Origin of the sequence: Pseudoflavonifractor intestinihominis, assembly GCF_040096055.1 — a bacterium.
GTDB lineage: Bacteria > Bacillota > Clostridia > Oscillospirales > Oscillospiraceae > Pseudoflavonifractor > Pseudoflavonifractor intestinihominis.
The window spans coordinates 1-56,276 of record NZ_JBBMFK010000026.1; the positions used below are offsets into that span (position 1 = coordinate 1).

General features: G+C 63.7%; 51 protein-coding genes and 1 tRNA gene. 43 read left to right on the top strand and 9 right to left on the bottom strand.

Annotation, left to right across the window (positions count from 1 at the left end; translation table 11 throughout):
* Positions 1 to 223 precede the first annotated feature (223 nt).
* Positions 224 to 1,078, top strand: a complete 855-nt coding sequence (locus WMO64_RS13525; RefSeq protein WP_294522042.1) for a mechanosensitive ion channel family protein — start codon at positions 224 to 226, stop codon at positions 1,076 to 1,078.
* Between the two features lie 23 nt (positions 1,079 to 1,101).
* Positions 1,102 to 1,692 carry a hypothetical protein gene (locus WMO64_RS13530; protein WP_294522045.1) on the top strand — a complete coding sequence of 197 codons (591 nt, stop codon included), beginning with the start codon at positions 1,102 to 1,104 and terminating at the stop codon, positions 1,690 to 1,692.
* A gap of 61 nt (positions 1,693 to 1,753) precedes the next feature.
* On the opposite strand, the gene WMO64_RS13535 is transcribed toward WMO64_RS13530, so the two are convergent.
* Positions 1,754 to 2,233, bottom strand: coding sequence for a DUF4830 domain-containing protein (locus WMO64_RS13535; RefSeq protein WP_294522048.1), 480 nt, complete (start codon positions 2,231 to 2,233; stop codon positions 1,754 to 1,756).
* Between the two features lie 102 nt (positions 2,234 to 2,335).
* On the opposite strand from WMO64_RS13535, the gene WMO64_RS13540 reads away from it, so the two are divergent.
* The 15 genes from WMO64_RS13540 to trmFO all read left to right on the top strand — a co-directional run bounded on the left by WMO64_RS13540 (position 2,336) and on the right by trmFO (position 19,761).
* On the top strand, positions 2,336 to 3,085 hold the full coding sequence (locus WMO64_RS13540) for a pseudouridine synthase (RefSeq protein ID WP_294522052.1): 750 nt from the start codon (positions 2,336 to 2,338) through the stop codon (positions 3,083 to 3,085).
* A 189-nt stretch (positions 3,086 to 3,274) separates the two neighbouring features.
* Positions 3,275 to 4,366: a PucR family transcriptional regulator gene (locus tag WMO64_RS13545; RefSeq protein WP_294522054.1), complete on the top strand. Its 1,092-nt coding sequence runs from the start codon at positions 3,275 to 3,277 to the stop codon at positions 4,364 to 4,366.
* A gap of 102 nt (positions 4,367 to 4,468) precedes the next feature.
* Positions 4,469 to 5,161, top strand: coding sequence for a cell division ATP-binding protein FtsE (gene ftsE, locus WMO64_RS13550; protein WP_148317485.1), 693 nt, complete (start codon positions 4,469 to 4,471; stop codon positions 5,159 to 5,161).
* A complete protein-coding gene (ftsX, locus tag WMO64_RS13555; RefSeq protein ID WP_294522059.1) occupies positions 5,145 to 6,044 on the top strand; it encodes a permease-like cell division protein FtsX in 900 nt (299 codons plus the stop codon). Before ftsE ends, ftsX begins: the two co-directional genes overlap by 17 nt.
* Before the next feature lie 26 nt (positions 6,045 to 6,070).
* Positions 6,071 to 7,351 carry a murein hydrolase activator EnvC family protein gene (locus WMO64_RS13560; RefSeq protein ID WP_349232309.1) on the top strand — a complete coding sequence of 427 codons (1,281 nt, stop codon included), beginning with the start codon at positions 6,071 to 6,073 and terminating at the stop codon, positions 7,349 to 7,351.
* 109 nt (positions 7,352 to 7,460) lie between these two features.
* Positions 7,461 to 8,630: a S41 family peptidase gene (locus tag WMO64_RS13565; protein WP_349232310.1), complete on the top strand. Its 1,170-nt coding sequence runs from the start codon at positions 7,461 to 7,463 to the stop codon at positions 8,628 to 8,630.
* 161 nt (positions 8,631 to 8,791) lie between these two features.
* On the top strand, positions 8,792 to 9,538 hold the full coding sequence (locus tag WMO64_RS13570) for a hypothetical protein (RefSeq protein ID WP_349232311.1): 747 nt from the start codon (positions 8,792 to 8,794) through the stop codon (positions 9,536 to 9,538).
* A 157-nt stretch (positions 9,539 to 9,695) separates the two neighbouring features.
* Complete coding sequence (greA, locus tag WMO64_RS13575; protein ID WP_006573963.1) at positions 9,696 to 10,169, top strand: transcription elongation factor GreA; 474 nt, start codon at positions 9,696 to 9,698, stop codon at positions 10,167 to 10,169.
* A 75-nt stretch (positions 10,170 to 10,244) separates the two neighbouring features.
* Complete coding sequence (gene lysS, locus WMO64_RS13580; RefSeq protein WP_294522074.1) at positions 10,245 to 11,747, top strand: lysine--tRNA ligase; 1,503 nt, start codon at positions 10,245 to 10,247, stop codon at positions 11,745 to 11,747.
* Positions 11,748 to 11,891: 144 nt separating this feature from the next.
* A complete protein-coding gene (locus tag WMO64_RS13585) occupies positions 11,892 to 13,241 on the top strand; it encodes a TrkH family potassium uptake protein (RefSeq protein WP_294522089.1) in 1,350 nt (449 codons plus the stop codon).
* Positions 13,242 to 13,297: 56 nt separating this feature from the next.
* Positions 13,298 to 13,951: a potassium channel family protein gene (locus WMO64_RS13590; protein WP_294522077.1), complete on the top strand. Its 654-nt coding sequence runs from the start codon at positions 13,298 to 13,300 to the stop codon at positions 13,949 to 13,951.
* A gap of 33 nt (positions 13,952 to 13,984) precedes the next feature.
* Positions 13,985 to 14,743 (top strand): TrmH family RNA methyltransferase, encoded by a 759-nt coding sequence (locus tag WMO64_RS13595; RefSeq protein ID WP_294522079.1) that lies wholly within the window; start codon positions 13,985 to 13,987, stop codon positions 14,741 to 14,743.
* A 27-nt stretch (positions 14,744 to 14,770) separates the two neighbouring features.
* Positions 14,771 to 16,003, top strand: a complete 1,233-nt coding sequence (dprA, locus tag WMO64_RS13600; protein ID WP_294522082.1) for a DNA-processing protein DprA — start codon at positions 14,771 to 14,773, stop codon at positions 16,001 to 16,003.
* Positions 16,004 to 16,056: 53 nt separating this feature from the next.
* Complete coding sequence (topA, locus tag WMO64_RS13605; RefSeq protein ID WP_349232312.1) at positions 16,057 to 18,396, top strand: type I DNA topoisomerase; 2,340 nt, start codon at positions 16,057 to 16,059, stop codon at positions 18,394 to 18,396.
* Positions 18,397 to 18,456: 60 nt separating this feature from the next.
* Positions 18,457 to 19,761 (top strand): methylenetetrahydrofolate--tRNA-(uracil(54)-C(5))-methyltransferase (FADH(2)-oxidizing) TrmFO, encoded by a 1,305-nt coding sequence (gene trmFO / locus WMO64_RS13610; RefSeq protein ID WP_349232313.1) that lies wholly within the window; start codon positions 18,457 to 18,459, stop codon positions 19,759 to 19,761.
* Between the two features lie 24 nt (positions 19,762 to 19,785).
* Here trmFO and WMO64_RS13615 read toward each other — a convergent pair whose 3' ends face one another.
* On the bottom strand, positions 19,786 to 20,040 hold the full coding sequence (locus tag WMO64_RS13615) for a DUF6809 family protein (RefSeq protein ID WP_294521129.1): 255 nt from the start codon (positions 20,038 to 20,040) through the stop codon (positions 19,786 to 19,788).
* Between the two features lie 69 nt (positions 20,041 to 20,109).
* Here WMO64_RS13615 and WMO64_RS13620 point away from each other — a divergent pair, with 69 nt between their 5' ends.
* The 7 genes from WMO64_RS13620 (at position 20,110) to rnc (ending at position 23,345) form a co-directional block, all read left to right on the top strand.
* Complete coding sequence (locus WMO64_RS13620; protein ID WP_349232314.1) at positions 20,110 to 20,361, top strand: helix-turn-helix domain-containing protein; 252 nt, start codon at positions 20,110 to 20,112, stop codon at positions 20,359 to 20,361.
* Between the two features lie 31 nt (positions 20,362 to 20,392).
* On the top strand, positions 20,393 to 20,650 hold the full coding sequence (locus WMO64_RS13625; protein WP_349232315.1) for a helix-turn-helix domain-containing protein: 258 nt from the start codon (positions 20,393 to 20,395) through the stop codon (positions 20,648 to 20,650).
* On the top strand, positions 20,643 to 20,888 hold the full coding sequence (locus WMO64_RS13630; RefSeq protein WP_349232331.1) for a helix-turn-helix domain-containing protein: 246 nt from the start codon (positions 20,643 to 20,645) through the stop codon (positions 20,886 to 20,888). Before WMO64_RS13625 ends, WMO64_RS13630 begins: the two co-directional genes overlap by 8 nt.
* Before the next feature lie 4 nt (positions 20,889 to 20,892).
* The gene (locus WMO64_RS13635) at positions 20,893 to 21,135 is read left to right on the top strand and encodes a helix-turn-helix domain-containing protein (protein WP_294521131.1); all 243 of its coding nucleotides are present in this window, start codon (positions 20,893 to 20,895) and stop codon (positions 21,133 to 21,135) included.
* 27 nt (positions 21,136 to 21,162) lie between these two features.
* Positions 21,163 to 22,203, top strand: coding sequence for a phosphate acyltransferase PlsX (gene plsX / locus WMO64_RS13640; RefSeq protein WP_294521126.1), 1,041 nt, complete (start codon positions 21,163 to 21,165; stop codon positions 22,201 to 22,203).
* A gap of 171 nt (positions 22,204 to 22,374) precedes the next feature.
* A complete protein-coding gene (acpP, locus tag WMO64_RS13645) occupies positions 22,375 to 22,611 on the top strand; it encodes an acyl carrier protein (RefSeq protein WP_294521125.1) in 237 nt (78 codons plus the stop codon).
* A gap of 62 nt (positions 22,612 to 22,673) precedes the next feature.
* Positions 22,674 to 23,345, top strand: a complete 672-nt coding sequence (gene rnc, locus WMO64_RS13650) for a ribonuclease III (RefSeq protein WP_294521124.1) — start codon at positions 22,674 to 22,676, stop codon at positions 23,343 to 23,345.
* A 253-nt stretch (positions 23,346 to 23,598) separates the two neighbouring features.
* On the opposite strand, the gene WMO64_RS13655 is transcribed toward rnc, so the two are convergent.
* A complete protein-coding gene (locus WMO64_RS13655; RefSeq protein ID WP_349232316.1) occupies positions 23,599 to 24,792 on the bottom strand; it encodes a YibE/F family protein in 1,194 nt (397 codons plus the stop codon).
* Positions 24,793 to 24,883: 91 nt separating this feature from the next.
* Positions 24,884 to 31,645 (bottom strand): S-layer homology domain-containing protein, encoded by a 6,762-nt coding sequence (locus WMO64_RS13660; protein ID WP_349232317.1) that lies wholly within the window; start codon positions 31,643 to 31,645, stop codon positions 24,884 to 24,886.
* A gap of 385 nt (positions 31,646 to 32,030) precedes the next feature.
* On the opposite strand from WMO64_RS13660, the gene smc reads away from it, so the two are divergent.
* From smc to rsfS, 9 genes are all read left to right on the top strand, one after another.
* Complete coding sequence (smc, locus tag WMO64_RS13665) at positions 32,031 to 35,609, top strand: chromosome segregation protein SMC (RefSeq protein WP_349232318.1); 3,579 nt, start codon at positions 32,031 to 32,033, stop codon at positions 35,607 to 35,609.
* Positions 35,610 to 35,680: 71 nt separating this feature from the next.
* Positions 35,681 to 36,580, top strand: coding sequence for a signal recognition particle-docking protein FtsY (gene ftsY / locus WMO64_RS13670; protein ID WP_349232319.1), 900 nt, complete (start codon positions 35,681 to 35,683; stop codon positions 36,578 to 36,580).
* Positions 36,581 to 36,602: 22 nt separating this feature from the next.
* Entirely contained in the window at positions 36,603 to 36,770 is a 168-nt protein-coding gene (locus WMO64_RS13675) for a hypothetical protein (protein ID WP_294521118.1), read from the top strand.
* Positions 36,771 to 36,821: 51 nt separating this feature from the next.
* Complete coding sequence (gene rph / locus WMO64_RS13680) at positions 36,822 to 37,538, top strand: ribonuclease PH (protein WP_349232320.1); 717 nt, start codon at positions 36,822 to 36,824, stop codon at positions 37,536 to 37,538.
* A 4-nt stretch (positions 37,539 to 37,542) separates the two neighbouring features.
* Positions 37,543 to 38,142 carry an XTP/dITP diphosphatase gene (locus WMO64_RS13685; protein WP_006575091.1) on the top strand — a complete coding sequence of 200 codons (600 nt, stop codon included), beginning with the start codon at positions 37,543 to 37,545 and terminating at the stop codon, positions 38,140 to 38,142.
* Positions 38,143 to 38,212: 70 nt separating this feature from the next.
* Positions 38,213 to 38,542 carry a ribosome assembly RNA-binding protein YhbY gene (gene yhbY, locus WMO64_RS13690; protein WP_294521093.1) on the top strand — a complete coding sequence of 110 codons (330 nt, stop codon included), beginning with the start codon at positions 38,213 to 38,215 and terminating at the stop codon, positions 38,540 to 38,542.
* Between the two features lie 41 nt (positions 38,543 to 38,583).
* Complete coding sequence (gene yqeK, locus WMO64_RS13695) at positions 38,584 to 39,804, top strand: bis(5'-nucleosyl)-tetraphosphatase (symmetrical) YqeK (RefSeq protein ID WP_294521091.1); 1,221 nt, start codon at positions 38,584 to 38,586, stop codon at positions 39,802 to 39,804.
* Positions 39,805 to 39,874: 70 nt separating this feature from the next.
* Positions 39,875 to 41,659 (top strand): LCP family protein, encoded by a 1,785-nt coding sequence (locus WMO64_RS13700; protein WP_349232321.1) that lies wholly within the window; start codon positions 39,875 to 39,877, stop codon positions 41,657 to 41,659.
* 43 nt (positions 41,660 to 41,702) lie between these two features.
* Complete coding sequence (rsfS, locus tag WMO64_RS13705; protein ID WP_294521085.1) at positions 41,703 to 42,065, top strand: ribosome silencing factor; 363 nt, start codon at positions 41,703 to 41,705, stop codon at positions 42,063 to 42,065.
* 68 nt (positions 42,066 to 42,133) lie between these two features.
* Here the strand turns inward: rsfS and WMO64_RS13710 are convergent, their stop codons facing one another.
* Entirely contained in the window at positions 42,134 to 43,870 is a 1,737-nt protein-coding gene (locus WMO64_RS13710) for a CvpA family protein (protein WP_349232322.1), read from the bottom strand.
* Between the two features lie 219 nt (positions 43,871 to 44,089).
* Positions 44,090 to 44,671, bottom strand: coding sequence for a hydrolase (locus tag WMO64_RS13715; protein WP_349232323.1), 582 nt, complete (start codon positions 44,669 to 44,671; stop codon positions 44,090 to 44,092).
* Positions 44,672 to 44,914: 243 nt separating this feature from the next.
* Between WMO64_RS13715 and WMO64_RS13720 the strand changes: the two genes are divergently transcribed.
* A tRNA-Ser gene (locus WMO64_RS13720) sits at positions 44,915 to 45,006 on the top strand.
* A 222-nt stretch (positions 45,007 to 45,228) separates the two neighbouring features.
* Entirely contained in the window at positions 45,229 to 45,669 is a 441-nt protein-coding gene (locus WMO64_RS13725; protein WP_349232324.1) for a GNAT family N-acetyltransferase, read from the top strand.
* An 88-nt stretch (positions 45,670 to 45,757) separates the two neighbouring features.
* Here WMO64_RS13725 and WMO64_RS13730 read toward each other — a convergent pair whose 3' ends face one another.
* From WMO64_RS13730 to WMO64_RS13740, 3 genes are all read right to left on the bottom strand, one after another.
* Positions 45,758 to 46,318: a DUF5317 domain-containing protein gene (locus WMO64_RS13730; protein WP_349232325.1), complete on the bottom strand. Its 561-nt coding sequence runs from the start codon at positions 46,316 to 46,318 to the stop codon at positions 45,758 to 45,760.
* On the bottom strand, positions 46,312 to 47,640 hold the full coding sequence (locus tag WMO64_RS13735) for an HD-GYP domain-containing protein (RefSeq protein ID WP_294521079.1): 1,329 nt from the start codon (positions 47,638 to 47,640) through the stop codon (positions 46,312 to 46,314). The genes WMO64_RS13730 and WMO64_RS13735 overlap by 7 nt, the downstream gene beginning before the upstream one ends.
* A 240-nt stretch (positions 47,641 to 47,880) precedes the next feature.
* On the bottom strand, positions 47,881 to 48,543 hold the full coding sequence (locus tag WMO64_RS13740) for a hypothetical protein (protein ID WP_349232326.1): 663 nt from the start codon (positions 48,541 to 48,543) through the stop codon (positions 47,881 to 47,883).
* 185 nt (positions 48,544 to 48,728) lie between these two features.
* Between WMO64_RS13740 and WMO64_RS13745 the strand changes: the two genes are divergently transcribed.
* The 8 genes from WMO64_RS13745 (at position 48,729) to WMO64_RS13780 (ending at position 56,011) form a co-directional block, all read left to right on the top strand.
* Complete coding sequence (locus WMO64_RS13745) at positions 48,729 to 49,313, top strand: hypothetical protein (RefSeq protein ID WP_349232327.1); 585 nt, start codon at positions 48,729 to 48,731, stop codon at positions 49,311 to 49,313.
* A gap of 156 nt (positions 49,314 to 49,469) precedes the next feature.
* Positions 49,470 to 49,868, top strand: coding sequence for a Mini-ribonuclease 3 (locus tag WMO64_RS13750; protein ID WP_294521069.1), 399 nt, complete (start codon positions 49,470 to 49,472; stop codon positions 49,866 to 49,868).
* A gap of 4 nt (positions 49,869 to 49,872) precedes the next feature.
* Positions 49,873 to 51,639, top strand: coding sequence for an Rqc2 family fibronectin-binding protein (locus WMO64_RS13755; protein WP_349232328.1), 1,767 nt, complete (start codon positions 49,873 to 49,875; stop codon positions 51,637 to 51,639).
* A gap of 28 nt (positions 51,640 to 51,667) precedes the next feature.
* On the top strand, positions 51,668 to 52,372 hold the full coding sequence (locus WMO64_RS13760; RefSeq protein ID WP_294521063.1) for a response regulator transcription factor: 705 nt from the start codon (positions 51,668 to 51,670) through the stop codon (positions 52,370 to 52,372).
* Positions 52,373 to 52,537: 165 nt separating this feature from the next.
* Positions 52,538 to 53,461 (top strand): ABC transporter ATP-binding protein, encoded by a 924-nt coding sequence (locus WMO64_RS13765; protein WP_294521060.1) that lies wholly within the window; start codon positions 52,538 to 52,540, stop codon positions 53,459 to 53,461.
* On the top strand, positions 53,454 to 54,206 hold the full coding sequence (locus WMO64_RS13770; protein WP_294521057.1) for an ABC transporter permease: 753 nt from the start codon (positions 53,454 to 53,456) through the stop codon (positions 54,204 to 54,206). Before WMO64_RS13765 ends, WMO64_RS13770 begins: the two co-directional genes overlap by 8 nt.
* 18 nt (positions 54,207 to 54,224) lie before the next feature.
* The gene (locus WMO64_RS13775) at positions 54,225 to 54,974 is read left to right on the top strand and encodes an ABC-2 family transporter permease (RefSeq protein ID WP_349232329.1); all 750 of its coding nucleotides are present in this window, start codon (positions 54,225 to 54,227) and stop codon (positions 54,972 to 54,974) included.
* A 119-nt stretch (positions 54,975 to 55,093) separates the two neighbouring features.
* Positions 55,094 to 56,011 (top strand): sensor histidine kinase, encoded by a 918-nt coding sequence (locus tag WMO64_RS13780; protein WP_349232330.1) that lies wholly within the window; start codon positions 55,094 to 55,096, stop codon positions 56,009 to 56,011.
* Positions 56,012 to 56,276 lie beyond the last annotated feature (265 nt).

Sequence of the window (56,276 nt, forward strand, 5' to 3'; positions counted from 1 at the left end):
TGTGTCGCGACTTCATTCTACCAGAGATCTGCAAACCATGTCTCTTTTTCTTTTTGCGAAACTTATTCTACCTTATCGAGCCGGGTGGAGCCGGCGGGAAAATGCAGGATATGCTTCACATCGGCAGCCGGATGTTGTATAATAATGTCTGTTACGATAAAACGCCCCGCGGATCTTTTGCGCGGCGTGCGCCGTGTAAATTTTGATGAAAGGGGGCGGTCCTGTGGACAGCAGTCTTACTGTGGACAGCGCGGTGGGCGCTGACTCGGAAGAGGTCGTAAACGCATTCACGAAGTTTTTTCAGGCCCCGAACCTGTGGCTGAGGGTGCTCTATGTGGTGCTCCTGCTGGCGGTGTGCCTGATCGTCATGAAGCTGCTGATGTCGGTGCTCAACCGGGCGCTGGACCGACTGAATATTGAGAAGGGGCTCCATACCTTTATCAAGTCCGTGGTTAAGATCCTGCTCTGGTTCGTGACCATTATCATTGTCCTGGGCTATGTGGGGATAGAGGTCACATCCCTGATCGCGCTGTTGTCTGTCATCGGCCTGGCCATCTCCCTGGCCATCCAGGGCACCCTCTCCAATCTGGCGGGCGGCATCCAGGTGCTGGTGTCCAAGCCCTTCAAGGCGGGGGACTACATCGAGACGGACAGCGTGAGCGGCACGGTGAGCGAGATCGGCCTGGTGTATACCAAGATCAAGACCTATGACAACAAGATGATCATGATCCCCAACGGCCAGATCTCCTCCGCCAAGATCACCAACTATACCGCCGAGGAGCGCCGCCGGGTGGACCTGAAGTTCAACACCTCCTACGACGCGCCGGTGGAGCTGGTGAAGGAGACCATCCAGTCGGTGATCCGCAGCCATCCCAAGGCGCTGCGGGACCCGGCGCCCTTTGCCCGGGTCTCGGCCTATCAGGACAGCTCCATTGAGTACGCCGTGCGCGTGTGGTGCGCCACGGAGGACTACTGGACGCTGTATTCCGACCTGCTGGAGCAGGTCAAGGCCGCCTTTGACCAGAACGGGATCGAGATGACGTACAACCATTTGAATGTCCATATGATACGGGAGTAAGAGCGCACAGGAGGCGGTTGCCTATGGAGAAGCAATTTTCCGCGGCCGGACAGGGGCTGATGAAGGTTTTTTTCGGCGTATGCCTGTCCGCAGCCTATGTGCTGCTGAACACCATGGGGCTGGTCCTGGTGCTGATGCCCCTGCGGGTACTCTCCGCCATTATATGCCTTGCCGTCTTCTTCCTGGTGTTTGTGGGGCTGACCGCCTCTTCCGTTGCGGAGAGCGGCTACCGGCGGGCCATCTGGTGCGCCCGGATCAGCGCTGTGGTGGGACTGCTGGCCGCGTTGAGCGTGGATAACCCCATCCTGATCCTCTCCCTGGCGGTGGTGCGCCAGCTGCTGGAGCTGGCAGGGATCTTTGTGGTCTGCCGTCTGTCCGGCCGCCTGATGGCGGAGCGGGATGGGGCCACAGACCGCAGGGGAGAGCTGACCTGGCGGCTGTGCGTGCTGTGCGGCGCGTGCGGCATTTTCTGCGGCATATCCATCTTTATCCTCCATATGAGCGGCAGGATGATGCTGGCCGTGGTGGCAGTCTATCTGGCATTACAGCTGCTGGTACGGCTGATCTTCATGGTGTTTCTCTACCGGAGCCGGGGGGTACTGACGGCCCGCTGAGAAAAAGAGAAGAGCGCCGGGCGTTCCAACGCGCACGGCGCCGCAGGCGGCCCGGCCCTGCTCAGGACTGGGGACGGGCCAGGCCGTGGATAAAGCCGTCCAGCTGGCTGGAGAGCACCTCGCCGCCGATGACGGTATTTTTGTAGACCAGCAGGCCGGCCTGGACGCCGGTCTCGCCGGTGGGGTAGTTGGTGATGGTATAGGCGTAGCGCTTGACCCGCTTGCCGCAGTATTTGGTCAGGTCAAAGCCCTGGCTGGCCTGGAGGTCCAGGTATTGGGCGTAGGTCTCGTCAAAGGTCTCCGGGATCAGGAGCTCCTCCACCGCGGCGGGCTCCGGGTCCACGGTCCAGCCGTACTGCTCCAGATAGGCCACCCGGTCCTCGTTGGTCCTGACGCCGTCGGGGTCCACCAGGGCGGAGACCGCCGTTCCCCTCCCGCCCAGGAGGACGAACAGGGCCACCAGCGCGCCGCAGAGCACCACTCCGGCCACGGCCGCGGCGGTGAGTTTTCTGCGGTCTACTTTGGCGGTAAAGATAAACACAGCGCAACGCTCCCTCCGTTTTATGTCGTGGTAATCCATATGTGGGCGGGGCAGGGGTTATGCCAGAAAGCGGCGGCAAAACAGACGGACAGGGAGGACAGCATGGAGCGACTGGACAAGATTCTGGCCTCCACGGGGCGGTGGTCCCGGCGGGAGGTAAAGGAGCTGGTGCGGGCCGGACGGGTGACGGCCAACGGCGGAACGGTGCGCAGCCCGGAGGAGAAGTACCAGCGGGAGGGCCTGGATCTGCGGGTGGACGGACAGAGCGTGCTCTGTGCCCGGTACACCTACCTGATGCTGCACAAGCCGGCGGGGCTGGTGTCGGCCACGGAGGACCCCAGGCAGCCCACAGTGCTGGAGCTGCTGCCGGAGCACCTGCGGAAGATCGGGCTCTTTCCTGCCGGGCGGCTGGACCGGGACACCGAGGGGCTGCTGCTCCTGACCAACGACGGCGCCCTGGCCCACGACCTGCTCTCCCCACGCAAGCACGTGGACAAGACCTACTTTGTCCAGGTGGATGGGGCGCTGGACCAGTCGGACGTGGAGGCGTTCCGGAGCGGCATGACCCTGGGGGACGGGCTGGTCTGCCTGCCCGCCGGGCTGGAGCTGCTGGAGGCGCCCGACGAGGCCATCGTGACCCTGCGGGAGGGGAAGTACCACCAGATCAAACGGATGCTGGCGGCGCGGGGCAAACCGGTGCGCTACCTGAAGCGGCTCACCATGGGCCCCCTGGCGCTGGACGAGGGCCTGGAGAAGGGGGCCTGGCGTCCCCTGACGGGGGAAGAATTGGACCAGCTGCGGGCTGTTCCAGGAGCTGGAACAGAAGAATCCACAAAAGAATTTGCAGAATAAGTGCTGAAAACGGCGAAAAAACAGCGAACTTTTCCTCTTGTCGTCACAAATTCAGGAAGTGTCAGACTGAGTTCGGCAATTTCCACAAAAATTTTTGCGTTTCCTATTGAAATGCACAAAAAAATCCGCTATACTGTAAAGGAAAATGTGCGTTCCCATGATAATAGAGTTTGAGGGAGGCTGTCGCCTATGTCCAGCAGGATTTTCCAGAGCGTCGTATTACAGATGAAAGAGAGCTCAGACAGAGCCATTGGCGTCATCGATTCCGAGGGCACGGTAGTGGCCTGTAATGAGTTGACCAATATTGGCGAGCGTTGGCCCGGTGCGGTGGAGGCGGTGAACGCCGCGGGAAACGAGATCGTCACCTTTGAGGGCAAGACCTTCAAGCCCCTGACCGGCTGGGGCGCTCAGTTTGACTACGCCGTGTTCGTCCGCGGGGAGGACGAGCAGTCCAGACTGATCTGCGCCATGGCTGCCGTGGCGCTCAACGGGGCCAAGACCTACTATGAGGAGAAGCATGACAAGGCCACCTTTGTCAAGAACATCATCTCCGACAACATCCTCTTGGGTGATATCTACGTCCGGGCCAAGGAGCTGCACTTTGTCTCCGAGGTGCCCCGCGCCGTGTTCCTGATCCGCCAGGTGGGCTCCACCGACGTGGGCGCCATCGACGTGGTCCAGTCCCTGTTCCCCGAGAAGCAGGTGGACTTCGTCCTCTCCATCAGCGAGACCGACGTGGCCCTCATCAAGCAGCTGTCCGACACCACCGAGAGCAAGGACCTGTACAAGGTGGCCAAGCAGATCGAGGACGCCCTGGCCGAGGAGCTCAACGTGAAGGCGGTCATCGGCATCGGCACCATCGTCAACCACATCCGGGACCTGGCCCGGGCCTACAAGGAGGCCCAGGTGGCCATCGACGTGGGCAAGGTGTTCGACACGGAGAAGAGCATCATCAACTACGAGAACCTGGGCATCGGCCGTCTGATCTACCAGCTGCCCACCACCCTGTGTGAGATGTTCCTCCAGGAGGTCTTCAAGAAGAACCCCATCGACGCCCTGGACCAGGAGACCCTGTTCACCATCAACAAGTTCTTTGAGAACAACCTGAACGTGTCCGAGACGGCCCGCAAGCTCTTTGTCCACCGGAACACCCTGGTGTACCGCCTGGAGAAGATCAAGAAGCTGACCGGCCTGGACCTGCGGGAGTTTGACGACGCCATCACCTTCAAGGTGGCCCTCATGGTCAAGAAGTACCTGATCTCCCGGGGCATTGATTCCTGAACATGACAACCGTATAGGGGACGCCGGTCTCGGCGTCCCCTATACGTAGTTGAATGGATATGCATTGATACGCATGATAACGATCACGCAGACGAGGTAGCTATGATTCGACTCATCGATATCTACAAGACCTATGACAACGGCACAAAGGCCCTGAAGGGGATCAACCTGCGCATTGACGACGGGGAGTTCGCCTTTCTGGTGGGCCCCTCGGGCTCGGGCAAGTCCACCATCATCAAGCTGCTGACGGCCGAGGTGGCCCCCACCGACGGCCGCCTGATGGTCAACGGCTATAACCTGAACACCATCCGGCCCCGTCAGGTGCCCTATCTCCGGCGCACCCTGGGGGTCATCTTCCAGGACTTCCGGCTCATCGAGAAGAAGACGGTGGCGGAGAACCTGACCTTTGCCATGCGGGTGGTGGGGGCCTCCTCCCGGGAGATCCGCAAGCGGATCCCCTATGTGCTGGATCTGGTGGGCCTGTCCAAGAAGAAGGACATGTGCCCCAACCAGCTCTCGGGCGGCGAGCAGCAGCGTGTGGCCATCGCCCGGGCGCTGGTGAACAATCCCAGCATGATCATCGCCGACGAGCCCACCGGCAACCTGGACCCCCAGCGCTCCCTGGAGATCATGATGCTGCTGGAGCGCATCAACGAGCTGGGCACCACCATGCTGGTGGTCACCCACGAGAAGGAGCTGGTCAACCGCTTCTCCAAGCGGGTGGTGGCCATTGAGAGCGGCAGGATTATCAGCGACGAGACAGGCGGGTATTACAACAATGAGACAACGTTTTAATTTCGGCTATTTTCTCTCCGAGGGCGTCCACAGTATCTTTACCCACGGTCTCATGTCCTTTGCCGCCGTGTGTATGATCGTGGCCTGCCTTCTGATCATGGGCTCCTTCTCCCTGGTGGCGGTCAACGTGGGGGAGATGCTGGGCGAACTGGAGCGGGACAACGAGTTCCTGGCCTACGTGGATGAGAACCTGTCCGCGGAGGATGTGGCGGCCCTGAAGGGCACGCTGGAGGCGGTGCCCAACGTGGCCTCGGTGGAGTTCATCAGCAAGGAGACCGCCAAAGAGGACTACGTGGAGGAGTACGCCAGCGGAGAGGACGCCGACCTGTTCCTGGAGCTGCCCGACGAGGTGTTCCGGGACCGGTACAGCATCAAGGTCACGGACATTGAGCAGTTCTCCGCCACCGTGGCGGCGGTGGAGGCGGTGCCCGGCGTGGTGAATATCCAGGCCATCCCGGAGATCGCCCAGGGCTTTGTGGTGGTGAGCAACGTGGCCAGCGGCGTCGCCATTATCCTGGTGGTCATGCTGGTGGTCATGTCCCTGTTCATCATCGCCAACACCATCAAGCTGGGTACCTTCACCCGGCGGGACGAGATCGCCATCATGAAGATGTGCGGCGCCACCAACAGCTTTGTGCGCTGGCCCTTTGTGGTGGAGGGCATGATCCTGGGCCTTGTGGGCGCGGTGGTGGCCTTCCTGCTCCAGTGGGGGGTGTACAGCCTCATCGGCCAGGCCATCGAGACGTCCGACACCATCCAGCTCATCACCATCATCCCCTTTGACGCCATGGCGCTGAAGGTGCTGGGCATCTTCTGCGGCACCGGCCTGGTGGTGGGCGTGGGCGGCAGTATGGTGGCCATCGGCAAGTTCCTGCAGGTATAAGGGGAACAACAAAAAAGGAGATACTCATGGCACAGAAACAACAGAACCAGAAGACGGGAAAGAAGAAGGTATGGGACACCAGAAGGGTCCTGATGGCGGTCCTGGCCTGTGTGATGGTGGTGCTTCTGCTCCTGCCCATCCTGACCATGGCCATGCCCGCGGCACGGGCCGTGACCGAGGATGAGCTCCGGCAGCAGATCGAGGACCTGAAGGGGAGCGCCTCCGACGTGGAGAGCAAGAAGGAGGAGCTCCAGAGCCAGCTGGAACAGGTCCAGGGCCAGAAGGACAAGGCCATGCAGGAGAAGCAGCTCCGGGACCAGGAGCTGGCCTACATCGACCAGCAGATCGCCAACACGGAGAGCCAGATCGCCTACTATGACCAGCTCATCGAGGAGGAGACCGCCAATCTGGCCGAGGCCCAGGCCAAGGAAGAGGCCCAGTACGAGCTCTTCTGCCAGCGGGTGCGGGCCATGGAGGAGGCGGGCAACGTCTCCTACTGGGCCATCCTCTTCAATGCCAGCAGCTTTTCCGACATGCTGGACAAGCTGGTGTTTGTCCAGGACGTGATGGACTACGACAACGCGGTGATCGAGCAGCTCAAGGCGGACCGCCAGGCGGTGGCCGACGCCCTTGCCTCGCTGGAGAGCTCCCGCACCGAGCAGGCCAACCAGAAGACCCTGCTGGACCAGCAGCGTGCGGACCAGGCCGTCAAGGTGGAGCAGGCCGCCCAGGTGCTGAAGAACCTGGAGGACGACGTGGCCGAGTATGAGCGGCTGCTGGAGGCCCAGGCCGCCGAGGAGGCCCGGGTCAACGACGAGATCGCTGAGCGTGAGGCCGAGCTGGAGGAGCTGATCAAGAAGAACCAGATCCAGTTCACCGTCAGCAACGGCTGGCTCTACCCCCTGCCCACCAGCTGCATGACCCTGACCTCGGCCTTCGGCTACCGGATCCACCCAATCACCGGCCGGCCCCACAGCCACACCGGCACGGACATCGCCGCGCCCTACGGCACGCCCATCAAGGCGGTGAAGAGCGGCGTGGTCACCATCTCGGAGTACGGCAGCTCCTACGGCAACTATGTGGTCATCAGCCACGGCGACGGCACTACCAGCCTCTACGCCCACATGAGCAGCCGGGCGGTGAGCGCGGGCGACGTGGTCAGCCAGGGCGACGTCATCGGCTACGTGGGCTCCACGGGCAACTCCACCGGCAACCATCTCCACCTGGAGATCCGGGTCAACGGCACCCGGGTGGACCCGGAGCAGTACTGGCCCGACCTGCCCTTCTACCGCCAGTACAACACCTGACAACAGAAGAATGTGCTTATGACGGGAGCGGGCGGGGGAGACACCCCCACCCGCTTCCGGTTTTTTATAACGCATCCGTACAATCTCTGCCCTGAAAGGAAGCATTCCAATGAGAAAAAAGCGATTTTCCCCCCTGGCCCTGATCCTGGCCGTGGTGATCACCCTGGCCGTTACCCTGGGCGGCGTGGCCCTGGCCGCCTGGGCGTTCATCGGCCCCCAGGCCCTCACCCTGCTGGAGGGGCTGGCCCTTGTCAACACCCGGTTTGTGGGGGAGTATGAGGAGAGCGAGGTGGTGGACGCGGCCATGACCGGCATGGTGTCCGGCCTGAACGACCGCTGGTCCTACTATCTGGACCCGGAGAGCTACGCCGCCACCCAGCAGCGCCGCCAGAACGTGTATACCGGCATCGGCGTCACGGTCAACTATACCGACGAGGCCGGCCTTACGGTCATCGCGGTCACCGAGGACGGCCCCGCCGATCAGGCCGGGCTCCAGGTGGGGGATGTGATCACCGCGGTGGACGGCACCTCCCTGGCCGGAGACGCCCGGTATGACGGCGCCGACCTGATCCAGGGCGAGGCGGGCACCACCGTGGAGCTGGAGGTCCGGGGCGCCGACGGCACGGTGCGCACCGTCACCGCCACCCGGGCCCAGCTGGAGACCGACCCGGTGGAGTACGAGCTGCTGGAGAGCGGCGTGGGCTATATCCAGGTGAAGAACTTCTACCGCCGCAGCGCCGACCGGGTGAAGGAGGCGGTGGACGACCTGGTGGCCCAGGGCGCCACGGCGCTGGTGTTCGACATGCGCAACAACGGCGGCGGCTATCTGGACGAGCTCACCGAGATGCTGGACTATCTGCTGCCCGAGGGGCCCATTTTCCGCCAGCAGGACCGGGAGGGCAACGAGAAGGTGACCAACTCGGACGCCCATTTTATCGACCTGCCCATGGCCACCCTGGTCAACGCGGACACCTACTCTGCCGCCGAGTTTTTCGGCGCTGAGCTCCAGGAGCAGGGGGTGGGGGTGATCGTAGGGGAGCCCACCTCCGGCAAGGGTTACTCCCAGCAGACTTTCCCGCTGTCCGGCGGCGGCGGCCTGGGCATCTCCACCGAGAAGTATTTCACCGGCAACGGCGTCTCCCTCATCGGCACGGGCGTCACCCTGGACCGGGAGGTGTACCTCTCCGAGGAGGAGGGACAGCTGCTGCTGGCGGGCCAGCTGCCCCACGGGGAGGACGCCCAGCTCCAGGCCGCCCTGGAGCTGCTGGGCGCGGCATAAGCCCATTGTCTGCGAGTCAAATCGTCGGCGCAGCCCGGCGGCTGTCCCGGAGGGGACGCCGCCGGGCTTTTCCATGGCATGGAGACGGGCCCGGGAGAATATACTTCCTCTGATCCTGGGCGGCTGTGCCGCCTCACGACAAGGACTGCGGGGGAGCGGATATGCTGGGCTATGTGGCGCTGACAGGGGAGAAGGGCCGGAAGATAATGCTGGAGCAGACAGAGGTAATGGGCCTGCCGCTGGTCCGGGCGCAGGTGCCGGGGATGGGCGGCCGGCATGAGAAGCGGCTGGCGCGGCGGGTGGAGCGGGCCGCCCGGCGGCTGAGGGAGGCGGGGGTCCGCCGGGTGCTGACCGGGCCGGACTTTCCCTACTGGGACCTGCTGGAGGCACAGGGCCTGGGGGGCGTGGACCCGGGGCCTATGTGCCAGGCCATGGCCGCGCCTCTGGCCCTGGCGGCGCTGGAGGGAGGCGTATGTCCTCCTGAGCGGGCGGTGGTGGCGCTGCGGGGCGGCCGGGTGTCCCGGCCTTTCTTCCAGGCCGCAGTGGCGCTGTGCGCCCGGGTGCGGGGCGTGGAGGTGCGGGCGCCCGGCGGCGGGGCGGAGCTGGCGGACTATCTGCGGCGGGAGTACGGCCTGCCGGTGCTGGAGCGGGAGCGTCCCGACCTGATCGTGGAATTTTCTCCCATAACATCCGAGCCGGAGGGAGGTCCCGCCATGGTGCTCCACGGGCCGTCCCTGCGCCTGCTGGGGCTGACGCTCCGCCCGGCCATGCCTGTTCCCGACGGCTTTGCACCGCTGCCCCTGACAGCCGCCCTGTGGGAGACAGGCTGCCTGCCGCAGCCGCCTGAGGTGGTCCCAGAGGGGAAAAAGATGACATGGGGGGTGTTTTTGGGGCGGAAAGGCCCTTGACAGAACCAGACAAACTACATATAATACGTAACGTCACTATTGCGAGATAGTGTGTTTTTTCTTATACGCAAAAATAGGGACCGACCGGGCAGAACCAGCTCCGGTCCCTTGACGGTTGAATGAAATTTTGTTGAAACGGAAAGGTGTGCGCAGCAGCATGGCGAAAGAATTCAAGCTCAGCCCTGAGCGCTGGAAGGAACTGAAGGACGAACTGGTCTATCTGAAGACAGTCCGCGAGAAAGAGGTGGCCGATCAGATCAAGGAGGCCCGCTCCTTCGGCGACCTGAGCGAGAACAGCGAGTACGACGAGGCCAAGAACGAGCAGGGCAAGCTCTACTCCCGGATCGCCGAGGTGGAGAACATCCTGGAGAACTGCGTGGTCATCGAGGAAGAGATCCACGACGGCAAGACCGTCCGCCTGGGCAGCAAGCTCAAGGTGCTGGACGTGGAGTTCAACGAGGAGCTGGACTACGAGGTGGTGGGCTCCCAGGAGGCCGACCCCATGAACGGCCGCATTTCCGAGGACTCCCCCTTCGGCCGGGCCCTGCTGGGCAAGAGCGTGGGCGAGGACGTGGTGGTGGAGGCCCCCGCGGGCGCGCTCCACTACAAGGTGCTGTCCATCAGCAAGTAAGCCGGGGCGCGGCCCCAGCGGGAACAACATAAGAGAGGCCGGGACCACCCGGCCATAAGATAAGGAGCAAGGAGTATGACAGAGAATACCAACGCCCCCCGCCAGGAGGAGCAGTCCCTTTCGGAGCTTCTCCAGATCCGCCGGGACAAGCTGAAGGACCTGCAGGACGCGGGCATGGACCCCTTCCAGCAGACCAAGTACAGCGTGACCGCCCACTCCCAGGAGATCAAGGACAACTTTGAGACCATGGAGGGCCAGACGGTCTCCGTGGCCGGACGGCTCATGTCCAAGCGGGGCATGGGCAAGGCCATGTTCTGCGACCTGCAGGACGTCCAGGGCCGCATCCAGCTGTACGTCCGCATCGACGAGCTGGGTGAGGAGCCTTTCGCCCGGTTCAAAAAGGTGGACATCGGCGACATCGTGGGCGTGGAAGGCGAGGCCTTCCGCACCAAGCGGGGGGAGATCTCCGTCAAGGCCAAGAAGGTGACCCTGCTCTCCAAGTCCCTCCGGCCCCTGCCCGAGAAGTTCCACGGCCTGACCGACAAGGAGACCCGTTACCGCCAGCGGTACGTGGACCTGATCGTCAACCCGGAGGTGCGCCAGGCCTTTGTGATCCGCTCCCGGTTCATCAAGCACGTGCGGGAGTTCCTGGACAACCGGGGCTATATGGAGGTTGAGACCCCCGTGCTCAACACCATCTCCGGCGGCGCCACCGCCCGGCCCTTCATCACCCACCACAACACCCTGGACATCGACATGTACATGCGCATCGCCACCGAGCTGCCCCTGAAGCGGCTGATCGTGGGCGGCATGGACCGGGTGTACGAGCTGGGCCGTATCTTCCGCAACGAGGGCATGGACCCCAAGCACAACCCCGAGTTCACCACGGTGGAGCTCTACGAGGCCTTTGCTGATTTCCACGACATGATGGACCTGTTCGAGGACCTGCTGTCCTCCGCCGCCCAGAAGATCCTGGGCACCTACGAGGTGGAGTGGCAGGGGGAGAAGATCGACCTGACCCCCGGCTGGCCCCGGCTGCCCATGCACGAGGCGGTGAAGCAGTACACCGGCCTGGACTTTATGGCCATCACCTCCGACGAGGAGGCGGTGGCGGCCGCCAAGTCCATCGGCGTGGAGCTGCCCGAGACCGCCGACAAGACCTGGGGCAACGCCCTGTACGAGGTGTTTGACCAGCGGGTGGAGGAGAAGCTGATCCAGCCCACCTTCATCACCATGCACCCCGTGGACGTGTCCCCTCTGGCCAAGCGGTCCCCCAAGGACCCCCGGCTCACCGAGCGGTTCGAGCTGTTCATCTGCCACAGCGAGATGGGCAACGCCTTCTCCGAGCTCAACGACCCCATCGATCAGCGCCAGCGCTTCCAGAAGCAGGTGGAGCTGCGGGACAAGGGCGACGACGAGGCCGGCATGATGGACGAGGACTTCCTCAATGCCCTGGAGTACGGCATGCCCCCCACGGGCGGCCTGGGCATCGGCATCGACCGCTGCGTGATGATGCTTACCAACTCTGATACCATCCGGGACGTGATTCTGTTTCCGACCATGAAGCCCCTGGATTAATAGCACAAACAGCATACCGGAGGAGAGCCATCCCTTCGGTATGCTGTTCTGCGTAAAACGGGAAAAATGGCGGAACGAATCACGCCCCCGCTATACTGTGGAGGCGTTAGTTTGAAAAAATATATCGGTATCTGGTTCAGAGACATGCTGATCCGGAGAAAGAGTATGAATGCCACCCGCATGGTGGCTGGGAGCTTCGCTATCATTATTCTGTTGGGAACGCTGCTGCTGATGCTGCCCATTGCATCCCAGAACGGCCAGAGCGCCGGATTTCTTACCAGCCTGTTCACCGCCACCTCCGCCACCTGCGTGACCGGTCTCATCCCGGTGGACACGGGCATGAGCTGGACCTTCTTTGGCCAGTTGGTCATTATTCTGCTGATACAGGTGGGCGGCCTGGGCTTTATGACCGTGCTGTCGCTGTTCTCACTGCTGCTGCGCCGCCGTATCGGCTTGTCTGAGCGGCTGATCATAGCATCCACGCTGAACCTGAACGACATGGACGGCGTGGTCCGGGTGGTACGTCATGCGCTGATGGTGACATTCACCATGGAGGGTATCGGCGCAGTGGTGCTCTCTACCCGGTTTATTCCTCAGTTTGGCCTTCTGGGCGGCATCTGGCGGGGAATTTTCCACGCCATTTCCGCCTTCTGCAACGCCGGATTCGATTTGGTAGGTGGAAAGTTCGGCGCCTTTACAAGTCTGGAAGGGTACAACAACGATCCGCTGGTGCTGGGCACGATTATGGTGCTGATCGTGTCCGGCGGTCTGGGCTTTTTCGTATGGGAGGATATGCTTCGGGTCAAAAGATGGAAAGGCTTTTCCTTTTACACGAAAATGGTGCTCACCATTACTGCCGGGCTGCTGATTTGCGGCGCTGTGTTCTTCCTGTGCGTGGAGTACAACAACCCCGCCACCTTTGGATCCATGCCGCTGCCCCAGAAGGTGCTCAACGCGATGTTCCAATCTGTGACGCTGCGTACGGCGGGCTTTGCATCCTTTAATCAGGGCGGTCTGCAGGACAGCTCCATTGTGGTCTCCTGCGTCCTGATGCTGATCGGCGGATCCTCGGGCTCCACAGCCGGCGGACTGAAGACGGTGACGGCGGCGCTGCTGCTGCTGAGCCTGCGGGCCAATCTGGCCGGCCGGGAGCAGGTGACCATCCGGGGGCGGGCCATCTCTTACCGAAAGGTCATCGACGCCATGACACTGGCGCTGATCATCGTATTCCTGTTTATGACAGGCTCCATTCTGATCTCTCTGGCGGATGGGGTACCCTATCTTCATGCCGCCTTTGAAACAGCGTCGGCACTGGGCACGGTGGGCGTGACCGTGGGCATTACGCCTTCCCTGAGTCCTGTTTCTCACGTGATTCTTATCTGCCTGATGTATCTGGGCCGTATCGGTGTTCTTACCTTCTCCATGGCATTCCTGACCAGGAGCCGCTATCCGGCAAAAATCAAATATCCGAATCTGGACGTTATGATCGGCTGACGGCAGACAGAGCCGTCGATTCTGCATCCGCCAACAGCGGAGAAAGGTGAATTATCATGAAGACTTTTGTTGTCATTGGACTGGGACGTTTCGGCACTGCCGTGGCCACTGAGCTTTGTGAGCTGGGGCACGAGGTGCTGGCCATTGATGCCAGCGAGGAAGGCATACAGCAGGTGGCCGACCGGGTTACCCATGCCGTGGCCGGCGATGCACGGGATCCCGCCGTGCTCCGTGCCCTGGGTGTGCGCAATTACGACTGCGCCATTGTGGCTGTGGGCGACGACGTGGGCAACAGCGCTCTGATTACGCTGAATCTGAAGGAGATTGGCGTCAAGCGGGTCATCTGCAAGGCCCAGAGCCATGTCCACCGGAAGGTACTGGAGAAAATTGGCGCCGACCGGGTGGTGTTCCCCGAACATGAGATGGGCGTCAAGCTGGCCCAGGGGCTGTCCAGCTCCAATGTACTCAATTTTATTGAGCTTTCCGAGGACTTCGGCATTGTGGAGCTGGAGATCCCCAAGAGCTGGCAGCGCCGGTCCATCCGGGACCTGGACGTCCGGGCCAAGTACCACGTCAACATCATCGCCGTCCGCAAGGGGAGCACCGGCCAGCTGGAGGTGTCCCCCGGCGGCGACTACGTGCTGGAGACCAAGGACGCGGTGGTCACCCTGGGCCGGAACGAGGACATCAACCGCCTGCACGACCTGTAAGCGGCAGGCTGACACAGAGACAAGGAGGCCCCTATGGAGCACATTACCAGCCGGCAGAATCCCCTGATGGTCCGCATTAAAAAGTTGGGGCACAGCCGCGCCCAGCGGAGGAAAGAGGGGGTATTCGTCTGCGAGGGGCCCAAGCTGATCGGGGAGGCCCTGAAGTGGGGGGCCTGCGTGGAGACCGTGCTGGCGGCGGAGGGGAGCCCGTTTCCTCAGGGCCTGTCCCAGGAGACCCGTCAGGTGGAGGTGCCCGACAGCCTGCTCCAGGCGGTCTCCTCGGTGGAGACGCCCCAGGGGCTGCTGGCCGTGTGCCGCACCCCGGCGCTCACGCCGCCGGACAAGCTGACCGGCAGCCGCTACCTGGTGCTGGACGGCGTCCAGGACCCGGGCAATCTGGGCACCATCTGGCGCACCGCCGACGCCTTCGGGGCCGACGGACTGCTGCTGGTCAACGGCTGTGCCGACCCCTGGAGCCCCAAGACCATCCGGGCCACCATGGGGGCCTGCTTCCGCCTGCCCGCCTGGGAGGCGGACCTGGAGACCGTCCGGGCCCTGCTGGACGGGGCGGACATCCCCCTCTACGCCACCGCCCTCCGGGCGGATACGGTGGACGTGCGGGACGTGGACCTGAAGCGGGCCGCCGTGGTCATCGGCAGCGAAGGACAGGGCATCTCGGACGAGGCCCTGTCCCTGTGCCGGCGGACCATCAAGATCCCCATGCGGGAGCGGTGCGAGTCCCTGAACGCCGCCATGGCGGCCGGGGTGGTGCTGTGGGAGATGTGCCGGTAAAAAATGAAATAATAGGAGGGGACGGCTGTGGCAGCGCTGAAATACTGGATCTGGCTCACCACGCGGCGGGGTATCACGCCCCTTCAGACCTTTCAACTGCTGGACCGCTTCGGCACGCCCGAGGCGGCCTACTTTGCCGACCGGGAGGAGTACCGCCTGTGGGGCCTGACCGAGTGGCAGCAGCGGGCCCTGCTGGACAAGAACCTGGACGGGGCTGAGCGCATCCTGGCCGACTGCGACCGGCTGGGCATCCGCATCCTCACCATCCAGGACGCGGAGTACCCCGAGCGCCTGCGGCAGATTGAGAATCCCCCCTGCGTGCTCTATGTGAAGGGGAAGCTGTTCCCCTTCGACGAGCTGGTGACCGTGGGCGTGGTGGGCAGTCGGCGGCCCACGGAGTATGGCAAGATCATGGCGGGCCGCCTGGGCATGGAGCTGGCCAGAGGGGGCGCGCTGGTGGTGTCCGGCATTGCCCGGGGCCTGGACGCGGCGGCCCTCCGCGGCGCCCTGAAGGGCGGCGGCAGCGTGGTGTCCGTGCTGGGCGGCGGGACCGACGTCATCTACCCGCCGGAGAACCGCTGGCTCTATGAAGATGTGGCGGCGGCCGGAGCCCTCATCTCCGAGTACCCGCCGGGGACGGAGAACAAGGGCGAACACTTTCCCGTCCGCAACCGGATCATCAGCGGATTGTCCCTGGGCGTGGCTGCCGTGGAGGCGACGGAGCACAGCGGCACCTTGATTACCATGCGCCTGGCCCTGGACCAGGGCCGGGACGCCTTCGCGGTGCCCGGCAACGCCGACGCGCCCATGAGCCGGGGCACCAACCTGCTCATCCAGCGGGGCGAGGCCAAGCTGATCCTGTCCGGGTGGGATATTCTGTGTGAGTATGAGTATCTGCTGCCCGGCCGGGTGAGCCGTCCGGAACCCCTCCCTGCTCAGGAGGAGGCGGCGCGGCTGGAGGCGCCGGAAGCCCCCGCGGAGCCGGAGCGCCCCCGGACTGTCACGGCTGAAACGGTTGACAACCCTGAAAAAATGGCATATATTACCTTACAAGACCAGGGCGGGGAGTTCACCGACGACGAGCGGGACATTCTCCTGGCCCTGGAGGGGCGGGCATTGCGGACAGACGACCTGGTGGAGCTGACCCAGATCCCCGCCCGCAGGGTGTCCAGCGCCCTGACCATGCTGCAGATCCGCGGCTACGTGGAGGAGAAGGCGGGCAGGCGTTTTGAGAGCACCGTGATATTGAAGCGAGAATAAGCCGGGGGAGCCGGGCCGAAGACACGAGCGGGTTCCCCTTTTGGAGGTATATCGTGGCAAAGACAAATCTGGTTATCGTGGAGTCTCCGGCCAAGGCCAAGACCATTACGAAATACCTGGGCCCTGGGTACCAGGTCAAGGCGTCCATGGGCCACGTGCGCGACCTGCCCAAGAGCAAGCTGGGCGTGGACGTGGAGCACGGCTTCACCCTGGACTACCAGCCCATCAAAGGCAAGGAAGAGGTCATCGACGACCTGAAGAAGGCCGCCAAGAAGAGCGACCAGATCTTCCTGGCCACCGACCCGGACCGGGAGGGCGAGGCCATCTCCTGGCACCTGAAGGAGCTGCTGGGTCTGCCCGACGAGCGGACCCACCGGGTCACCTTTAACGAGATCACCAAGAAGGTGGTCAACGAGTCCATCGCCCACCCCCGGGCCATCGACATGGACCTGGTGGACGCCCAACAGGCCCGGCGTGTGCTGGACCGGATCGTGGGCTATCAGATCTCCCCGCTGCTGTGGAAGAAGATCCGCCGTGGCCTGAGCGCGGGCCGGGTCCAGTCTGTGGCCACCCGTCTGGTGGCTGAGCGGGAGCAGGAGATCCGGGACTTCAAGCCCGAGGAGTACTGGACCCTGGAGGCCGAGCTGGAGCGGGTGGCCCCCGCTGCGGGCAAGTTCAAGGCGGCCTTCTACGGCCGGGAGAAGAAGATGGAGCTCCACAGCGAGGAGGAGGTCAACGCGGTGGTGTCCGCCGTGGAGCACGCCCCCTTCTCGGTGCGGGGCGTGAAGCGGCAGGACAAGCAGCGCAACCCCGCGCCCCCCTTCACCACCTCTACCCTCCAGCAGGAGGCCTCCCGCAAGCTGAACATGACCCCCCGGCGGACCATGTCCATCGCCCAGCAGCTCTATGAGGGCGTGGACATCGCGGGGGAGGGCACCGTGGGCCTCATCACCTATATGAGAACCGACTCCCTGCGCCTGTCCGAGGAGGCCACGGCGGCCGCCAGGAGCTTCATCCTGGGCCGTTACGGCCAGGAGTACTATCCGGGCAAGCCCCGGGTCTACAAGGCCAAATCGGGCGCCCAGGACGCCCACGAGGCCATCCGTCCCTCCGACGTGAACCTGACCCCCGACGACGTGAAGAAGGACCTGACCAGCGAGCAGTACCGGCTCTACAAGCTGATCTGGAGCCGGTTCCTGGCCTGCCAGATGGCCGCCGCCGTGTACGACAGCGTGACCATCGACGTGGAGTCCGCCGGGTACACCTTCCGGGCCAACCACTCGGCCATCAAGTTCTCCGGCTATATGGCGGTGTACGTGGAGGGCAAGGATGAGGAGGAGGACGAGTTCCAGTCCCCGCTGCCCGACCTGAAGGAGGGGGAGCCCCTGGACCTGCGGAAGCTCAACCGGGACCAGCACTTCACCCAGCCCCCCGCCCGCTACACCGAGGCCACCCTCATCAAGGCCCTGGAGGAGAAGGGCATCGGCCGACCCTCCACCTACGCCCCCACCGTGTCCACCATTCTGGACCGGGAGTACGTGGTGAAGGAGGGCAAGTACCTGCGCACCACGCCCCTGGGCGAGGTGGTCACCGGGCTGATGAAGGACAAGTTCCCCGACATCGTGGACACCGCCTTTACCGCCCACATGGAGGAGCAGCTGGACGAGGTGGAGACCGGCAAGGTCAACTGGCGGGAGCTCATCAGCGGCTTCTACGGCGGCTTTGAGAAGGAGCTCCAGCAGGCGGAGAAGGACCTGGACGGCGAGCGCATCAAGGTGCCCGACGAGGTCTCCGAGGAGATCTGCCCCAAGTGCGGCCGGAACCTGGTCATCAAGTCGGGCCGGTTCGGCCGGTTCCTGGCCTGCCCCGGCTGGCCCGAGTGCGACCACACCCAGCCCATTGTGATCGAGATGCCCGGCCGCTGCCCCAAGTGCGGCGGACGGATTCTGAAAAAGACCTCCAAGCGGGGATTTGCCTACTACGGCTGCGAGAACAACTCCGGCCGCAACGGCGTGAAGTGCGACTTCATGACCTGGGACGTGCCGGTGAAGGACAACTGCCCCTCCTGCGGCCACACCATGTTCAAGAAGTCGGGCAAGGGGTTCCGCAAGCCCTTCTGCATCAACCCCGAGTGCCCCAACTTCCTGCCCGAGGACCAGCGGGGCTACAAGAAGAAGCCCGCCGCCGAGGGCACGGCCGCAGAGGCCGCCCCCGCCGAGGGGGAGGAGAAGCCGAAAAAGGCCGCCGCCAAAAAGACGGCAGCCAAGAAGCCGGCGGAGAAAAAGACGGCGGAGAAGAAGCCCGCCGCCAAGAAACCCGCGGCCAAGAAGGCGGCTGCCAAGCCCGCCGCCAAAAAGACAACGGCCAAGAAGGCCGCCAAGACCGAGGAATAACCCTGGGGCAGGGACGGGGAAGCGCCCGCCCCTGCCCTCTTGCGATACAAAGGAGATACGATGGAACCAGTGATTGTAATCGGCGCGGGCCTGGCCGGGTCCGAGGCCGCGTGGCAGCTGGCCCAGCGGGGTATCCCGGTGGAGCTGCGGGAGATGAAGCCGGAGAAGATGACCCCCGCCCACCACACGCCCTGGTTTGGCGAGCTGGTGTGCTCCAACTCCCTGCGGTCCGACCAGCTGGAGAATGCGGTGGGCCTGCTGAAGGAGGAGCTGCGGCGCATGGGCTCCCTGATCCTGTCCTGCGCCGACGAGCACCGGGTGGAGGCGGGCGGGGCCCTGGCGGTGGACCGCCACGGCTTTGCCCAGGCCATTACGGACAAGATCCGCAGCCATCCCCTCATCACCGTGGTGGAGGGGGAGGTGGAGCACCTTCCGGCGGAGGGACAGGTCATCGTGGCCTCCGGCCCTCTGACCTCTGACGCCCTGGCCGAGGACATCAGGGCCTTTTTCCCTGAGAGCCACTACCTGAATTTCTTCGACGCCGCCGCGCCTCTGGTGACCTTTGAGAGCGTGGACATGGACAGCGCCTTTTTCGCCTCCCGGTACGACAAGGGCACCCCGGACTATATCAACTGCCCCCTGACCGCGGAGGAGTACGAGGCCTTCTGGACCGAGCTGTGCGCCGCCCAGGAGGCGGAGGTCCACGGCTTTGAGGACAAGAACGTGTTCGAGGGCTGCATGCCCGTGGAGGTCATGGCCCGCCGGGGCCACGACACCCTGTGCTACGGCCCCCTGAAGCCCCGGGGCCTGAAGGACCCCAAGACGGGCAAGGAGCCCTTTGCGGTGGTGCAGCTGCGCAAGGACAACGCCGACGGCACCATCTACAACCTGGTGGGCTTCCAGACCCACCTGAAGTGGCCGGAGCAGCGGCGGGTGTTCTCCATGATCCCCGCCCTGAAGAACGCCGAGTTTGTCCGCTACGGGGTCATGCACCGCAACACCTATCTGGACTCCCCCCGGCTGCTGGACCGGTACTACCGGGTGAAGAAGGACCCCCGCATCTGCTTTGCCGGTCAGATCACCGGCGTGGAGGGGTATGTGGAGTCCACCGCCTCCGGCTTCCTGGCGGCGCTGGAGCTGTCCCGCCGCCTGCGGGGCCTGCCGCCCGTGGACTTCCCCCAGGAGACCGCCACCGGCGCCCTGGCGCTGTATATCAGCAACGAGAGCGTCACCGACTTCCAGCCCATGAACGTGAATTTCGGCATCATCCCGCCTCTGGGCTATAAGGTGAAGGGCAAGCGGAATAAGAATGCCGAGCTGTCCAGGCGGGCCCTGGAGAAGCTGGCCGAGCTGGACACGGAGTAAGGCCTTTTATGGGACAGGAGGCGGTCAGCCGCCCGCCTCCAGCACCAGCCGCAGGGCCAGACGGAAGCCGTGGCGGAAGCAGACCAGCCGTTCGTGGTAGGCGGCTTCGGCCTCCAGGTCGTTGAGGCGGTCCAGAAATTCCAGACCCAGGGCGGCGTGGATGCGGCTGTAACAGGCGTCAAGGGCCTGCTGACGCTGGTCCGCTTCGGGCGCACGGCTGAACTCCAGCCTGTTGCGCGTCAGCTCTGATTCAAAGAGTTCTTCCAGTAAGTCAGTCATAAGCAAGACCTCACCTTTAAGTTGAGATTAGGATATCATTTTAAAGATTAGGTGTCAAGGGGTGAAGCTATGTTCCGAAGGGAAATATTTGCATCGCGGCTGCGTGGGCTGCGCCAGGAACGAAAAGAGGCACAGCCTGTGCTGGCGGACTTGCTGGGCGTAAGTGTGAATCAGATTAGCGAGATGGAGCGAGGAAGAAAGACCACTTCTTTTGAACGCTTGGTGCTGCTCTGCCAGCACTATAACGTCTCCTCTGACTATCTGTTGGGCCTGAGCGACAAGCGGCAGCCTCTGGATGAGAAAGAAAAGCCCGAAGCGTGATGCTCTGACGGTATGCCTGTCAGGAGGACGCATGGAGTTTAAGGATATTTTTTCACAACGGCTGCAAACGCTGCGCAAGAGCGCCGGAGAGAATCAGGAGGCGCTGGGGGCAGTCATTGGAATTGGAAAAACCGGAGTCAGCGAAATGGAGAACGGTCGAAAGACAACAACGGCAGAAAAGATAGCACTGATCTGCCGTCACTACAATGTTACAGCCGACTATCTCCTTGGATTGACGGACTGTCCCAGACCGCTGAATGGGGAAGAGCCAGTGAATCGTGATGTATAATAGGGAAGTATTTGGCGCACGCCTGCGGGAGCTGCGGAACGAGAAAAAAGAGACGCAGAGAGATTTGGCTGATTTTCTTGGCGTAAAGCAGAACCAGATTGGCGAGATGGAGAATGGGCGCAAGGCGTCCACATTTGCCAAGCTGGCCATGCTCTGTGAGCACTACAATGTCTCTGCTGACTATCTGCTGGGCCTGACCGACGAGCGGCGGCCTCTGCGTAAGGGCGAGGCTTTGTAGTGTGATGGGCAGGACAAAAGAAATTTTCCCTCAGAGAATGAGAGAACTGCGCAAGCAGACCGGCCAGCCCCAGAAGGTGCTGGCGGAACTGCTGGATGTCAGCGTCAACCAAATCAGCGAGATGGAAAAGGGAACGAGGATGACAACGCTGGAAAAGCTGGTGGTCATCTGCCAGCACTACAACGTCTCCGCCGACTATCTGCTGGGCCTGACCGATGAGCGGCGGCCTCTGCGTGAGGACAGATAAAGAAAACAGTTTTTGGGAGGAATCAACATGAAAATCATCGTAGACGCCATGGGCGGCGACAACGCCCCGGCCTCCAACGTCAGAGGCGCCCTGCGGGCGGTGAAGGAGCTGGGGGCCCAGGTGATCCTGGTGGGCCGCGGGGAGGACATCCTGGCCGTCCTGGCCGAGGACGGCATCAAGGAGCTGCCCGCGGGCATGGAGATCGCCCATGCCTCCGAGGTGGTGGAGATCTGCGACAACCCCGCCACCGCCTTCAAGGAGAAGAAGGACTCCTCCCTCACCGTGGGCCTGAACCTGCTCAAGGAGGGGAAGGGGGACGCCTTTGTGTCCGCCGGCAGCACCGGCGCCCTGCTCTCCGGTGCCACCCTGCTGGTCAAGCGGGTGAAGGGCATCCGCCGGGCGGCCATGTGCCCCGTGGTGCCCACCGCCAAGGGGGGCGCCCTGCTCATCGACTGCGGCGCCACCGCCGAGTGCACCCCCGAGTATCTGCTCCAGTTCGCCTTCATGGGCTCCTACTACGCCGAGCGGGTCATGGGCCGCCCCGAGCCCCGGGTGGGCCTGCTGAACATCGGCGCCGAGGAGTCCAAGGGCACCGACCTCCAGCGTGAGACCTGGAAGCTGCTGAAGAAGGCGGACGCTGAGGGCCGCATCCACTTTGCCGGCAACGTGGAGGGCAAGGAGGCCGTGCTGGGCGCGGTGGACGTGATCGTCACCGACGGCTACTCGGGCAATATCTTCCTCAAGACCATGGAGGGCGCGGGCAGCTTCCTGGCCGGCGAGCTGAAGAAGATGTTCATGAAGAGCGTCACCACCAAGCTGGCCGCCCTGCTGGTGAAGGACGGCATCAAGGACTTCAAGCGGATGATGGACTCCCGTGAGGTGGGCGGCACCGCCCTGGTGGGTATCTCCAAGCCGGTCATCAAGGCCCACGGCTCCTCCGACGCCTACGCCATCCGCAACGCCATCCGTCAGGCCATGCAGTTCGCCTCTTCCGGCATCATCGACGACATCACCGAGAACGTGGAGTACATGCGCCTGCCCGTCATGCACAAGGCCGACGCCCAGTGAGGCACGGGACACATGTCTGAATCCTGACGGACAAAAACGGGAAGAATGTTTTGTAATCTTGCTCCAGGCATAAAAATTTGCAAATGCTATTGACACGCTGGCGGAATGTGCCTATTATTTTAGTGCAAGAGATGCCGCGCGCGGCAATTAAATAACTGGGAGTAGATAGCTATGATTTTCGACAAGCTGACCGAACTGCTGGCTGAACAGTTCAGCGTAGAGCCTGAGAGCATCACCATGGACACTTCCTTTGAGGACGATCTGGGCGCCGATTCCGTGGATCTCGTGGAGCTTTCCATGGGCCTGGAGGAGGAGTTCGGCATCGAGGAGATGAGTGAGGAGGACGTGGCCACCATCAAGACGGTGGGCGATCTGGTGCACTATCTCCAGGGCAAGGTCGAGGAATAAAACGCAACGAGATCAAAGCCCCGCCGGGTGCGGGGCTTTGATTTTTACTGGGAGGGAAACACATGGAGAAGCTGGAGGAGAAGCTGGGCTATACCTTTCAGAACCGGGCCCTGCTGGAGAACGCTCTGACCCACAGCTCTTACGCCAATGAGAACAAGCATACCGGCGCGCAGAGCAACGAGCGGCTGGAGTTTCTGGGGGATTCGGTGCTGGGCATGGTGACGGCCGACTACCTCTACCGGGTCCATCCGGACCTGCCGGAGGGAGATCTGACCCGTACCCGGGCGGCCCTGGTGTGTGAGGGCAGTCTGGTGGAGGTGGCGCAGCAGCTGGAGCTGGGCGCCTACCTGAAGCTGGGCAAGGGTGAGGACGCCGGCGGCGGCCGGGAGCGCCCCTCTATCGTGGCCGACGCGGTGGAGGCCGTGCTGGCGGCGGTCTACCTGGACGGCGGCATCGGCTCTGCCCGGAAGATCATCCAGCGGTTCATTCTGGACCGGGAAGAGGAGAAGAGCGGCAGCCGGGACTACAAGACCGCGCTCCAGGAGCTGGTCCAGCGGGAGAGCGGCCAGGTGCTGGCCTACCGGCTGGTGGGCTCCACCGGCCCGGACCACGCCAAGCGCTTCCAGGTGGAGGTGGAGCTCAACGGCGCCCCTGTGGGGGCCGGCGAGGGCCGCAGCAAGAAGGAAGCGGAGCAGATGGCGGCCAAGGCTGCCATCGGCAAGCTGAAGGGGTAAGCGGCCGCCATCTGCTCGGCTGCGAGCGGGAGCGAGCCGCCGCTGTGCGGCGTCCAAGGCCCGGCGCAGCCGGGGCCTTGATGGCAGGGCGGAAATGCGCCCTGCCAGATGAAAAAAGAAATAAGCGTCCGGGCGGCTATGCCGCCTGGGCGCAGGTGGCGGCCAAGGCGGCCATCTGCAAGCTGAAGGGCTGAATAGACACAGACAAGCGGGCGCACCGGATCTTCCGGTGCGCCCGCTGCTGTTATGCCAGTCAGTTCTGCTTCCGCTTCCGCCCCATGATATAGCCGCTGAGGGCCGCCACAATGGGGACGGTGAGGATGATACCCATGGACCCGGCCACGCCCTGGAGCAGCTCCAGGCTCATCAGGTCGCTGTTGAGCAGCTGCATGATGGGGTAGTCATAGACCTGGAAGAGGAGCAGGGTGTTCAGGGAGGAGCCGGCAAAGGCCAGGATCAGGGTGTTGGCCATAGTGCCCATGGCGTCCCGGCCGATGTTCATGCCGGAGCGGAACAGGCCCAGGGGGGAGAGCTCGGGGTTGTGGGTGTGCAGCTCGTGGAGGGAGGAGGCGATGGCCATGGCCACGTCCATCACCGCGCCCATGGAGGAGATGAGGATACCGCACACCAGCAGCCCGCTGATCTCCAGACCGCCGTCAGCGGCCCGGAGCACCAGGGCCTCGGCGTTCTCGGTGTTGAAGCCGTTGAGGGGCGTCAGGGTGCCCACAACGGCGGCGGAGATACCGGCAACCGCCACGCCGCCCACGCAGCCCAGGGTGGCGCACAGGGTCTTGAGGGTGGGGCCGTCCAGCAGCAGCAGGGACGCGGCGGAGGTGAGGGCGATGATGGCCACTGTGGCAGGGATGGGCGGCACCCCCTGGAGCATCATGGGCAGGAGCAGGAACCAGACGCAGGCCAGGGTGAAGAGCAGGCCCAGCAGGGCCTTGACTCCCTTCCAGCCGCCCACCAGGACCATGACAAGGGCAAAGACCAGGACAAAAGCGCCCACCACCTGCCAGCGGTCGTAGTTGAAGATGTTCACCACGTAGAGCGCGCCGCTGTCATCGTAGCCCAGCTGGACGATGAGACGGGTGTTCTCTTTGGCGTCCAGGTTGGTGTAGGCGTTGAGGTAGTTGTAGGCCTCCAGGAATTCCCCCTTGTGCTCCCCGGAGCAGATCTCCAGCTCCAGCAGCTGGGTGCCCAGCCTGCGGCCCTCCGACCAGTCGTCGGCCTGGGCGTTGTCCATCAGCACGTCGTTGACCCGGGCCACGGCGAAGATCATCTGGCTGGTGCTGGTGGGGATGTCGCCCGGCTTCGGGGCGTTGAGGTAGATGCCCAAACCCACCAGCAGGGCCAGGACCAGAAGGGAGGCCGCGATGGAGGCGATCCTTCCGGCGGTGAGGTGGGGGAGCCGGAGCTTTCTGGGGGAACTGTCCTGTTTTTTCATAGAATCCCTGCCTTGTCGTCAGTGTGTGGGAGATGTGTTACGGGGCCGCCCGTGAGGGCGGCCCCGTAAGGCTGTCTTGGGTGCCGGATTGTTACTTGAGCAGTGCCAGGATGAAGCGCTGGACCATGGCGGAGAGCTCACCGCGGGTGAGGGACGCGCCGGGGGCGGCCAGGCCGCCGGGTCTGCCGGTGATGATGCCGCTCTGCTGGCAGTAGAGGAAGGCGTCCATGGCGTCCTCCGGGATGGAGGCGGCGTCCGTGAAGTTCAGGGAGCCGGTGAGAGTTGTGTCAGCCTCAAGGACACCGGCCATGGCGTACAGGGCCTTGGCCACGTCGGCGCGGCTGGCGGTCTGGCTGCCGTCAAAGCCGTCGGAGACGATGGAGAGGGAGGCGGCCCACTGGGCGGCCTCGGCGTACCACTGGGTACCCACCTGGCCCTCCACGGCGGGGCAGCCGGCCAGACGCCACAGGACGGTGACCAGTTCGCCGCCGGTGACGGTGGCGTTGGGGGCGAAGTAGCCGCCGCCGGTGCCCAGAAGGAGCTCACGGGCGCTGACAAAGGCCACAGCGGGGGAGTACCACAGGGACGCGGCCACGTCCACAAAGACCTTGGTGTTGTCGATGAGCTGGAGCATGCTGGAGTCGCCCAGGGAGAGGATCTTGCCGTTCTCCACCACCGCGATGGGGACGATGGTGTAGTGTCCGTCCTTGTCCACCTGGACGGCTACCGTGTAGGCGCCGGCGTCGGCGGGGGGCACGGGCGTGAGGGGCACGCCGTTCTCGTCGATGATGACCACGTCGTCATCCTGCGTGGGCGGCGTGTAGGGGGGATAGTACTCCACGTGCTCGGGCGGGATGTCCACCACTTCGGTGCCACAGACGATGTCGGCCCGGTCGCGGATACGGATGCGGGGGGCGGGACCGTCAAAGGTGTTGTCGTAGGAGGCCAGGCCGGTGACGGTGATCTCGTGGCCCACGGCCAGGTTTTCGATGGCCTTGCTGCTGGTGATGTAGCCGTCGATGAACACCCGGGCGTCGTAGCCGGTCTCATCCCGGACCATGATGGTCTGGACCAGGCCCTCGGCCTCGGCGAAGCTGACCACCACGCCCTTGATCTGGACCAGGCTGCCCAGGTACTTGGACTGGGCGGCCTCCTGGGTGGTGATGAGCTTGGGCTCCACGGTGCCCTCGCCGATCTTCTCGATGGAGGTCACGCTGATCTGCCGCTCGCCCTGGTAGGAGGAGGTGGTGCCGGTGATGCGCACCTTGTCGCCGATCTTGTAGTTGCCGGCCACGGGGAAGGCGTTGATACCGGCGGTGCCGTCCTGGACGTAGATACAGTCGAAGAAGGCGGTATCCTTGTCATAGCCGGAGGCGTTGGAGGTGACCACACCCTCGATGACGTACTTGATGCCCTCCAGGGGCTGGGCCTGCACGTCGGCGATATCGGTGATGGTCAGGGGGTTGAGGTAGGAAACCAGGTTCTCACAGATGTTGTAGTTGGAGTAGTTCTTCTCGGAGCCGGAGTCGCCGATGGTGGCCTGGACCTCGAAGTTGGACATGAAGGCCGCGCCGGAGACCACGATCAGGCCCTTGTCACCGCCCAGGTCCTCGGTGGCCAGCACCATCAGGCGGTCGTCGCCCTCGGCCACGGCGTACTCGGGAACGGAGCTGCCGCCCAGGCCGTCGTTGTCGTTGTCCTTGGAGTAGGTGGTGGCGTGTCCGTAGACCACGGGGGAGACGGTGGCGGGCAGATCGGAGGTGGCGTTGCCGTCAGCGTCCACAGCGTACACGGTAGCGCCGCCGTAGTGGCTGTACAGCTGGGAGTAGAGGTTGTTGTTGGGGTACTCGGGGTCAAACTCCACGCCGTCCATCAGGAAGTTGTCCCAGTTGTAGGTGGACAGGTAGAGCCGGCGGTTGGAGTCGCCGCCATTGAGGGTGTCGTCGGAGGCGGTGTCGTCCGCGATGCGCAGGGAGGAGCCCAGGGCCTCCAGAATGGCGTTCTGGGTGGCTGCCATGTGGACGATGTCGGGGTTGCCGGTGATGACGGGGTAGTTCTCGTAGTAGTCGGACCAGCCGGCCACGATCACCGTACCGCCGGCGGCGTTGAAGGCGGCGAGGGCCTCCAGCTCGGCGTCGGAGTAGGTTCTGGGGTCGTTCTGGGCGTCCACCAGGCGGCGGGAGGGGGCGGTGAGGATCATGGCCACATACTTGTTGTCCTTGTTCTCGCATGCGGCGATCAGGTCCTCGCTGGTCTTGAGCTCCACGGTACGCACCGAGTAGCCGGCGGCCAGGTTGCCGAAGTTGCCCATGGAGTCCTTGTAGTTGCCGGCCACGTACTCGTTGTAGTGGGAGGCGTCGATGCCGATGTACACCAGCTGGCTGGCGTCCAGGATGTCCAGGGTCACGTCCTTGGAGTAGGTGTACTCAATGCCGCCCTTCTCCAGGAGCACGGTGACGGTGATGGTCATCACGCGGGCCATGTCGGGGATGTAGCTCCAGTCCACGGCCAGGGTGCCGGAGGCGGGGAGCTCATAGCCCTTGGTGTCGGTGCCCAGGACCTGGTCGCCCACGGAGTAGGTGAGGGACTTGACGGTGGCGGGATCGCTCTCGCTGTTGAAGAGGGTGGTGGTGAGGGTGAGGGCCTCGCTGGTGACGGGGGTAGAGGTGCCGCACTCCACGGAGGAGATGCCCAGCTTCAGGGTCTCGCCCACCCACACGGGGGCGGTGACGGCCAGGTTGCCGTCGCCCTGGGTGACGCGGATGAAGTAGTAGCTGTAGCTGGCGGGGATGGTGCACTCCAGCTCGCCGGAGGCCAGCTCAGTGGGGTTGTCCCAGGTGTAGGCCACGGAGCCGGAGTTGACCACCACTTCCACCTTGGTGGTGGTGTCGGAAGTATCGGGGTCGTAGAGGGACACGTTGATGGTCACGTTCTCGGGCACTTCCTCGATGATGGAGCCCATCATCTGGCCGTTGAGGGTGTAGTTAATCTCCAGGTTCTTGTCCTCGGTGGCGTAGACCCGGTAGTTGCGGATGGCCTCGTAGATGCCCTCCTGGGAGAAGTCGTCGGTGAGGATGACATCGCGGGCGTCGTTGGCGTTGCCCCACTTGCCCTTGTGGTTGTCCTGGTTGTTGGTGGGGGCCACGTGCCAGCCCTTGTCCAGGGCCATGATGTAGTACTCATAGCTGGGGTAGTAGCCGCCGGCGCCGATGGCGCCCTCGCCGTTGCCCACTTCCACCAGGTACATCCGGGTGTCGATGACGGGATCGTAGTAGGCGAAGTCGGAGAAGGTGCCGAAGGTGGAGCCGGGGTGGTTGAACTGGCTGATGGAGGCGGTGAGGGCCGAGTTGCTCAGCAGCGCGTAGTAGGCCTTCATGCCCGCGTCGCCGGTCTTGTTGTTGAGGGTGGCGTTGTTGCGGGAGACGATGCCGGGGGTGTTGAAGGTGTTGATATGGCCGGGGCCGCCGGACCAGGTCATCTCGAAGCCGGCCAGGGCCACCAGCTCGCCCTTGTGGGCGGCGTTGAAGTCGGCCACCGCGCCGGTGTAGGCGCTCCACTTCTCGGCGCTGGCTTCGGTCATCTGGCTGACGTCGTAGAGGGCGGCCTCGGGGTTGGCTGCGCCGGAGGCGTCAAAGTAGTTGGAGTGGTCGGTGAAGGCCACGAAGTCCACGTTGGCGTCCTCGGGCAGGTTGGCCACATAGTTCAGGCCCTCCTGGAGGGTACCCGCGCCGTCGGAGTACTCGGCGGTGTGGGAGTGGAGCTGGCCGAAGTAGAGCTGGAACTGGGCCACGCCGATGGTAAAGGACCAGGTACGGGAGACGGACTTGCCGTCGGTGCGGGAGACGATGGCGGTGACGGTGACCTTGCCGTCGGCCATGGCCTCGGCGGGGGTGTAGGAGGCCTTGCCGTCGGCCACGGTCAGGTCCACGGAGGCGTCGTTGACCGTCATGGCAATGGTGGGGTTCTCGCCCGCGTTGCCGAAGGTGAAGCCAATCTCGGGCTGCTTCTCGTCGCCGGTCTGTGCGCTGGCGGCGGGGAAGACAGAGGTGATGTAGGGCTCGTCCTTGACCTCAAGGGTGGTGGAGCCGGTAAAGGCCACGTCCTTGCTGTCGGTGCCGGTGACGGTGATCTCCAGCTCGCCGGCGGTCATGGCGGCGGCGGGGATGGTGAAGGACCAGGTGCCGTTGTCGTTGGTCAGCTCGGCGGTGGTGCTGCCGTACTTGGCGGAGACGTCCTTGACGCCGAAGACGGCGTCCACGGTGAAGCTGACAGTGTAGGCCTGGCCCACATAGGCGTCGGGCAGGGTGCCGAAGGTGACGGCGGGCATGTTGACCACGCTGTCGGTGACGGTGACGCCCTCAGCCACGGGGTAGAAGTTGAAGGTGTAGATGTCCTTGTCGCTGTCGTTGTACAGGCTGTAGGTCTTGTAGGAGCCGCCGTAGTACTCCAGGTACTGGGAGTACTTGCCGTTGAACTTGGCGGTGCGGCTCTCCATGTTGAAGCCGCCGTTGAAGGCGGTCAGCTTCCAGTCGGCGTCCTCGGTGGCCTCGACGGAGTAGAAGGCGTTGTTGCCGGTGCCGTTGGAGCAGAGGTAGCCGTCCGCGGTCTTGAAGCGGAACCACTCGCCGTTGACCTCCACGGTGAAGACCCGGGCGCCGTTGGCGGGGGTGGCCGCGCCGTCAGTCACAGTGGCGGCGGCGTTGTTGATGGAGGGGCTGGTCTCGTTGCCGTCGCCGCCGGCCAGCACGCCCTTGGCGCCCTCGTTGTAGAGCACCACCTGAGCGCCGGCCTCGGGCAGGTCGCCGCTGGGCTCCTCGGGCATTTTGGTGACCTTGTAGAAGGCCAGGGCGAACATGCCCTCGCTGCCAGCGGAGATTTTACCGTAGGAACTCCAGTTGTTCTTCTCCGCATACCACTCCATGTAGGAGTTGCGGACGGTGTTCTTGATGTACCAGAGGCCGTTTCCGGCATCCTCCAGCACCCACTTGTCGTTCTTCTCGCCCAGGGGCATGCTGGAGAAGGAGTCGCCCATGCCGATGTTCTTTCCATCATAGGAGAAGGACCAGGTGTCGTCGCCGTTGTCGGCCACGGTCCACACGTCGGCGGCGGTGAAGCCGGACAGGATACCGTCCTTCAGCGTAACGGCGGTGCCGTTGTTATAGAAGCCGTTGTAGGTGCCGGACAGGGCCATGCCGTAGGCGGGGGCGTAGATGACCACCTGGTCGCCGTGGGCGATGGGGCCGGAAGAGGCGCTGCCGTCCAGGTCGATCTCGCTGGCCAGGGTGTTGCGCAGCTGGAGGGTGGTGTTGTACACGCCCACCGCGCCGGTGATGGTGATGACGTCGCCCACCTTGACGGGCCAGGTGCCATCCTCATTCTTCTCGCCCACCACGGCCTTGTAGAGCTGGATGGTGCTGCCGCTGCTGTCCTTCACGGTGATGTTGGGTTTGGAGTAAGCACCATTGTTATCATCGACTTGTGTGACCTCCACGTTGCGGAGGGTCACATAGGTGCAGATGTCGGCGGTGGTCAGCTCCCCGATGGTCTTGGCAGCCGGGGTCAGGGTCAGCCCGGAGGACTTCTCATAGGTGGCGCCGGCCAGCTCAGGCAGGCCGCTGTAGGTGTCCCGCTTGCCGGTGGCGATGACGGTGTCACCCAGGGAGAGGTCGGTGGGGCTGGCGGACAGGTAGGCGCAGATGCCGCCGGTGCTGTCCTGAAGGTAGACGTTCTTGCCGTCGATGAGGGTGACCACGCCCTTGACCGTCAGGTTCTCGGTGCCGTCCGCGGCGGCCAGAGCATCCGCGATGGAGATGGTCTCGGGCTCCTCGGGGTCGGGGGTGTCGCCGGAAACCTTGTAGAAGGCCTGGGCAAACAGGCTCTCGCTGCCGGCATTGATGTTGTAGTAGGCGCTCCAGTTGCTGTTGGAGTCGTACCACTCGATGTAGGCTTCCCGGACGGTGTTCTTGATGTACCAGAGACCGTTGCCCGCGTCCTCCAGCACCCATTTATCGTTGACGCCGCCCAGAGGCATGCTGGTGAAATCAGTGTCCATACCCAGCTTCTGGCCGCCGTAGGAGAAGGACCAGGTGCCGTCGCCGTTGTCGATGACCGTCCACACCTCGGCATCCGTATAGCCGCTGAGGGTGTCGCCGCTGAGGGAGACGTCGACGCCGCTGTTGTAGAAGCCGCTGTAGGTGGTGGACAGGGCCTTGTTGTAGGCGGGATTATAGATGACCACCTGATCGCCGTCCGCGATAGGGCTTACGGAGGGCTGGGGCTCGGGGTCCCCGCCGGGCTCAGTGGTGCCGCCCTCGCCAACGGCCTTGAATACCAGAAGGTCGAACACATATCCGCTGGTATTGGAAGTGGCGTAAGCGCCGAAGCGTCCGCCCTGATCCTGCCACGCAATGGCACGGGTTCCGGCGCTGGAGGCGGTAAAGCGGAACGTCCCATCGGGATTGGATGTGACATTCCAGTCATACGCCGTATCAGGCTTTGTAAAATTGGTTCCGCTGGTGCCGTATCCCAGATAGTCGCTGCCATTGTAGAAGGTGGCAGCTCCATCAGATACGGTTACAGTCCAGGACGGAATGCTGCTGCTGGAGGACAGACCATCCGCAGTAATGGTGACATCAGTTCCGTCAATTTTACTGCCGATGTTTGTCCCGAGCGCTTTTGCGCCGGAAGAGGTGTCTGCAACCAAGACATACTGCCCGCTGGTCAGGGCATCGAGTTCAGTGACTTGGGTGTACACCCCGTTCTCCCCGGCGGCGGAAGCGGCGGTTGGGAAAAAGGTGAACAACATTGCGAGGGATAGGAGCAGGGCAAGGTTCTTGCGGAGCTGTCGTTTCATGATCTCCATCCTTTCTCTCGTCCGCATGGCTGTGCGGATGGCGGCAGGTGTATATTTCTGCCGCACAATCAAGATTTGTTGCCTGGTACCGCTGGCGCATCACCTCCCGAACGGTTACATAAAAACAAAATAAGTTTCCTCACGTATCCATTCTACAGGGAATTCCGGTTACATTCAACTAGAGAGCATGACATTTTGCACAACAAAAAGTGAAAAAGGCCATGTAAAATTAGTGTAAAATGGTCAACTGTACAAAAAGCGTGGATGTCTGTCCAAACCGGCTTTCCGGAAGGCGGCCGGGAGAGCGCAAAAGCGTTTGCAAATAGGGGCGGAACTTGATATAATATAGTATTCAAACGCATTGCACCAAAAACGCAGATGTGAGGTGCCAGATTTGTACTTAAAAGCACTCGAAATTCAGGGCTTCAAGTCCTTTCCGGACAAGACGGTGCTCACCTTTGGGGAGGACATCACCGCCATCGTGGGACCCAACGGCAGCGGCAAGTCCAATATCTCCGACGCCATCCGCTGGGTCATGGGGGAGCAGTCCACCCGCGCCCTCCGGGGCGGCAAGATGGAGGACGTTATTTTCGGCGGCACGGCCAAGCGCAAGCAGCTGGGCTTTGCCGAGGTGTCCCTGGTGCTGGATAATTCCGAGCACTTCTTTGACCTGGAGGAGAGCGAGGTCATGGTCACCCGGCGGTACTACCGCTCGGGGGAGAGCGAGTACTACATCAACCGCCGCAGCGTCCGCCTGAAGGACGTCAACGAGCTCTTCATGGACACCGGTCTGGGCCGGGAGGGCTACTCCATCATCGGCCAGGGCAAGATCGACGAGATCCTGTCGGTCAAGTCGGGCGACCGCCGGGAGATCTTTGAGGAGGCGGCGGGCATCTCCCGCTACCGCCACCGCAAGGAGGAGGCGGAGCACAAGCTCACCCGTACCGACGAGAACCTGGTCCGCATCAACGACAAGCTGGACGAGCTGGAGCTCCAGGTGGAGCCGCTGCGGGCCCAGTCGGAGAAGGCGCGGAAATACCTGCTGCTGCGGGATGAGCTGCGCGGGCTGGAGATCTCGGTCTGGCTGGACCAGCTGGAGAAGATCCGGGCCGCGGCCATCAAGACCCTGAACGACTACGAGAACGCCGTCCGCCAGAAGGACGAGGCCCAGCGCCAGCTGGAGGTGCTGTACGCCGCAGCCGAGGGCTATGCCGCCCAGATGCGGGAGAAGGACGTGGAGGCCGAGCACATCCGCTTTGAGATGATGCAGCGGGAGGCGGACGCCAACCTGTGCGACAACGCCATCGCCGTGCTCAAGGCCAACATCCAGAACAACCTGGAGAACAGCGGCCGCCTTCAGGAGGAGCTGGCCGCCCAGGAGGGGCGGGACGACAGCATCGGCGCCCAGATTGAGGAGCGCCGGAGCCGTATCCGTTCTATTATAGAGGAAGCGGACGCCCTGCGGGCGTCTCTGGCGGACTATCAGAACCAGTCCGAGGAGGCGGTGCGGAGCGCCGGCACCCTGGCCGCCGAGATGGAGGCCCTGCGGCAGAAGGAGGCGGTGGAGAGCGCCTCCGCCTCTGAGGCCAAGGCGCTGCTGTCCGCGCTGGCCGCCGCCGCCCAGGAGCTGATGGACCGGGACGAGGCGGTGCGGCAGGAGCTCTCCGCCGCCGAAGAGCGGCTGACCGCCGTCCAGGCGGAGGAGAAGGCGGCCCGGGCCGAGCTGGAGCAGGCCCGGGAGGACCGGGACGCGCTGAAGAACGTCATCAGCGGCTATGCGCTGCGTCTGGAGTCCCGCAGCCGGAAGGCCAAGGAGACCCAGGACCGGCACGTGAAGCTCCAGATGGAGGAGAACGCCGTCAAATCCCGCATCCACATGCTCCGGGACATGGAGAAGGCCTACGAGGGCTACTCCAAGGCCATCAAGGTGGTCATGGGGGAGGCCCAGCGGGGCCAGCTGCGGGGGATTCACGGGCCGGTGGCCGGGCTGCTCCACGTGGAGGACCAGTACACCGTGGCCATTGAGATCGCCCTGGGAGCCGCCATGCAGAATATTGTGGTGGACTCGGAGGAGGCGGGCAAGGCCGCCATCCAGTGCCTGAAGCGGCGGGACGGCGGGCGCTGTACCTTCCTGCCCCTGACCTCCATCCGGCCCTCCGAGTTCCGGGACCGCTCCGTGGAGAGGGAGCCGGGCTTTGTGGGCATGGCCGACCGGCTGGTCCGGTTCGAGCCCGCCTATGAGAAGGTATTTTCCAACCTGCTGGGCCGGGTGGTCATCGCGGAGGACATGGACCGGGCCATCGCCATGGCCCGGAAGTACAGCTACCGCTTCCGCATCGTCACCCTGGACGGGCAGTTGCTCAACCCCGGCGGCTCCATGACCGGCGGCTCGGCCTCCCGTTCGGCGGGCATCCTCAGCCGGGCCAACGAGCTGGAGCGGCTGAATACCCAGCTGACCGGCGTGCAGGACGCTCTGGCCCAGGCGGCCAAGACCCTGGACGAGGCCAGACGTGAGGCTGCTGTGGCCCAGTACGAGGTGGAGACCGCCCAGGCCCAGCAGCGCACCCATGAGGACACCATCCTGAAGCTGGAGGAGCGCTGCGGCCACTATGCGACCCAGCTGGCCGAGCTGCGCCGCCAGCAGGAGAGCCAGCGGGCGGAGCTGAAGCAGCTGGAGCAGCGGGCCGCCCAGACCGAGGCGGATACCGCCGCGGCCCGGAGCCGCATCGAGGCCCTGGAGGGCTCCGCCGCGGCCCTGCGGACGGAGGCGGACGCCAAGGCCGAGGGCCAGAGCCGCCTGCAGGAGCAGGTGAGCGCCATCGGCGAGCAGATCGCCGGGCTGAACATGAAGCTGGCCGGTCTGGAGGCCGAACAGGAGGCCTCCCAGAAGGCCCTGGAGGAGCTGGAGGACCTGCGCCGGGACATGGCGGGAGACCGGGAGCAGCGGGCCAGGATGATCGCCGACCTGAAGGCAAAGAACGACGACCTGAACGCCCAGATCCTGGACCAGGAGCGGCAGCTCCAGACCATCCGGGAGGAGAACCAGGGCCGGAACCAGGACATCCAGCGGCTCAACAGCGAGAAGCTGGCCCTGGAGGGCCAGCGGAACCAGGCCGACCGGGAGAGCCGGGACAAGAACACCGAGCTGCTGGCCATGGAGCGGGAGGTGTCCGTGCTGGAGCAGAAGAAGCTGTCCAGCTCCATGGAGGAGAAGGGCATTCTGGACAAGCTGTGGGAGACCTACGAGCTCTCCCACGAGGCCGCCCGCCAGCAGCGGGTGGAGCTGGAGAGCGTGCCCAAGGCCCAGCGCCGCATCGGGGAGCTGAAGAAGTCCATCTCCGGCCTGGGCAACATCAACCTGGACGCCATCGACGAGTTCCAGCGCATCAACGAGCGGTACACCTACCTGAAGGACCAGCGGGACGACGTGCAGAAGTCCAAGAAGGAACTGGAGGGTATCATCGCGGACATCACCGCCGAGATGAAGAGCATCTTCTCCAACCGGTTTTCCATTATCAACCAGGCCTTCGGGGAGACCTTCCAGGCCCTGTTCGGCGGCGGCCGGGCGGCGCTGGAGCTGGAGGACCCGGACGACATCCTCAACTGCGGCATTGAGATCAGGGTCCAGCCCCCGGGCAAGGCCCTGAAGATCATCTCCCTGCTCTCCGGCGGCGAGAAGGCCTTTGTGGCCATTGCCCTCTACTTCGCCATCCTGAAGGTGAGCCCCACCCCCTTCTGCGTGATGGACGAGATCGAGGCCGCCCTGGACGACGCCAACGTGGTCCGCTTTGCCCACTACCTGCGGCAGATGAGCGACAGGACCCAGTTCATCGTCATCACCCACCGGCGGGGCACCATGGAGGAAGCCGACGTGCTCTACGGCGTCACCATGCAAGAACAAGGTGTGAGCCGCATCCTGACCATCAACCTGAACGACGTGGAGAGAGAACTGAATATCAAGTGAGCTGAGGTGTTTCAGCGCCGGTGAGGCGCGGAATACTGAAAATAAGGAAGAACGAAAGGAACCGAGACCACATGGGCTTTTTTGACAAGATCAAGGCGGGCCTGACCCGCACCAAGGAGAACATCGGCCACTCGCTGGACAGCCTGTTTGCCGGTGAGCTGGACGACAACTTCTACGACGAACTGGAGGAGACCCTGATCCTGGGGGACATGGGCATGGACACCACCATCAAGGCGGTGGCCGAGCTGCGCCGCCGGGTGAAGACGGAGAAGATCAGGGATGCGGAGGGGGCCCGGGAGTGTCTGCGCCGGGTGCTGACCGACATGCTGAACGTGGGCGACAGCGCCCTGAACCTGAGCGCCTCTCCCTCTGTGATTCTGGTCATCGGCGTCAACGGCGTGGGCAAGACCACCACCATCGGCAAGCTGGGCGCCCGGCTGAAGGGGGAGGGGCGGAAGGTGCTGCTGGCCGCCGCCGACACCTTCCGCGCCGCCGCCGCCGATCAGCTGGAGATCTGGTCCCAGCGGTCCGGGGTGGAGCTGGTCCGCCAGCACGAGGGGGCCGACCCCGCCGCCGTGGTGTTTGACGCCATGCAGGCCGCCAAGGCCCGCAAGACCGACGTGGTGCTGGTGGACACCGCCGGCCGGCTCCACAACAAGCAGAACCTGATGAACGAGCTGAACAAGATCGGCCGGGTCATCGACCGGGAGCTGCCCGGCAGCCGGACCGAAACCCTGCTGGTGCTGGACGCCACCACCGGTCAGAACGGCCTCATCCAGGCCAGGCAGTTCATGGAGGCCGCGGGCATCACCGGCATTGTGCTCACCAAGCTGGACGGCTCCGCCAAGGGCGGCATCGTCATCGCCATTGCCGATGCCCTCCAGGTGCCGGTGAAGTACGTGGGCGTGGGCGAGGGTATCGACGACCTGATGCCCTTTGAGGCGGAGAGCTTTGTCCGCGCGCTGATCTGATCTATAATAAGGAAGGAAACCGATGAAAAAGCTGGTAATGGGCGGCGCCTGCGTGGTATGGGGCGTGCTGCTGACCGTTCTGATGGAGGCCGGGGAGATCGCGGGGACCGGTATCTGGGCGGCCGCCATGGCCCTGCTGCTGATATCCGCCGGCCTGCTGCTTGAAATTTTGGGCCTGCGGGAACATTAGAGAAAAAGGACGTCCCCAGAGGACGGTATCCGGTTTGGAGGTATATCATCAGTGGCAAGAATTGACGGACGGGCCAACGATCAGCTGCGGCCCATCGAGATCATCCCCGACATCAACAAATTTGCGGAGGGCTCCTGCCTCATCCGCTGCGGCAATACCCACGTACTCTGCACCGCCTCGGTGGAGGACCGGGTGCCCCCTCACGTCCCGGAAGGGGAGGGGTGGGTCACCGCCGAGTACTCCATGCTGCCCCGGGCCAACCGGGAGCGGAGCAAGCGGGACATCGCCAAGCTGAAGCTGTCGGCCCGGTCCGCTGAGATCCAGCGGCTGGTGGGCCGGTCCCTCCGGGCGGCGGTGGACATGAAGGCCCTGGGGCCCCGCACCATCACCGTGGACTGCGACGTGCTCCAGGGGGACGGCGGCACCCGTACCGCCAGCGTCACCGGCGGCTTTGTGGCCCTGAGTCTGGCGCTGCACAAGCTGGTGGAGGAGGGGACCCTGGAGGCCATGCCCCTCAAGACCTGCGTGGCCGCCATCTCCGCCGGCATCGTGGACGACCAGCTGCTGCTGGACCTGTGCTATGAGGAGGACTCCTCCGCCCAGGTGGACCTGAACTGTGTCATGACCGGCGAGGGCGAGCTGGTGGAGCTCCAGGGCACCGGCGAGGGCCGGGCCTTCACCCTGGAGGAGCAGCGGGCCCTGGTGGAGCTGTGCGCCAAGGGCATCCGGGAAGTGCAGGCGGTCCAGAAGGCCGCCCTGGGAGGTTGAGCCCATGAAGATGGTATTGGCCAGCAAGAACAATCACAAGCTCAAGGAGATGCAGGACATCCTGTCCGCCCAGGGGGTGGAGGTGGTCCTGGAGTCCGACGTGGGGGCCGATGTGGACGTGGAGGAGACGGGCACTACCTTTGAGGAGAACGCCCTTCTGAAGGCGAAAGCGGTCATGGAGGCCACCGGCCTGCCCGCCATTGCCGACGACTCCGGCCTGTGCGTGGACGCCCTCAACGGCGCCCCCGGGGTGTACTCCGCCCGGTACGGCGGTCCCGGCCTGGACGACGTGGGCCGCTACAAACTGCTGCTGGAGAACATGCGGGGCCAGCTGGACCGCCGGTGCAAATTCGTGTCGGCCATCTGCTGCTGCTTTCCCAATGGGGACACGGTGACCGCCCGGGGCGAGTGCCAGGGCACCCTGGCCTACGCGCCCAAGGGGGCGGACGGCTTTGGGTACGACCCCATCTTCTTTGTGCCCGGCCTGAAAAAGACCTTTGCCGAGCTGCTGCCCGAGGAGAAGAACGCCATCTCCCACCGGGGCAACGCGCTGGCGATTTTCAAGGACAAACTGGCGGAGTACCGCCGGGACCATCAGCTTTAAGCGGCCGGGAAAGGCCGTTTGAATAATCTATTATATAAGGAGGCGGCGGGGACGTCCCGCCAAAAGACCTATGGATTTGACAAGCAAGCAGCGCGCCCAGCTCAGGAGCCTGGCCAACAGCATCGACACCATTGTCCATGTGGGCAAGGACGGCCTGGGAGAGAATCTGGTCAAGCAGGCCGACGACGCACTGGAGGCCCGGGAGCTCATCAAGGGCAAGGTTCTGGAGAACTCCATGTTCACCGCCCGGGAGGCGGCCGAGGAGCTGGCCGCGGCCACCCGGAGCGAAGTTGTGCAGGTGATCGGAACAAAATTCGTCCTGTATCGTCCAAGTCATAAAAAGGACAAGAAGGACAAGATCGTTCTGGTGAAGGACAGCCGGAAAAAGCCGGTGGTGTGACAGACATTCAGCAAAAGATTGCGTGAAAGGAGCTGGCTCACTTGAAAATCGGTATCTATGGCGGCACCTTTAACCCTCCCCACCTGGGCCACATGGCGGCGGCGCAGGCGGCCATGGCCGTGCTGGGGCTGGACAAGTTGTTTTTCATTCCCGCGGCCCTGCCGCCTCACAAGGAGCTGCCCGCGGACGGCGCGGGGGCGGAGCACCGTCTGGCCATGACGGCCCTGATGGCGGACGGCCTGGGGGAGAGCATGGGCCGCCGCGGGGACGTGGAGGCCCTGGACATCGAGCTGCGCCGGACGGGGAAGAGCTACACGGCGGACACCCTGGAGGAGCTGCGCCGCCGCTTTCCGGAGGATGAGTTCTGGCTGCTGATGGGGACGGACATGTTCCTCACCATCCAGAACTGGTACGAGCCGGAGGAGATCATGTCCCTGGCGGGCATCGCGGCCTTTGCCCGCACCGAGTCGGACAGCGGCGAGATGCTGCGCAAGCAGGCCGACTATCTGTCCAAGACCTACCAGGCCCGGGTGCAGCTGGTGGAGCTGCCCAGAATCACGGACCTCTCCTCCACCCAGATGCGGGAATTGCTGGAGGATGGACAGGGGGGCGACCGGCTGTGGCCGCCGGTGTACGGCTATATCCTGCGCCACGGCCTGTACGGCGAGCACCCTGACCTGAAGCATCTGAACGACGCCGAGCTGCGCTGCGCGTCCTACAGCATGATCCGGGCCAAGCGCATCCCCCACGTCAAGGGCACCGAGCAGACGGCGGTGGAGCTGGCGGAGCGCTGGGGGGCCGATGTGGAGAAAGCCCGCCGCGCCGCCATTCTGCACGACTGTACGAAATATCTGAATATGGAAGAACAGTTGCAATTGTGCCGGCAATATGGTATTGTATTGGACGATTTAGAGCAGAAATCGGTGAAGCTGCTCCACTCCAAGACGGGCGCCGCCATCGCGCGGGACGTGTACGGCGCACCGGACGACATATACTGGGCCATCTTCTGGCACACTACCGGCAAGGCCGATATGTCCACCCTGGAGAAGGTGCTCTACCTGGCCGACTACATGGAGCCCACCCGGGACTTTCCCGGCGTGGAGGAGCTGCGGGAGCTGACCCATCGGGATTTGGACGCTGCGCTCCGCCTGGGTCTGGAGATGAGCGTGGAGGATCTGAAGGAGCGGGGCGTCCCCGTCCACCACAACACCATGGAGGCTCTGAATTGGATACTGGAGCATGGGCCCCGGGATCCTTCCTGAATCCAAAACAGAGAGAATGTACAGACACAGCCGCCGGTGAGGCGGCGCGCGGGAAAGGAACTACGAACCAATGAATCCTGAGCAGAATCACAGAAAGGGCGGCGCCCGACTTTTAAAGCCGTCTTCCAAGAAGGCGGAAGCTGCGCCGGAGAAGGAGACGGTCCCCACCAAGAAACCGGAGTTTACGGACAAGGACGCGCAGGCCGGCCAGAAGGCCACAAAGCCCAAGAAGCCCAAGCCCCAGCGCACCACCAAGCAGAAGGTGCTCCACGGCGTGTTTATCGGCGTCACGGTGCTGGCGGCCATCATCGTGGTCATCGGCATCGCCCTGGCCGTCTTCATCCAGAAGCCGGCCCAGGTGACCCAGCCCAGCCGGGGCTCCAAGGAGCCCAGCGGTACGGAGGCACAGGATGAGGGCGGCGCCAGCACCACCCGGCCCGACGGCCTGTCCAGCGACCGGAAGGAGGACTTCTATACCTTCCTGGTGGTGGGCCGTGACACCTACGGCGGCGGCAACACGGACACCATCATGCTGGTGGCCTACGACATCCCCAACCAGAAGCTGTCCGTCATGAACATCCCCCGGGATACTCTGGTAAACGTGTCCTGGGACATCAAGAAGATCAACTCCGTCTATAATATGTACGGCGGCGGCGACGAGGGCATGGACGCCCTGAAGGAGGAGGTCAGCCAGCTGGTGGGCTTCATCCCGGACTACACCTTTGTGGTGGAGTGGGAGGCCGTGGGCAAGCTGGTGGACGCCGTGGGCGGCGTGTACTTTGACGTGCCCCGCCGGATGTACTACAACGACCTGTCCCAGAACTTCAAGATCGACCTTCAGGAGGGCTATCAGCTTATCGACGGCGACAAGGCCATGCAGCTGCTGCGCTGGCGCCACAACAGCGACGACAGCGGCCATATTCTCAACTCGGGCTACGCCAACGGCGACCTGGGCCGTATCGAGACCCAGCAGGAATTTCTGAAGGCGGCCATTGAGCAGTGCCTCCAGAAGATCACCGACGTGAAGACCATCACCGGTATCGCCCAGATCTTCTTTGAGAACGTGACCACCGAGCTGTCCGTGGGTAACCTGGCCTGGTTTGCCCAGCAGGCCGTCTTCGGCAACAGCGGCGGCCAGAAGCTGGACATGTCCAGCGTGACCTTCCTCACCATGCCCTGGGTGTCCGCCGACGGCGTGTGGAGCCGGACCTACAACAACCACCCCTCCTATGTGGCGCCCGACGTGGACGAGCTGGTGGATACGGTCAACGAGTACTTCAATCCCTACGTGGACGACCTGCGGGAGGACGAGCTGGACATCATGTATGTCAACTCGGACGGCACTCTGGGCTGCACCGGCGGCGTGCTGGAGGACACCAAGTACAACAGCTGGGTGAAGGGTAAGGGTTCCAGCTCCTCCAGCTCTAGTTCCAGTTCCGGTTCTTCCGGTTCCGGCTCTTCCAGCTCCACGCCGTCCGCCAGCACTTCTCCCAGCCCCAGCGCGTCGGAGTCTCCCAGCGCGTCGGAGTCTCCCAGCGCGTCGGAGTCTCCCAGCACGTCGGAGTCTCCCAGCACGTCTCCCAGCACCACCCCCAGCCCCTCCCCCAGCGAGAGCACCGCGCCCAGCACGTCTCCCAGCGTGACGCCCTCCACCAGTCCCAGTGAGAGCGTGCCCCCCACCACCTCGCCCAGCGAGTCCCAGCCGGTGGAGAGCACGGAGCCCTCTCCCAGCCCCAGCGCGTCGGAGACGCCCAGCACCGCCCCCTCTGAGGGCGGCACCGTGGCGGAGCAGCCGCCCGAGGGCATCCCCATCTATACGCCCGAGGTCCCCGCTGAGACCGCCCCCGCGGCGTAACGGAACAGCCATTCAACCCAACTGAGAAAGGGGTTTATCAACTATGACACCCAAGGAAACCGCGATCGTCCTGGCCAAGGCCCTGGACAGCAAGAAGGGAATCGACATCAAGGTGCTGGAGACCGGCCACCTGACCACCCTGGCGGACTATTTCGTCATCTGTACCGCCACCTCCACCACCCAGGTCCGCGCCCTCTCCGACGAGTGTGAGAAGGCCATGAAGGAGGCCACCGGCGAGCTGCCCCACCACGTGGAGGGCCACCGGGGCGGCACCTGGGTCCTGCTGGATTTCTCCTCCGTGGTGGTGCACGTGTTCATGGAGGACGCCCGCAAGTTCTACGACCTGGAGCGCCTCTGGTCGGACGCCACGCCTGTGGACCTGACCGGCGTGCTGACCAAGAACTGAGTGTCAGACAGCAGAAAACAGCCCCCGCCTTTTCAAAGGCGGGGGCTGTTTTTTCATGGGAACCGGGCTCACCCTCTGCGGTCCAGGGTGATGGTGTAGCCCTCCACGATGTCGGGCGTCTCGCCCTCGGCCACGGGGGCGTGGTTGATGGTGACGCGGTCGCCGGGATTGAGGATGACCGCCACGTCGTTGTCCTTGGCGGGGATGGAGTAGTAGACGTCCTCGTCCTCCAGGGAGAAGTAGTAGTAGGTGTTGCCGTCAATGACCGCCGAGCGGATATCTGCGATGACGCCGGACACGTCGGTCTCCAGCCGGCTGCCCTGGTCCACGGCGATGCCCTTGGCGGCCATCTGCTCCAGGTAGTTCTGTTCGCAGGAGGCCACGGTGTCGCCGATGCCCACCACGGTGAACTGGCCCACGTTGACCATGGCGTACTGCTTTACCAGCTGGCGGTTGTCCTTCAGGGCGATGAAGTAGGTGGGCTGGTCGGCCACGTTGAGGAGCAGGGGGAAGGTGGCCTTGTAGCCCTGGTCCTGGACCATGCCCTCGGCGGAGGCCTGGGCGGACTGCTCGGTGGCGCCGGGGACGGTGTAGAACTTGGTCTCCTTGGTCCGCTGGTTGCACAGCAGGAAGCCCAGGTTGGACTGGTCGCTGGTGGCGGAGGTGACGCCGGTGTACATGTACACGTCGTCGTTCATGGCGATATAGTTGTAGCCCTCGGTGGTGACGCGCACGTCCTTCTGGCCGAAGATGGAGTTGATGAAGCCGTGGATCAGGGTGCCGTAGTAGTCGTACTGCTGCATGATGAGGGAGGCCAGGTATACCCGGTCCACCCACTGGGGCACGTCCTCATAGTACTGGCACTCGCCGGTGACCGCGTTCATCAGCACCGCGCCCTTGATGTCGGTGCCGCCGAACAGGCCGATGGTCTTGACCACCCGGGGGCAGATCCACCAGGGATTGCCCTCCTCGTCGATCTCAAAGGAGGGCTCGGCGAACATATAGGTGGGGTAGTTGAAGCGGAGGTGTCGGTATACGTTGCGGTTGAGGGGCTCGGAGGGGGAGTACTTCATGCCCTGGCCCTCGTCCAGACGGACCACCTGCACCTCCTGGGTCACCATGTCCACCACGATGTAGGCGGGCAGGCCCTCGGCGCGGTTGGTGAACCACTTGATGAGGTCGGCGTACTCCAGAGGCGCCACCCGGACGGGGCGGCCCTGGTAGTTGATCTGAGTGGAGTCGTAGGTCACCTCGAACTGGCTGGCCATGTCGGGGATGGTGCCCATCTGGGTGGTGCTCAGGTAGCGGGCGGAGTCCTCGTCCAGCATGGGGATCTCACTAAAGGAGATCTCCTTCACATCGGTGACAAAGTCGCCCTCCTGCACGTCCAGCAGCTCCCGGTAGGAGGCGGCGCGGAAGATGGGCAGGGAGATGACCTGGCCCACCAGGGCCACCACGATCAGCAGGCCCAGCAGGATGCCGATGGGCAGGCACTGCTTCTTGATGAAGCGGAAGTACTCCTTCAGCTTACCGCCCTGGACGGTTTTGACATTTCCCGAGGCGGTGGTCACCACGGAGCCCTCCAGGTGGAAGCCGCCGGTGATAAAGGCGCACACGATGTACACCACGCACAGCAGGCCCACGAAGGTGTAGAAGTCCTCGGACTGGAAGTTGAGGGCAGGGAGGGCAATGTAGAAGTAGACAAAGCCGATGACCGCGGTGATCACAAGGTTGAGCAGCACTTTGCCCAATTTGCTTTTGGGAGCGTGGAGCTTCTTCCCGCTCTTCGGTTTCTTCTGATTCAATGTAAGATTCTCCTTTTCTCAGTGTGCGCGGCGCAGGCCGCGCGGCTTACCCGGCTCCCTTAGTATAGCCCAGACCGGGGGCGAAAGCAACATAACAGCCCGAAGCGGAAGATTAAAATTCCGTAAAAACGCCCAAAGGGGACATGCGTCCGCCGGGGAAGGAGAAAAAAACAGGAGGCGTCCCGGGAAAAGGGACGCCTCCTGCGGATGGACGGCGGCTCAGAGGGCGGCGGCTTCCCGCTCGATGTCCCCCTCGCAGGCCTTCATGGCCTGAAGGGTGCGGTCCAGCAGGTCGTTGAGCTCCCAGCCCAGCAGCTGGGCGCCCTGGGAGATGGTGTCCCGGGAGCAGCCGGCGGCGAACTTCTTGTCCTTGAACTTCTTCCGCAGGCTGGACAGCTCCATGTCCTGTACGCTCTTGGAGGGGCGCATGAGGGCGGCGGCGCCGATGAGGCCGGTGAGCTCGTCCACGGCGAAGAGGACTTTTTCCATCTGGTGCTCGGGCTGGACGTCGGTGCCGGTCATGCCCCAGCCGTGGCTGACCACGGCGTGGATGAGGGCGCTGTCCAGGCCCTGGGCCTCCATCAGCTCCCGCACCTTGACGCAGTGCTCATCGGGCCACTGCTCAAAGTCCAGGTCGTGGAGCAGACCCACGGTGGCCCAGAAGTCCGCCTGATCGCCGTAGCCCAGCTCCTGGGCGAACCAGCCCATGACGGCCTCCACGGTCAGGGCGTGGCGGAGGTGAAAGGGCTCCTTGTTGTAGGTTTTAAGCAGGTCTAGTGCCTGCTGGCGGTTGAGTTCCATAGCGGCAGCGCTCCTTTTCGGCAGAATAAGGGAATGGGATAGCAGGCTCATTTTAGCGCAGTCCGGCGGCCCGGTCAAGGGCGGGACAGAGTGGGAAAGCGGAGAAAAAGGGCGGCAGAAAGGGGCGCGTGAAAACACTCGAAAAAAATAAAAAATACCTATTGACAAATTGAACTCAAGTGGTTATAATAATCAACGTTGCTTCGGTCAACAGAAAACGAAAGACTGAATGAGCACCGAGATGGAGTAGTATCGAAGTGGTCATAACGAGCACGACTGGAAATCGTGTGGCCGTCAAAAGCGGCCCGAGGGTTCGAATCCCTCCTACTCCGCCAGATAAGAACCGCAGTATTGATGAACTTCATCGATACTGCGGTTCTTATTTTGTATAAGCCTTCTGGATTAAAATATGCCGTAATAAAAATCAGCATGTGTTTGTGAATATACGTCACAGCCATGGTGCCAATGGTTGTGCTTTAGACCTGAGCAAGGCAGTGGCCCGGGGAAAAGATGCCGTCTGAACATAGGAAGCAGAGCAAGCGGTTTAGGAGGATGTTATGATTCATTTTGAAGAGATAACAGAAGAAAATTTTGATGCGGTCATTCATATGAAGCGCCCGGAGGGGGAGAAGTTTGTCGCCTCCAACAGCGTCTCGCTGGCCCAGGCGTGGCTTTACCGGAACGACGGCGATGTATTCCCCTTTGCGATTTATGAGGATGACATCCCGGTGGGATTCCTTTTGCTGGAGGAGGACAGGGAAGCGGGCAACCTGATTCTGTGGAGAATTATGATCTCCGTGGAGTATGAAGGAAGAGGCTATGGTACACAGGCAGTGCGGCTTGTGATCGAGCAGGCCAGGGCAAGCGGAAAATATCACGCGCTCAATCTGGACTGCGCCGAAGAAAATAGGATCGCCTGGAATATTTATGAAAAGTTAGGCTTTCACCCGACTGGGGTTATGAATCATGGCTCGGTAGAATTGCAGATTCTGCTGTAAAGCTATGTCTTACGCCAGAAAACCCGCAGCTGTAACGGCTGCGGGTTTTGTTTGTATCATCCAAGAAGGGAGAAAACCCCGCGGACGGTCAGCCCAGGACCATCCAGCGGGGCAGTTTTATCGGTTTCATGATGGCCAGCAGGAGAAAGAACACGCCGGCGGCCAGCAGGACGTCCCCAATACTGGCGAAGCCGCCGATCAGGGGGACGGGGCAGTAGATCACGTCGCCCAGGAAGCGGAGCCGGGTGCCGCTGTCCTCCAGGGCGTACATGGGCACGGCTCCGGCGGCGAGCTGGGCCAGACCGTCAGGGGAGAGCAGCCCGGCTGCGGCGGCGGATACGGGCATCCGCCAGCCGTTGGCGGCGATGACCGCCAGATTGCACAGGCTGCCCAGCCCCGCCAGGGCGGCGGTGCGTTTGAGCCTGCGGTTGCGCCACAGGAAGAGGAAGATCATAGCGTAGGACATCAGAAGGAGCACTGCGGCCCAGGGAAGGTAGTGCTCCGCCGGGAGCAGGCCCAGGGCCCGCTGCATCAGCAGGGCCAGGATGGGCAGGGGCAGCAGGTAGAGGGGGGTCTCCACATAGCGAATCAGCCGCCCGCCGGTGCACCAGCCCAGCGCCAGGGCGAGCAGCACGGCCAGGATCAGCATGGGCCGCCTCCCGTCTGCTCCAGGGCCTGGATGCAGCGGGTGAGCTCTCCCGACTCGGCCAGGGCGGCGGTGACCAGGGCCACCGCGGGGTGGAACTGCTTTCCCGCCTCGGCCCGGAGGATGCATCCCGCATCCCGGGGGGTACGGGCGGTGCAGTAGGGCCGGGCGCTGGTGATGGCGTCATAGGAGTCGGCGGCGCCCAGAATGTAGACCTCCAGGGGGAGGGCGTCCCCGGCGGTGCCGTCGGGGTAGCCGCCGCCGTCGTAGCGCTCGTGGTGGCTGCGGACAAAGATCAGAATGTCCTTATAGGCGTCCATGTTCTCCAGGATGCCCACGCCCCGCAGGGGGTGGGTCTGGATCACCGTACGCTCTTCAGGGGTGAGGGGGCCGGGCTTTTGCAGGATGGAGTCGGGGATGCCGATCTTGCCCAGGTCGTGGAACAGGGCGCCGGTGCGCAGCCGCTCGATCCGCTTGGCGGGCAGCTTCATCTCCTGGGCGATGCGGCAGGCGTAGGCGCTGACCCGGCTGGAGTGGCCCTTGGTGTAGGTGTCCTTGGCCTCCAGCGCGGCGGTGAGGGCCTCCACCATGCTGTGCTGCTGCCGCTGGAAGGAGAGGCAGAGCTTGAAGGAGTAGCGGGCCAGCAGCAGGGGAAGCATGAACAGCAGGGCCAGCCAGCCGCCGGCCCGCATCATCAGCAGCATGGAGAGAAAGTACCCGATGGAGGAGGAGCAGGCCACGCTGGGCAGCAGCCCCAGAAACATCTGAAAGATGGTGGGGTAGAAGGGGGCGTGGTGCTCCAGCATGTAGAAGAGGAGTATGACCACGGCGTTGAAGACCATGGCGGCCAGGATGAAGAGCAGGGCGGGCAGCAGCACGCCGGGGAGAGAGATGTCCCCCGGCACACCGCCGGCCAGGTAGTAGAACAGTCCGCCCACCCAGTAGGACAGGGCGTGGTCGCCGATATTGAAGAAGGTCTTGAGGGGCGAGGTGTTGAAGAGGTGCTGGTGGTGTTTTCCGTCCGGGGTGGAGACCACCACGAAGGGGAAGGAGATGGCGCTGACCAGCACGGCGGCCTCGGGGCCCAGCAGCAGGGTGGAGGCGAGGATGCTGATAAAGGACAGGTCCACCGTGCAGTCGTCCCGGATGTACAGCGGCAGGCAGCAGCAGATCCAGCTGAGGAACAGCAGGAGCAGCAGGGTCCAGAGGGTATCCGAATTCCACTGGGAGGACTGCCGGACAAAAAAGGACCAGCCGGACCAGACGAGAGCGGCGGTGCCCAGGCAGCCCACACAGGCCAGATAGGCCTTTGAAACAGGACGCATAAGCGATCCTCCCTACGGCGAAAATTGGAAAATGGAGCCCCCGGGGGCCGGCGTCCGGCCGGCGCCCCGGGGTGGTACGGGTCAGCGGAGGGTGAAGAACGCACCGCCGGCCAGGACCAGGGAAACAAGGGAAGTGAGCGCAACGAGCAGCTTCGCCTTATTCATCGAATACAGCCTCCTTGACAGTGGTACTCTGTCATTCGCTAGAGACAGGCCATATCCGCTTCGCTAACAAAGAGTTTAACTTGGGGCGCCCTCCTCGCGGGCAAAGGCCAGGGTGAGGATGCGGCGGTTGACGCCGTCCAGGGTGGCCAGGGCCACGGAGAAGTTGGGGTCCTCGCCCAGGTAGCAGGCGCCCAGTAGGGCCTCGGTCTTTCCGGCCTGCTCCAGCCGCAGCCCCACCAGGGCGGCGATCTGGCTGCCGATGGGGACCTGACGCAGTTCATCCAGACAGAACCGGCACCCGGCGGTGAGGAACTGGTTGATGGCGTCGGTGGTGGCCTGGGCGATGGCCCGGCTCCGGCTGGCGGAGGAGAGGTCTGAGTGGGCGGTGCCCCAGTGGCACACATCGCCGATCCGCAGGGAGACGGTCACATCCACGCCGCTGCGCCCGGAGGAGAGCTCCAGCCTGTCGCAGATCAGCCGCCGCTGTACCACGGCGGGGCGGCAGGGGATCTGGGCCACGCTGATGATCCGGTGGTCCAGCTCCAGCCGGAACCGGGCCAGCAGGGCGGACTGGATGTCCCGCACGATCTGCTTGGGGGAGCGGGACTGGTCGGAGAGGACGTGGACCTCCCGGACCGCGGCGCCGTCAGTGACAAATTCCACGCTGAGTACGCCGGGGAGCTGTTCCGTCAGCTCCTTCCACGGGGCGGTGTCAGAAGAAAGGACAGTCTGTGCCATGTGGGCCTCCCAGGAGATAATTTAAAAGGCAAAAAATAGATATTTCAATGTGGCCGAAACATCGCACTTATTATACAGAGTTCGACAAAAAGACGCAAGGGACTTGCCGGATTTTCGGGGAAAATGGCGCTGGTAAAATAGACCAATCTCCTGCATACAATGCAAGAGGAGAGGGGGCGGCGCGGGTGGAGGAGATACGGATTGGGCTGAAAAAGCCGGATGGCATGGTGCGTATACGGGAGGAGGGGCTTCAGGCGGTCATCTCCGCCCGGGCGGCGGATGACGGCGCGGGACTCTACAAGCTGCATCTGCTGGGAAAGGGGGACAGCCTGCTGCTGGGGACGTTGATTCCCGAAAACGGCGCGCTCTGTCTGCGCCGGACCATCCCTGTGGACCAGCTGCGCCGCCGGGGACTGTGGCCGCCCTCCGGGGCGGAGGTCCGGCTGGCCTATGCCTTTGGCCGGGAGAGGGGGGGCGGGGAGCGGCCGCCTCAGGGGTGGACCAGGGAGGATCATCCCGCCCGGCTCATGGGGGAGCGGCTGCTGAGGGAGTGCGCCGCACCCCTGAAGGGCGGCCTGACCCGGCGGGAGGGGGAGGGCTTTGTGCTGGCCCTGCCCTGGGAGCCGGGGGGCCCGTTTCCAATGACGCCCCTGTTCTGCTTTGCGTCGGCCGAGCGGGTGGAGGGCCGGGGCTACGCGGTGTTCCACTTCACCGGCAAGGGCTGTCCCCGGCTGCCGGAGAAGCCCGGAGGGGAGAAAAAGGGGCGGTGATCTCCTTGTTCCGGCGGCAATTGTGTGGTAAACTGGCCTGTAACAGCCCGGGCGGTTGTAACCCGGGCCCCAGTGCTGTATAATAATGCCTGTTGAACCAACCGCCGGCTGGCGCCCGCTTACCGGCGCATACACAAGAGACAGAGGTAGGATACCATGGATTATTTTCATCTGAACGCCGCGCCCGACGATATCCGGGCCATCAGCACCCTGGGCCTGGCCCATCTGGGGGACGGCGTATTTGAGTTGATGGTGCGTTCCTGGCTGTGCCTCCACGGCAAGGCCACCAACAAGGGTCTCCACAAGGCCACAGTGCACTATGTGGCCGCCCCCGCCCAGGCGGCGGCGGCGGAGAAGATCATCCCCCTGCTCACCGAGGAGGAGGGGGACGTGTTCCGCCGTGGGCGCAACACCAGCCCCCACTCGGTGCCCAAGGCGGCCAGCCGGGCGGACTACCAGACCGCCACCGCTCTGGAGGCCCTGTTTGGCTGGCTCTATCTCCAGGGCCGGACCGAGCGGATCAACCAGCTCTTTGAGATCATGATGGAGGAGTAAGCCCATGCCCTTGGACGCGATTTGCCTCTCCGCCGTGGCGGAGGAGCTGAAGGCCGCCGTGCTGGGCGGCAAGATCGACAAGATTTATCAGCCTGTCCGGGATGAGATCGTGATGGCAGTGCGGGGGAGCCGGGAGAACGTGAAGCTGCTCCTGTCCGCCAGCCCCAACCACCCCCGGGTGCAGCTGACCCGGATTACCCGGGAAAACCCGGACACGCCCCCCATGTTCTGCATGCTCCTGCGCAAGCATCTGACCGGCGCCCGGATTCTGGACATCACCCAGCCCCCGGTGGAGCGGCTGGTGGAGTTCAAGCTGGAGTGCCTGGACGAGCTGGGGGACCGGGTGGAGCGCCGCCTGGTGCTGGAGCTGATGGGCCGTTCGGCCAACCTGATCCTGCTGGACAGCGAGGGGCGCATCACCGACTGCGTCCGCCGGGTGGAGGGGGACCTGGCCGCGGGCAAGCGGCAGCTGCTGCCCGGTCTGTTCTACCATCCGCCCGTGCCCCAGGACAAGCGCAATCCGCTGACCCTGGAAGAGGGGGAGCTGGAGGGGCTGATTGCCGCCGCGCCCGAAGAGGGGGCGGTGGACAAGTGGCTGCTGGACACCTTCAACGGCCTCTCCCCGCTGATCTGCCGGGAGCTGGCCTTCCAGGCCGCCGGGGATTCCGCCGTCCGCTTCTGCCAGCTGGGGGAGAAGGGGAAGAAACGCCTGCTGGAGCGGATGAACGCCTTTGTAAACGCTGTAAAGGATAAAGATTTTACACCTTATATGATCCTCAAGGAGGGCAAGCCCACCGACTTCTCTTTCCTGCCCATCCTCCAGTACGGCATGACCGTGGAGCTGCGGCGGATGGAGTCTTTTGGCCAGATGCTGGACAAGTTCTACGCCGACCGGGAGAGCGCCGAGCGGGTGAAGCAGAAGGGCCAGGACCTGGTGAAGTCGGTGACCAACGCCCGGGACCGCACCGCCCGCAAGCTGAACAACCAGCGCCGTGAGCTGGAGGCCACCCGGGACCGGGAGCGGCTGCGGGAGTGGGGGGACATCATCACCTCCAACCTCCACGCCATGGAGAAGGGCATGGGGATGCTGCGGGCGGTGAATTTCTACGACCCGGAGTGCCGGGAGGCTGAGATACCCCTGGACCCGCTGCTGACGCCCCAGCAGAACGCGGCTAAATATTATAAGGAGTACAACAAGGCTAAGACCGCCGAGCGGGTGCTCACCGAGCAGATCGCCCGGGGCGAGGGGGAGCTGGAGTACCTCAACAGCGTGCTGGAGAACATCACCCTGGCCGAGGGCGAGCGGGACCTCCAGGAGATCCGCCAGGAGCTGACTGACACCGGGTACCTCCGCCGGCAGAACAAGGCCGCCAAGCGGGAGAAGCGGGTGTCGGGCAGGCCCATGGAGTTCCGCTCCTCCACAGGACTGCGGATCTCCGTGGGCAAGAACAACGCCCAGAACGATCAGCTTACCACCAAGATGGCCTATAAGAGCGACATCTGGCTCCACACCCAGAAAATCCACGGCTCCCATGTCATTCTCTGGGCCGAGGGCGGGCCGGTGGACGCACAGAGCCTGACCGAGGCGGCCATGCTGGCGGCCTGGTTCTCCCAGGGCCGGGACGGCAAGAAGGTGCCCGTGGACTACACGCCGGTGAAGTACGTGAAGAAGCCCGCCGGGGCCCGGCCGGGCATGGTGGTGTACACCACCTACCAGACCGCCTACGTGGACCCGGACGAGACGCTGGCAGAGAAGCTGAGAGTAAAGTAAAACAGAACGCCGCGAAAGGGGAACAGCCATGGAGCGCTACAACATTCTCGTGGTGGAGGACGACCAGGATATCAACCGTCTCCTCTGCAAGATTCTGGAGGGAGGCGGGTACTGCTGCCGTCCCGCCTTTTCGGGCAGCGAGGCCATGCTCTGGGCCGGGCAGTACGACTACGATCTGATCCTGCTGGACCTGATGCTGCCCGGGCTCACCGGCGAGGAGTTCATCGCCGAGCTGCGCAAGAGCAGGACCATGCCCATCATCGTCCTGTCGGCCAAGGCGGGGCTGGAGAGCCGGGTGAACGTGCTCAAGCTGGGGGCGGACGACTTCATCCCCAAGCCCTTTGACAATGCCGAGGTGCTGGCCCGGGTGGAGGCCCAGCTGCGGCGGTACCGGCAGTTCTCCTCTCCTGCGGGCGGGGGAAAGAACGTGCTCACCTGGGGGGACCTGACCCTGGACAAGGACAGCATCACCGTCACGGCGGCGGGGAAGGACGTGGCGGTCACCGCCCGGGAGTTCGAGATCCTGGCCCTGCTGATGTCCTACCCCAAGAAGGTGTTCACCCGGGAGCAGCTCTACGAGCAGGTGTGGGGCGGGGAGTACTTCGGGGACGACAACACCGTCAACGTCCATATCTCCAACCTCCGCGCCAAGCTGGCCAAGGCCTCGCCCACTGAGTATATCAAGACGGTGTGGGGCATCGGCTTCAAGATGAACGAAGAAGCGCAGGCGTAGGTCCCCGGCCGACCATGGACCGGAGCGACAGCCAAAGCCCAGGGGCCTACTTTATCCTTTCTTCACTTTTGCTTAAAGGCGAATTGTTGACTTGCCGTTATACTGGCATCACAATCCAGGAGGGACGGCGCTCCGCCCCTCCGCGAAAGAGAGGTTGATGCCGCAATGGCAGAGAGCGTTCTGGTCACCCGGAACCTGACCAAGAAATACGGTCCGGCCACCGTGGTGAACAATGTAAATCTGAACATCGAGAAGGGGCAGATCTACGGCCTGGTGGGCCGCAACGGCGCGGGCAAGACCACCATCATCCGCATGATCACGGCCCAGACCGTGCCCACCGAGGGAGAGATCGCCCTCTTCGGGGCCACCGAGCCGGGTGAGCTGGGCAAAATGCGCGCCCGCACCGGCGCCATGGTGGAGAACCCCAGCTTCTATCCCTACCTCACCGCCAAGGAGAACCTGGAGTACTACCGCATCCAGCGTGGCATCCCCGGCAAGAACTGTGTGGACGAGGTGCTCAGGCTGGTGGACCTGAAGAAGGCGGGCGGGAAGAAGTTCAAGACCTTTTCCCTGGGCATGAAGCAGCGGCTGGGGCTGGCCCTGGCCCTGATGGACCGGCCCGACCTCCTGCTGCTGGACGAGCCCATCAACGGCCTGGACCCGGAGGGCATCGTGGAGCTGCGCAACCTGCTGCTGGATCTGAACCGGGAGCGGGAGACCACCATCCTCATCTCCAGCCACATCCTCTCCGAACTGGAGAACCTGGCCACCCACTACGGCTTCATTGACAACGGCCGTATGCTGGAGCAGATCTCCGCCAAGGCCCTGAAGGAGAAGTGCCGGGCCTGTCTGGAGCTGGCGGTGGACAGCGCCCCGGCGGCGGCCCGCGCCCTGGAGCAGGGCCTGGGCGCCCGGGACTACGAGGTCCTGCCCGACAACGTCATCCGCCTGTACTGCCACCTGGACGAGCCCGCCCGGGTGACCCAGCTGCTGGTGGAGAGCGGCGTGGCCCTGCGCTCCATCGAGCAGAAGGGCGCCAACCTGGAGGACTACTTCCTGTCCCTGATCGGGGGTGTCCGCCATGGTTAAGTACATGCGCGCTGAGTTCTATAAGGTGCTCCACCGCAAGTATACCTACGGCTTCCTGCTGGTGATCCTCCTCCTGGAGGCCCTGCTGGTGGCGGGCTGGGCCTTTACCAACGCCAACGGCAACGATGTGGACTTCTCCTCCGGCGCCGGTGTCCTGGCCCTTATGATGGGGGTGGGTCTGTACTGTACGGTCCTCACCGGCGACATGGTCTACTCCGACCAGTACAAGTTCAACACCCTGAAAAACGAGGTGTCCTACGGCCTGCCCAGAGCCCGCATCTACCTGGGCAAGCTGATCGTGTCCTGTATCACCGCCCTGGTGCTGTGCGCCATTATCCTGTGCGCCTACGTGGGCATGTGCTGGGTGGTGCTGCCCCACGGTACGGGGACGGCCGATACCATAAGCCTCATCGGCTACTGTGTTCTGAACGCCCTGCCCCTGTGGCTGGGGACCCAGGCCCTGGTGCTCATGCTCTATTTCCTGTTCAGGAGCACCACGGTGGCCTCGTTCATCGTGGTCGGTGTGATCGCGGCGCTGCCCCAGATTGTGAAGCTGCTGATTACCCTGGTGAGTCCGGTGTTTGAGTATGTGTATGTGTGCATGCTGACCACGTCCCTGGAGATGGCGCCCTATGCGCCCTGGGACATGGGCCTGCTGGGCCGGAGCTGGGCCATCGGCGCCGGGTGGTTTGTGGTCACCACCCTGGTGGGGCTCATTCTCTTCCGGAAGCGGGAGATCAACTGACAAAAAGGGGGCGGCCCTGTGCTCAACTATATCAAGGCGGAGCTGTACCGGGCCGCCCACCATATGGCGGTCTACCTGGTGTCCGGCATTCTGCTGGCCCTTGCCCTCACCTTCGCCTCCATGTGGGTGGGGCCGTTCACCTTCCCCAATATGGTGGGGCTGCTGTCGACCACCATGCCGATAGGGCTCTTCATGGCCGCCATTATGGATGTAGTGGTGGTGTCCGGCGTGCACCGGACGGGCAGCCTGAAAAACGAGGTGGAGTTCGGCATCCCCCGGAGCCGGATCTACCTGGGCAAGCTGATTGCGGCCTTTCTCCTGGCGGTTATGCTGTGCGCCCTGGTGCTGGGGGGCTTTCTGGGCCTGTCCTGGCTGTTCACGGACCATGGCACCCCGGAGGAGACCCAGGTGTCCCTGGCCATTCTGGGCTATGTGGCGGCGGCCTCCTTCCCTTTGTGGGTAGGGGCGCTGGGGGTGACCCACGCCCTGTTCCTGGCCCTGAAGAACGAGGTACTGGCGGCCTGTCTGGCGGCCTACCTGCTCCTGCTGGGAGAGCCCATGACCGCCATCCTGACCATGATCAACTCGGAGGCCATTGCCGCCCCCGCCCGGCTGGTGCGGTCGGTGCTGCTGACGGCCCCCTTCTGGCAGTACCAGGGCGACCTGACCTGGCGGATGATGGCCGGGAACTGGGCCATCGGCCTGGGCTGGCTGCTGGGCAGCACAGCCGTGGGCCTGTGGGTGTTCCGCCGGACGGAAGTGCGATGACAGTCTCCCCGCCGGTTGGGGAGAGACAAGACCGCCGGGAGGCGCCCGTGGCAGCGGGCCCCCGGCGGCTTTGCCCCGTTGTACGGGGCTGATTTACCAGGGAGAAGGGAGCGGAAAAGATGCCTCTGCTGATTCTGGCCCTCATCGTACTGGGGGCGCTGTGCGTGGGTCTGGGCATCCGGGTCTACGCGGTGGAGCGCGCCCTCCGCTCCGCCGCCGGGCAGCTGCGGGAGCGGGAGAAGACGGGCAGCAGCGCCCGTATCCTCATGGCGGCCCCCAACTCCTCGGCGGAGCAGCTCATCTCTGCCGTCAACGGCCTGCTGGAGCTGCGCCAGGCGGAGGAGGCGGACTACTGCCGCCGGGAGAAGGCGCTCCGGCAGCAGATCGCCAATGTGTCCCACGACCTGCGCACGCCGCTCACCTCCATCATCGGCTACCTCCAGCTTCTGGAGGGGGACGGCCTGACCCCGGGCGAGCGGGAGGAGTACCTGAGCATCATCGAGGGCCGTGCCCGTGCCCTCCAGAGCCTCATCGGCAGCTTTTACGACCTGTCCCGGCTGGACGGGGGCGAGTACCCCATCGCCCGGGAGCGGGTGGACCTGTACGCCATCCTCAGCGAGCTGGTGGCGGGCTTTTACAACGACCTGACGGCCTCCGGGCTGGACGTGTCGGTGGACCTGGCGGAAGGGCTTCCTCTGGTGTGGGGAGATGCTGCCGCCGTGCTCCGGGTGTTCACCAACCTGATCCGCAACGCCCTGGAGCACGGGGTGGGCACCCTGTCCATCCGGCTGTACCGGGCGGGGGATACCGTGGTCAGCGCCTTCTCCAACGGGGCGGGGGGCCTGACGGAGGAGGACGTGCCCCATGTGTTCGACCGGTCCTTCACCTCGGACAAGAACCGCACCAGCCACAACGCGGGCCTGGGCCTGGCCATTGTGAAGGCCCTGGCGGAGCAGATGGGCTGCCGGACGGAGGCCTCTCTGGAGGGGCCGGAGTTCGTCATCCGGGTTTTCTGGAAGACCGCCGGGGACCGCTGAGCCCCGCAGCACCCGCCGGATCATGATCCGGCGGGTGTATTTTTATGGCGCTTCCTGTCGCGGGGCGAGGCTGCTTTACAGTGGTAAAGTATATTGACATCCGAAAATGAACATGTTATCCTTGCGGTAAACGGGTTAGCCTAACAAAAAGTTTGGTATGCTGACTCCTTGAAAGGTGGAGAACAGAATGGCAAAGATTGTACGCAAGGAAGTGCTGAATCCCAGCGTGACGCTGCTGGAAGTGGATGCGCCCAAGATTGCCCGT

Coding starts and splice junctions, on each gene's coding strand:
- WMO64_RS13530 (WP_294522045.1), top strand. CDS start 1,102: ATGGAGAAGCAATTTTCCGCGGCCGGACAGGGGCTGATGAAGGTTTTT.
- WMO64_RS13540 (WP_294522052.1), top strand. CDS start 2,336: ATGGAGCGACTGGACAAGATTCTGGCCTCCACGGGGCGGTGGTCCCGG.
- WMO64_RS13545 (WP_294522054.1), top strand. CDS start 3,275: ATGTCCAGCAGGATTTTCCAGAGCGTCGTATTACAGATGAAAGAGAGC.
- ftsE (WP_148317485.1), top strand. CDS start 4,469: ATGATTCGACTCATCGATATCTACAAGACCTATGACAACGGCACAAAG.
- ftsX (WP_294522059.1), top strand. CDS start 5,145: ATGAGACAACGTTTTAATTTCGGCTATTTTCTCTCCGAGGGCGTCCAC.
- WMO64_RS13560 (WP_349232309.1), top strand. CDS start 6,071: ATGGCACAGAAACAACAGAACCAGAAGACGGGAAAGAAGAAGGTATGG.
- WMO64_RS13565 (WP_349232310.1), top strand. CDS start 7,461: ATGAGAAAAAAGCGATTTTCCCCCCTGGCCCTGATCCTGGCCGTGGTG.
- WMO64_RS13570 (WP_349232311.1), top strand. CDS start 8,792: ATGCTGGGCTATGTGGCGCTGACAGGGGAGAAGGGCCGGAAGATAATG.
- greA (WP_006573963.1), top strand. CDS start 9,696: ATGGCGAAAGAATTCAAGCTCAGCCCTGAGCGCTGGAAGGAACTGAAG.
- lysS (WP_294522074.1), top strand. CDS start 10,245: ATGACAGAGAATACCAACGCCCCCCGCCAGGAGGAGCAGTCCCTTTCG.
- WMO64_RS13585 (WP_294522089.1), top strand. CDS start 11,892: ATGCTGATCCGGAGAAAGAGTATGAATGCCACCCGCATGGTGGCTGGG.
- WMO64_RS13590 (WP_294522077.1), top strand. CDS start 13,298: ATGAAGACTTTTGTTGTCATTGGACTGGGACGTTTCGGCACTGCCGTG.
- WMO64_RS13595 (WP_294522079.1), top strand. CDS start 13,985: ATGGAGCACATTACCAGCCGGCAGAATCCCCTGATGGTCCGCATTAAA.
- trmFO (WP_349232313.1), top strand. CDS start 18,457: ATGGAACCAGTGATTGTAATCGGCGCGGGCCTGGCCGGGTCCGAGGCC.
- WMO64_RS13615 (WP_294521129.1), bottom strand. CDS start 20,040: ATGACTGACTTACTGGAAGAACTCTTTGAATCAGAGCTGACGCGCAAC.
- WMO64_RS13620 (WP_349232314.1), top strand. CDS start 20,110: ATGTTCCGAAGGGAAATATTTGCATCGCGGCTGCGTGGGCTGCGCCAG.
- WMO64_RS13625 (WP_349232315.1), top strand. CDS start 20,393: ATGGAGTTTAAGGATATTTTTTCACAACGGCTGCAAACGCTGCGCAAG.
- WMO64_RS13630 (WP_349232331.1), top strand. CDS start 20,643: ATGTATAATAGGGAAGTATTTGGCGCACGCCTGCGGGAGCTGCGGAAC.
- WMO64_RS13635 (WP_294521131.1), top strand. CDS start 20,893: ATGGGCAGGACAAAAGAAATTTTCCCTCAGAGAATGAGAGAACTGCGC.
- plsX (WP_294521126.1), top strand. CDS start 21,163: ATGAAAATCATCGTAGACGCCATGGGCGGCGACAACGCCCCGGCCTCC.
- acpP (WP_294521125.1), top strand. CDS start 22,375: ATGATTTTCGACAAGCTGACCGAACTGCTGGCTGAACAGTTCAGCGTA.
- rnc (WP_294521124.1), top strand. CDS start 22,674: ATGGAGAAGCTGGAGGAGAAGCTGGGCTATACCTTTCAGAACCGGGCC.
- WMO64_RS13655 (WP_349232316.1), bottom strand. CDS start 24,792: ATGAAAAAACAGGACAGTTCCCCCAGAAAGCTCCGGCTCCCCCACCTC.
- WMO64_RS13660 (WP_349232317.1), bottom strand. CDS start 31,645: ATGAAACGACAGCTCCGCAAGAACCTTGCCCTGCTCCTATCCCTCGCA.
- ftsY (WP_349232319.1), top strand. CDS start 35,681: ATGGGCTTTTTTGACAAGATCAAGGCGGGCCTGACCCGCACCAAGGAG.
- WMO64_RS13675 (WP_294521118.1), top strand. CDS start 36,603: ATGAAAAAGCTGGTAATGGGCGGCGCCTGCGTGGTATGGGGCGTGCTG.
- WMO64_RS13685 (WP_006575091.1), top strand. CDS start 37,543: ATGAAGATGGTATTGGCCAGCAAGAACAATCACAAGCTCAAGGAGATG.
- yhbY (WP_294521093.1), top strand. CDS start 38,213: ATGGATTTGACAAGCAAGCAGCGCGCCCAGCTCAGGAGCCTGGCCAAC.
- WMO64_RS13700 (WP_349232321.1), top strand. CDS start 39,875: ATGAATCCTGAGCAGAATCACAGAAAGGGCGGCGCCCGACTTTTAAAG.
- rsfS (WP_294521085.1), top strand. CDS start 41,703: ATGACACCCAAGGAAACCGCGATCGTCCTGGCCAAGGCCCTGGACAGC.
- WMO64_RS13715 (WP_349232323.1), bottom strand. CDS start 44,671: ATGGAACTCAACCGCCAGCAGGCACTAGACCTGCTTAAAACCTACAAC.
- WMO64_RS13725 (WP_349232324.1), top strand. CDS start 45,229: ATGATTCATTTTGAAGAGATAACAGAAGAAAATTTTGATGCGGTCATT.
- WMO64_RS13730 (WP_349232325.1), bottom strand. CDS start 46,318: ATGCTGATCCTGGCCGTGCTGCTCGCCCTGGCGCTGGGCTGGTGCACC.
- WMO64_RS13735 (WP_294521079.1), bottom strand. CDS start 47,640: ATGCGTCCTGTTTCAAAGGCCTATCTGGCCTGTGTGGGCTGCCTGGGC.
- WMO64_RS13740 (WP_349232326.1), bottom strand. CDS start 48,543: ATGGCACAGACTGTCCTTTCTTCTGACACCGCCCCGTGGAAGGAGCTG.
- WMO64_RS13750 (WP_294521069.1), top strand. CDS start 49,470: ATGGATTATTTTCATCTGAACGCCGCGCCCGACGATATCCGGGCCATC.
- WMO64_RS13755 (WP_349232328.1), top strand. CDS start 49,873: ATGCCCTTGGACGCGATTTGCCTCTCCGCCGTGGCGGAGGAGCTGAAG.
- WMO64_RS13760 (WP_294521063.1), top strand. CDS start 51,668: ATGGAGCGCTACAACATTCTCGTGGTGGAGGACGACCAGGATATCAAC.
- WMO64_RS13765 (WP_294521060.1), top strand. CDS start 52,538: ATGGCAGAGAGCGTTCTGGTCACCCGGAACCTGACCAAGAAATACGGT.
- WMO64_RS13770 (WP_294521057.1), top strand. CDS start 53,454: ATGGTTAAGTACATGCGCGCTGAGTTCTATAAGGTGCTCCACCGCAAG.
- WMO64_RS13780 (WP_349232330.1), top strand. CDS start 55,094: ATGCCTCTGCTGATTCTGGCCCTCATCGTACTGGGGGCGCTGTGCGTG.